The organism is Aliivibrio sifiae, from assembly GCF_002954705.1.
Taxonomy (GTDB): Bacteria; Pseudomonadota; Gammaproteobacteria; order Enterobacterales; family Vibrionaceae; genus Aliivibrio; species Aliivibrio sifiae_A.
This window is the reverse complement of record NZ_MSCO01000001.1, coordinates 577742-635412: the sequence shown is the minus strand read 5'-3', so window position 1 is coordinate 635412 and position 57671 is coordinate 577742. Positions and strand designations below refer to the sequence as shown.

Annotated in this window: 57 protein-coding genes (1 of these 57 cut by a window edge); 27 read left to right on the top strand and 30 right to left on the bottom strand. The window is 39.2% G+C overall.

Going from position 1 to position 57671, the window contains the following annotated elements; genetic code table 11:
- The 6 genes from nusB to nrdR form a co-directional block, all read right to left on the bottom strand.
- Window positions 1-298: the 5' portion of a transcription antitermination factor NusB gene (nusB, locus tag BTO22_RS02925; RefSeq protein WP_105054205.1), read on the bottom strand. It extends 170 nt beyond the left edge of the window; 298 of the gene's 468 nt are visible here — the first part of the coding sequence; its start codon is at window positions 296-298; the stop codon falls past the left edge of the window.
- On the bottom strand, window positions 298-768 hold the full coding sequence (ribH, locus tag BTO22_RS02920; protein ID WP_105054204.1) for a 6,7-dimethyl-8-ribityllumazine synthase: 471 nt from the start codon (window positions 766-768) through the stop codon (window positions 298-300). The genes nusB and ribH overlap by 1 nt, the downstream gene beginning before the upstream one ends.
- A 149-nt stretch (window positions 769-917) precedes the next feature.
- Window positions 918-2027 (bottom strand): bifunctional 3,4-dihydroxy-2-butanone-4-phosphate synthase/GTP cyclohydrolase II, encoded by a 1110-nt coding sequence (gene ribBA / locus BTO22_RS02915; RefSeq protein ID WP_105054203.1) that lies wholly within the window; start codon window positions 2025-2027, stop codon window positions 918-920.
- A 36-nt stretch (window positions 2028-2063) separates the two neighbouring features.
- A complete protein-coding gene (locus BTO22_RS02910) occupies window positions 2064-2720 on the bottom strand; it encodes a riboflavin synthase (protein WP_105054202.1) in 657 nt (218 codons plus the stop codon).
- A gap of 3 nt (window positions 2721-2723) precedes the next feature.
- Complete coding sequence (ribD, locus tag BTO22_RS02905; RefSeq protein ID WP_105054201.1) at window positions 2724-3845, bottom strand: bifunctional diaminohydroxyphosphoribosylaminopyrimidine deaminase/5-amino-6-(5-phosphoribosylamino)uracil reductase RibD; 1122 nt, start codon at window positions 3843-3845, stop codon at window positions 2724-2726.
- A 1-nt stretch (window position 3846) separates the two neighbouring features.
- Window positions 3847-4296, bottom strand: a complete 450-nt coding sequence (gene nrdR, locus BTO22_RS02900; protein WP_060993574.1) for a transcriptional regulator NrdR — start codon at window positions 4294-4296, stop codon at window positions 3847-3849.
- A 167-nt stretch (window positions 4297-4463) separates the two neighbouring features.
- Here nrdR and BTO22_RS02895 point away from each other — a divergent pair, with 167 nt between their 5' ends.
- Both BTO22_RS02895 and BTO22_RS02890 read left to right on the top strand, forming a co-directional pair.
- On the top strand, window positions 4464-6452 hold the full coding sequence (locus BTO22_RS02895; RefSeq protein WP_105054200.1) for a methyl-accepting chemotaxis protein: 1989 nt from the start codon (window positions 4464-4466) through the stop codon (window positions 6450-6452).
- Window positions 6453-6534: 82 nt separating this feature from the next.
- Complete coding sequence (locus BTO22_RS02890; protein WP_060993576.1) at window positions 6535-6861, top strand: hypothetical protein; 327 nt, start codon at window positions 6535-6537, stop codon at window positions 6859-6861.
- Between the two features lie 87 nt (window positions 6862-6948).
- Here BTO22_RS02890 and BTO22_RS02885 read toward each other — a convergent pair whose 3' ends face one another.
- Entirely contained in the window at window positions 6949-11373 is a 4425-nt protein-coding gene (locus BTO22_RS02885) for an SslE/AcfD family lipoprotein zinc metalloprotease (RefSeq protein WP_105054199.1), read from the bottom strand.
- Window positions 11374-11659: 286 nt separating this feature from the next.
- A complete protein-coding gene (gene glyA / locus BTO22_RS02880) occupies window positions 11660-12910 on the bottom strand; it encodes a serine hydroxymethyltransferase (RefSeq protein WP_105054198.1) in 1251 nt (416 codons plus the stop codon).
- A 327-nt stretch (window positions 12911-13237) separates the two neighbouring features.
- On the opposite strand from glyA, the gene BTO22_RS02875 reads away from it, so the two are divergent.
- Window positions 13238-13846, top strand: a complete 609-nt coding sequence (locus tag BTO22_RS02875) for a YitT family protein (protein ID WP_105054197.1) — start codon at window positions 13238-13240, stop codon at window positions 13844-13846.
- A 74-nt stretch (window positions 13847-13920) separates the two neighbouring features.
- Here BTO22_RS02875 and BTO22_RS02870 read toward each other — a convergent pair whose 3' ends face one another.
- From BTO22_RS02870 to BTO22_RS02815, 13 genes are all read right to left on the bottom strand, one after another.
- Entirely contained in the window at window positions 13921-14247 is a 327-nt protein-coding gene (locus BTO22_RS02870) for an MliC family protein (protein ID WP_105054196.1), read from the bottom strand.
- Between the two features lie 70 nt (window positions 14248-14317).
- A complete protein-coding gene (locus BTO22_RS02865) occupies window positions 14318-15286 on the bottom strand; it encodes an ABC transporter ATP-binding protein (RefSeq protein WP_105054195.1) in 969 nt (322 codons plus the stop codon).
- The gene (locus BTO22_RS02860) at window positions 15283-16290 is read right to left on the bottom strand and encodes an ABC transporter ATP-binding protein (RefSeq protein ID WP_105054194.1); all 1008 of its coding nucleotides are present in this window, start codon (window positions 16288-16290) and stop codon (window positions 15283-15285) included. The genes BTO22_RS02865 and BTO22_RS02860 overlap by 4 nt, the downstream gene beginning before the upstream one ends.
- Before the next feature lie 240 nt (window positions 16291-16530).
- Complete coding sequence (locus BTO22_RS02855) at window positions 16531-18375, bottom strand: extracellular solute-binding protein (protein WP_105054193.1); 1845 nt, start codon at window positions 18373-18375, stop codon at window positions 16531-16533.
- A gap of 49 nt (window positions 18376-18424) precedes the next feature.
- On the bottom strand, window positions 18425-19468 hold the full coding sequence (locus BTO22_RS02850; RefSeq protein WP_172794778.1) for an ABC transporter permease: 1044 nt from the start codon (window positions 19466-19468) through the stop codon (window positions 18425-18427).
- Between the two features lie 11 nt (window positions 19469-19479).
- The gene (locus tag BTO22_RS02845; RefSeq protein ID WP_105054192.1) at window positions 19480-20508 is read right to left on the bottom strand and encodes an ABC transporter permease subunit; all 1029 of its coding nucleotides are present in this window, start codon (window positions 20506-20508) and stop codon (window positions 19480-19482) included.
- 260 nt (window positions 20509-20768) lie between these two features.
- On the bottom strand, window positions 20769-20936 hold the full coding sequence (locus tag BTO22_RS19910; protein ID WP_181044545.1) for a hypothetical protein: 168 nt from the start codon (window positions 20934-20936) through the stop codon (window positions 20769-20771).
- 167 nt (window positions 20937-21103) lie between these two features.
- Window positions 21104-21835, bottom strand: coding sequence for a DUF3726 domain-containing protein (locus tag BTO22_RS02840; protein ID WP_105054191.1), 732 nt, complete (start codon window positions 21833-21835; stop codon window positions 21104-21106).
- Complete coding sequence (locus BTO22_RS02835) at window positions 21832-23532, bottom strand: hypothetical protein (protein ID WP_105054190.1); 1701 nt, start codon at window positions 23530-23532, stop codon at window positions 21832-21834. The genes BTO22_RS02840 and BTO22_RS02835 overlap by 4 nt, the downstream gene beginning before the upstream one ends.
- A gap of 90 nt (window positions 23533-23622) precedes the next feature.
- Window positions 23623-25221 (bottom strand): BCCT family transporter, encoded by a 1599-nt coding sequence (locus tag BTO22_RS02830; RefSeq protein WP_105054189.1) that lies wholly within the window; start codon window positions 25219-25221, stop codon window positions 23623-23625.
- A 98-nt stretch (window positions 25222-25319) separates the two neighbouring features.
- Complete coding sequence (locus BTO22_RS02825) at window positions 25320-26309, bottom strand: membrane dipeptidase (protein WP_105054188.1); 990 nt, start codon at window positions 26307-26309, stop codon at window positions 25320-25322.
- Window positions 26310-26365: 56 nt separating this feature from the next.
- Complete coding sequence (locus tag BTO22_RS02820; protein WP_105054187.1) at window positions 26366-27829, bottom strand: aldehyde dehydrogenase family protein; 1464 nt, start codon at window positions 27827-27829, stop codon at window positions 26366-26368.
- Between the two features lie 88 nt (window positions 27830-27917).
- On the bottom strand, window positions 27918-28301 hold the full coding sequence (locus tag BTO22_RS02815) for a RidA family protein (protein ID WP_374954003.1): 384 nt from the start codon (window positions 28299-28301) through the stop codon (window positions 27918-27920).
- Between the two features lie 169 nt (window positions 28302-28470).
- Here BTO22_RS02815 and BTO22_RS02810 point away from each other — a divergent pair, with 169 nt between their 5' ends.
- Entirely contained in the window at window positions 28471-29355 is an 885-nt protein-coding gene (locus BTO22_RS02810; RefSeq protein ID WP_105054186.1) for a LysR family transcriptional regulator, read from the top strand.
- A 66-nt stretch (window positions 29356-29421) separates the two neighbouring features.
- Here the strand turns inward: BTO22_RS02810 and gmhB are convergent, their stop codons facing one another.
- Window positions 29422-29973, bottom strand: a complete 552-nt coding sequence (gmhB, locus tag BTO22_RS02805; protein WP_045101430.1) for a D-glycero-beta-D-manno-heptose 1,7-bisphosphate 7-phosphatase — start codon at window positions 29971-29973, stop codon at window positions 29422-29424.
- Window positions 29974-30230: 257 nt separating this feature from the next.
- Here gmhB and metN point away from each other — a divergent pair, with 257 nt between their 5' ends.
- The 3 genes from metN to BTO22_RS02790 are packed head-to-tail and all read left to right on the top strand — an operon-like array spanning window position 30231 to window position 32781.
- Entirely contained in the window at window positions 30231-31265 is a 1035-nt protein-coding gene (gene metN, locus BTO22_RS02800; RefSeq protein ID WP_105054185.1) for a methionine ABC transporter ATP-binding protein MetN, read from the top strand.
- The gene (locus BTO22_RS02795; protein WP_061013629.1) at window positions 31255-31932 is read left to right on the top strand and encodes a methionine ABC transporter permease; all 678 of its coding nucleotides are present in this window, start codon (window positions 31255-31257) and stop codon (window positions 31930-31932) included. Before metN ends, BTO22_RS02795 begins: the two co-directional genes overlap by 11 nt.
- Before the next feature lie 39 nt (window positions 31933-31971).
- Window positions 31972-32781, top strand: coding sequence for a MetQ/NlpA family lipoprotein (locus BTO22_RS02790; protein ID WP_105054184.1), 810 nt, complete (start codon window positions 31972-31974; stop codon window positions 32779-32781).
- 60 nt (window positions 32782-32841) lie between these two features.
- On the opposite strand, the gene ykgO is transcribed toward BTO22_RS02790, so the two are convergent.
- Both ykgO and BTO22_RS02780 read right to left on the bottom strand, forming a co-directional pair.
- Window positions 32842-32979 (bottom strand): type B 50S ribosomal protein L36, encoded by a 138-nt coding sequence (gene ykgO / locus BTO22_RS02785; protein WP_012549672.1) that lies wholly within the window; start codon window positions 32977-32979, stop codon window positions 32842-32844.
- Entirely contained in the window at window positions 32979-33236 is a 258-nt protein-coding gene (locus tag BTO22_RS02780; RefSeq protein WP_045101426.1) for a type B 50S ribosomal protein L31, read from the bottom strand. The genes ykgO and BTO22_RS02780 overlap by 1 nt, the downstream gene beginning before the upstream one ends.
- Window positions 33237-33375: 139 nt before the next feature.
- Between BTO22_RS02780 and tsaA the strand changes: the two genes are divergently transcribed.
- The 14 genes from tsaA (at window position 33376) to ureG (ending at window position 46515) form a co-directional block, all read left to right on the top strand.
- The gene (tsaA, locus tag BTO22_RS02775) at window positions 33376-34074 is read left to right on the top strand and encodes a tRNA (N6-threonylcarbamoyladenosine(37)-N6)-methyltransferase TrmO (RefSeq protein ID WP_105054183.1); all 699 of its coding nucleotides are present in this window, start codon (window positions 33376-33378) and stop codon (window positions 34072-34074) included.
- A gap of 147 nt (window positions 34075-34221) precedes the next feature.
- Window positions 34222-35937: a proline--tRNA ligase gene (locus tag BTO22_RS02770; RefSeq protein WP_061030492.1), complete on the top strand. Its 1716-nt coding sequence runs from the start codon at window positions 34222-34224 to the stop codon at window positions 35935-35937.
- A 377-nt stretch (window positions 35938-36314) separates the two neighbouring features.
- Window positions 36315-37931: an ABC transporter substrate-binding protein gene (locus BTO22_RS02765; protein WP_258132418.1), complete on the top strand. Its 1617-nt coding sequence runs from the start codon at window positions 36315-36317 to the stop codon at window positions 37929-37931.
- Window positions 37922-38905 carry an ABC transporter permease gene (locus BTO22_RS02760; protein ID WP_181044544.1) on the top strand — a complete coding sequence of 328 codons (984 nt, stop codon included), beginning with the start codon at window positions 37922-37924 and terminating at the stop codon, window positions 38903-38905. Before BTO22_RS02765 ends, BTO22_RS02760 begins: the two co-directional genes overlap by 10 nt.
- An 18-nt stretch (window positions 38906-38923) precedes the next feature.
- On the top strand, window positions 38924-39688 hold the full coding sequence (locus BTO22_RS02755) for an ABC transporter permease (protein ID WP_105054181.1): 765 nt from the start codon (window positions 38924-38926) through the stop codon (window positions 39686-39688).
- On the top strand, window positions 39678-40433 hold the full coding sequence (locus BTO22_RS02750; protein WP_105054180.1) for an ATP-binding cassette domain-containing protein: 756 nt from the start codon (window positions 39678-39680) through the stop codon (window positions 40431-40433). The genes BTO22_RS02755 and BTO22_RS02750 overlap by 11 nt, the downstream gene beginning before the upstream one ends.
- Window position 40434: 1 nt before the next feature.
- On the top strand, window positions 40435-41022 hold the full coding sequence (locus BTO22_RS02745; RefSeq protein WP_105054179.1) for an ATP-binding cassette domain-containing protein: 588 nt from the start codon (window positions 40435-40437) through the stop codon (window positions 41020-41022).
- Between the two features lie 370 nt (window positions 41023-41392).
- A complete protein-coding gene (locus tag BTO22_RS02740) occupies window positions 41393-42256 on the top strand; it encodes an urease accessory protein UreD (RefSeq protein WP_105054178.1) in 864 nt (287 codons plus the stop codon).
- A gap of 15 nt (window positions 42257-42271) precedes the next feature.
- The gene (locus BTO22_RS02735; RefSeq protein ID WP_060993604.1) at window positions 42272-42574 is read left to right on the top strand and encodes an urease subunit gamma; all 303 of its coding nucleotides are present in this window, start codon (window positions 42272-42274) and stop codon (window positions 42572-42574) included.
- Window positions 42575-42584: 10 nt separating this feature from the next.
- Window positions 42585-42944 (top strand): urease subunit beta, encoded by a 360-nt coding sequence (locus tag BTO22_RS02730; protein WP_060993605.1) that lies wholly within the window; start codon window positions 42585-42587, stop codon window positions 42942-42944.
- On the top strand, window positions 42944-44647 hold the full coding sequence (gene ureC / locus BTO22_RS02725) for an urease subunit alpha (RefSeq protein ID WP_105054177.1): 1704 nt from the start codon (window positions 42944-42946) through the stop codon (window positions 44645-44647). Before BTO22_RS02730 ends, ureC begins: the two co-directional genes overlap by 1 nt.
- Before the next feature lie 71 nt (window positions 44648-44718).
- Window positions 44719-45207, top strand: a complete 489-nt coding sequence (gene ureE / locus BTO22_RS02720) for an urease accessory protein UreE (protein ID WP_105054176.1) — start codon at window positions 44719-44721, stop codon at window positions 45205-45207.
- Window positions 45208-45218: 11 nt separating this feature from the next.
- The gene (locus BTO22_RS02715) at window positions 45219-45884 is read left to right on the top strand and encodes an urease accessory protein UreF (protein ID WP_105054175.1); all 666 of its coding nucleotides are present in this window, start codon (window positions 45219-45221) and stop codon (window positions 45882-45884) included.
- A gap of 10 nt (window positions 45885-45894) precedes the next feature.
- Window positions 45895-46515 (top strand): urease accessory protein UreG, encoded by a 621-nt coding sequence (gene ureG, locus BTO22_RS02710; protein ID WP_060993609.1) that lies wholly within the window; start codon window positions 45895-45897, stop codon window positions 46513-46515.
- Between the two features lie 117 nt (window positions 46516-46632).
- On the opposite strand, the gene nanQ is transcribed toward ureG, so the two are convergent.
- From nanQ to BTO22_RS02690, 4 genes are read right to left on the bottom strand one after another with little or no spacing between them, the layout of a single operon-like run.
- Window positions 46633-47103 (bottom strand): N-acetylneuraminate anomerase, encoded by a 471-nt coding sequence (gene nanQ, locus BTO22_RS02705; protein WP_105054174.1) that lies wholly within the window; start codon window positions 47101-47103, stop codon window positions 46633-46635.
- Window positions 47104-47159: 56 nt separating this feature from the next.
- Window positions 47160-48677 (bottom strand): sodium:solute symporter, encoded by a 1518-nt coding sequence (locus tag BTO22_RS02700; RefSeq protein ID WP_081091614.1) that lies wholly within the window; start codon window positions 48675-48677, stop codon window positions 47160-47162.
- Window positions 48678-48736: 59 nt separating this feature from the next.
- Complete coding sequence (locus tag BTO22_RS02695; RefSeq protein WP_105054173.1) at window positions 48737-49612, bottom strand: N-acetylmannosamine kinase; 876 nt, start codon at window positions 49610-49612, stop codon at window positions 48737-48739.
- Window positions 49609-50316: an N-acetylmannosamine-6-phosphate 2-epimerase gene (locus BTO22_RS02690; protein WP_105054172.1), complete on the bottom strand. Its 708-nt coding sequence runs from the start codon at window positions 50314-50316 to the stop codon at window positions 49609-49611. The genes BTO22_RS02695 and BTO22_RS02690 overlap by 4 nt, the downstream gene beginning before the upstream one ends.
- 248 nt (window positions 50317-50564) lie before the next feature.
- On the opposite strand from BTO22_RS02690, the gene nagA reads away from it, so the two are divergent.
- Window positions 50565-51725, top strand: coding sequence for an N-acetylglucosamine-6-phosphate deacetylase (nagA, locus tag BTO22_RS02685; protein WP_105054171.1), 1161 nt, complete (start codon window positions 50565-50567; stop codon window positions 51723-51725).
- 64 nt (window positions 51726-51789) lie between these two features.
- Here the strand turns inward: nagA and BTO22_RS02680 are convergent, their stop codons facing one another.
- On the bottom strand, window positions 51790-52668 hold the full coding sequence (locus BTO22_RS02680; RefSeq protein WP_061013598.1) for a MurR/RpiR family transcriptional regulator: 879 nt from the start codon (window positions 52666-52668) through the stop codon (window positions 51790-51792).
- 293 nt (window positions 52669-52961) lie between these two features.
- Here BTO22_RS02680 and BTO22_RS02675 point away from each other — a divergent pair, with 293 nt between their 5' ends.
- The 3 genes from BTO22_RS02675 (at window position 52962) to BTO22_RS02665 (ending at window position 54379) form a co-directional block, all read left to right on the top strand.
- Entirely contained in the window at window positions 52962-53855 is an 894-nt protein-coding gene (locus tag BTO22_RS02675; protein ID WP_105054170.1) for a dihydrodipicolinate synthase family protein, read from the top strand.
- A gap of 129 nt (window positions 53856-53984) precedes the next feature.
- The gene (locus BTO22_RS02670) at window positions 53985-54191 is read left to right on the top strand and encodes a YaeP family protein (RefSeq protein WP_045101423.1); all 207 of its coding nucleotides are present in this window, start codon (window positions 53985-53987) and stop codon (window positions 54189-54191) included.
- Window positions 54191-54379 carry a DUF4250 domain-containing protein gene (locus tag BTO22_RS02665; RefSeq protein ID WP_105054169.1) on the top strand — a complete coding sequence of 63 codons (189 nt, stop codon included), beginning with the start codon at window positions 54191-54193 and terminating at the stop codon, window positions 54377-54379. The genes BTO22_RS02670 and BTO22_RS02665 overlap by 1 nt, the downstream gene beginning before the upstream one ends.
- A gap of 75 nt (window positions 54380-54454) precedes the next feature.
- Here BTO22_RS02665 and BTO22_RS02660 read toward each other — a convergent pair whose 3' ends face one another.
- Window positions 54455-55801 (bottom strand): sodium-dependent transporter, encoded by a 1347-nt coding sequence (locus BTO22_RS02660; protein WP_105054168.1) that lies wholly within the window; start codon window positions 55799-55801, stop codon window positions 54455-54457.
- Window positions 55802-56290: 489 nt separating this feature from the next.
- Between BTO22_RS02660 and BTO22_RS02655 the strand changes: the two genes are divergently transcribed.
- Complete coding sequence (locus tag BTO22_RS02655; RefSeq protein ID WP_060993619.1) at window positions 56291-56731, top strand: ATP-dependent zinc protease family protein; 441 nt, start codon at window positions 56291-56293, stop codon at window positions 56729-56731.
- Window positions 56731-57636: a 30S ribosomal protein S6--L-glutamate ligase gene (rimK, locus tag BTO22_RS02650; protein WP_105054167.1), complete on the top strand. Its 906-nt coding sequence runs from the start codon at window positions 56731-56733 to the stop codon at window positions 57634-57636. Before BTO22_RS02655 ends, rimK begins: the two co-directional genes overlap by 1 nt.
- Window positions 57637-57671 lie beyond the last annotated feature (35 nt).

Here is a 57671-nt window from a genome sequence, read left to right as displayed (position 1 = left end):
GTTCCATCTGATCAAGATCTTGAAGTGGACGAGATAAGTATGGACGCATTTTACCGTCTAACTTAATGTGGTTAAGAGCAACGCCTGAGAAAAGATCGCGGAAATACGCTACATCTGTCTCTGGAGCTTGTAGCTTAGGCTCTTTTGCATGATGCTCTTCTTCATCATACTTCTCTGCAGTTAAAAACTGCTCTTCAATATCAGCAATATTTTCTTTGCTTAATTGCCATGAATAAATTGCTTGAAGCGCAAATTGACGTGCATTACGACGTGCGGCTGGTTTCACACTAACCCCCATTAGGATTCGATTTGAGACAGAACATTAATCATTTCGAGTGCGCTTAGTGCAGCCTCTGCCCCTTTATTACCAGCCTTGGTACCGGCGCGCTCGATTGCTTGATCGATAGTATCAACAGTCAAAACACCAAATGCCACTGGAATACTATATTCCAGAGATACTTGTGCTAGACCCTTATTGCATTCACTACATACGTATTCAAAATGTGGTGTACCACCACGGATAACAGAACCCAATGAAACAATCGCATCATATTTTGCTGTTTTAGCTACTCGTTGAGCAACTAACGGTAATTCTACGGCGCCAGGGCAGCGAACAACTGTGATGTTTTCTTCAGATACTTGACCAAAACGCGTTAATGTATCGATAGCGCCTGAAAGTAGACTTTCATTAATAAAGCTATTAAAGCGAGAAATGACAATTGCAATTTTCGCATTAGGAGCAGCAACGCCGCCTTCAATTACGTTCATAAGCCTTCCTGTATCTATATTATTCCAATTAAACTGGGTAACTATTTTCAACTACGTATTCATAGTGAGAATCGCCGGATTCTATCACAGCTTTGTGACAAATATCTAATTATTTGGGCTCTAATTACACAATAGAGCCCATCAATACGCTATTTTGAAACGTATTCAACTACATTAAGGCCAAAGCCTGATAATGAATGGTATCGCTTTGAAGATGATGATAACAGACGCATATCTGAAATACCCATATCCGCTAAGATTTGAGAACCAACACCAACACGGCGTGAGGTACCTTGCTTCTTAGCCATAGTAGGCGCTTCACCGCTATCTTGACGCTCTAGTACTTTGATTTTATGAACAATGCTATCTGTTGATTCTTCATTGCCTAAAATTACAAGTACACCGCCCTCTGCCGCAATACGCTGCATTGCCGTTGGCAGTGTCCAGCTACGCTCTGCACAACGATCTGAATGAAGAATATCAGTAAACGTATCTTGAAGATGCACACGAACTAACGGCGCAGTACCTGATGTATTTTCTTTCTTCATTGCATAATGAAGTTGATTATCAATCGTGTCACGGTAAGTCACTAAATCAAAATCACCAAACTCTGTTGGTAATTTGCACTCAGCCACACGCTCAATCGTTGTTTCATTGTTATTACGGTATTCAATTAAATCTGCAATTGTACCTAACTTAACATCGTGCTTTTCAGCAAACACTTCTAAGTCAGGACGGCGAGCCATTGTGCCGTCATCATTTAGGATTTCAACAATCACACCTGCAGGCTCAAAACCAGCTAAACGAGCTAAGTCACAACCAGCTTCAGTGTGTCCAGCACGAGTTAGTACACCGCCTTCTTGGGCTGCAAGAGGGAAAATATGACCAGGTTGAACTAAATCTGCTGCCACTGCATTTTTTGCAACAGCTGCTTCAACGGTACGAGAACGGTCGGCAGCTGAAATCCCCGTAGTTACACCTTCAGCTGCTTCAATAGATACCGTAAAGTTAGTTGTAAACTGGGCATTATTATCTTGCACCATTGGTGGAAGACCTAACTTTTCACAACGCTCTTTCGTCATCGTAAGACAAATTAAACCACGACCGTGTGTTGCCATAAAATTGATCGCTTCTGGTGTAATTTTTTCTGCTGCAATGATTAAATCGCCTTCATTCTCACGATCTTCGTCATCCATCAGGATAACCATCTTACCTAAGCGAATATCTTCAATAATGTCTTTTGCTGAGCTAATTGCCATGTGAAATACCTTTAATATATTAGTTAGGTTAAGTGGTTAATTTAAGAAACCAGATTTTGCCAAAAGATCCATCGTAACAGAAGACTCAGGTTGCTCTTCTTTCTGTCCGATCACAAGTCTTTCTAAATATCGAGCAATGACATCCACTTCTAGGTTCACTTTTTGACCTACAGAGAAATTGTCCATTGTTGTTTCAGCTGCCGTATGAGGGACAATCGTCAGTTTAAATGCATTTTTACGTAAATCATTAACCGTTAGACTTATGCCATCAACCGTTATAGAACCTTTTTCAACAACATACTTGGCTAGATTCTGTGGTAATTGAATCCAAAACTCCACCGCTCTGCCCGTTTGATGACGCTCGATAATCTCACCTACCGCATCAACATGGCCTGAAACAATATGCCCACCAAAACGGGTGGTTGGTAACATCGCCTTTTCTAGGTTTACTTTATCGCCTGCTTTGTACTCAACAAACCCAGTACGTTTAAGCGTTTCTAGTGATAAATCGGCAGTGTAAGTTTGTGCGGTCATAGCAACAACCGTTAAGCATACCCCATTGGTTGCGATGCTATCTCCAAGCTTTACATCACCCATGTCTAATTTACCAACATTAACCGTTACACTAATGTCCTCACCTTTTGGCGTGATAGCTTGAAGTGTGCCGATTGATTCAATAATTCCTGTAAACATACGTTACCTTGCTATTTTTGCTGTAATTCGAATGTCTTTTCCAACCATTCGAACATCTGTAATGTCTAATTCAATAGACTCAGACATTGCGGTTAATCCGACAATATTTAATAAACTACGTCCATCAGCTCCCATTAATTTAGGCGCTAAATAGATAATTAATTCATCCACTAAATTCGCTTCTATCATACTCGCTGCTAAAGTCGCACCGGCCTCAACCCAAATATGATTAACATTGTATTCTTGAGCTACTTTATCAATTGCTTCTGACAAAATCAGCTTATCCTCATCACAAACGTTACAATGCAGATGATGTTTTTGAGAATCAATTGAGTGATCAAAGTGAGAAGAAATAGTTGCAACCTCCCCCTCTACCTTAAATAATTTAAGCTCTGGAGTGAGTTGATGTTGGCGATCTAAAATAACCCTTAATGGTTGTCTTAGTTCTTTTTCTGGATAGTTTTCTTGGATGGATAATGGAAGTTCGTTCCAACGAACATTAAGAGAAGCATTATCTTCTATTACCGTTTTTGCTGTTGATAATATTGCGCCAGATAAAGCACGATAACGCTGAACATCTTGTCTCGCTTCTTTAGAGGTAATCCATTGGCTTTCACCATTTTTCAATGCGGTTTTACCATCAAGGCTGGCTGCCATCTTTAATTGAATAAACGGCTTTCCCGTTTCCATTCGTTGTAAAAATGAAGGATTTAGGGCTCTAGAGTCTACTTCTAATAAACCTGATGCAGTTTCAATACCAGCAGCATTTAGCATCGCTAACCCTCGTCCAGCAACTTGAGGGTTTGGATCTACCATGGCACAAATAACCTTAGCAACACCTGCTTTTATTAAGCCTTCTGCACAAGGGGGCGTTCTACCATAATGAGAACATGGCTCTAAGGTTACATAGGCAGTTGCACCTTTCGCATTTTCACCCGCTTGACGCAATGCATGAACCTCTGCATGCGGTTCGCCAGCTTTTAAATGCGCTCCCTCTCCAATGATTTGCCCATTTTTAACCAACACACAGCCTACATTTGGATTGGGCGCAGTAGTAAAAATGCCTTGCTTTGCCAATAAAATGGCCTTTTGCATCATTTGGTGATCTTGGGAGCTAAATTTCATGTTATTTCTCTAACTTTGCGATTTCTTCACCGAACTCTTTAATATCTTCAAAACTACGATATACCGAAGCAAAACGAATATAAGCAACTTTATCTAACTCTTTTAATTGGTCCATAACTAGGTTTCCAATCATATCAGAAGGCACTTCTCGTTCACCAGTAGCTCGCAGTTGTGATTTAATCGTATTCAACGCCAATTCGACTAAATCAGCACTAACAGGACGCTTTTCTAATGAACGATATAAACCACCCGAAAGTTTATCTTCATTAAATGGTTCACGATTACCATTCGACTTAATTACTTTTGGCATTACTAATTCGGCTGATTCAAATGTAGTAAATCGCTCATTACACGCCAAACATTGTCGACGACGACGAACTTGATGACCATCAGAAACCAATCGGGAGTCGATAACTTTTGTGTCGGTTGCACTACAAAATGGACAATGCATTCTTGCCTCCTATTATTTTTTATTTAGTGTACAAGAAAAGCGTAACGGTGCCTACATTAGACCTAAAGAAGAAGGGAGGTTTAGAGCAAGATAAATAAATTATTAACTAAAGTGTCAATTGAATATACCAATATACGTGCATACCCATACTAATTAGAAGGTTACTTATGACAATCTCTGTTTTTAAAAGTATTAAGCTCCGCTTGTTAATCATATCTCTACTGCCAACATTGATTATCTCAGTCTTTCTCATTCAACTTTTAATGCAAGAAAATAAAAACGTTTATAACGCAAATTATTCTCTTGAAGCTGTATCTCTTTTTAACGCTTTAGATAATGTGGCACATAACTTTGCTGTTGAACGTGGATTAACCGCAGGATTTATTGCGTCAGAAGGGCTATCTGGCAAAGATAAATTAATCCAACAGCGTAAAAAATCAGACCTCGCAGAAAAAAAATTACAAAATTTCAACGCGGTGTATTTAGATAAAAACATGGTAAGTACCTTGCTATCAGATATCACTGCACAACTAAACAAGAAGCCATCAATTCGAACTCAAGTGGACAATTTACAAATTACCACATCCCCTTTCGTTTATTACTCAACAATTAATCAGCTTTCACTTGATTCCATTTCTATCATTATTGGTAACATTAACTCTCAAAATTTACGTAACGAAATGCTCGGGCTATCAGCTTTACTGCAAGTAAAAGAGGAAGCCGGAAAAGTAAGAGGGGCATTAAATGGAGCATTTTCAGGAAAGAAATCAAGTTTAGATAAATATGCCGATATTAATAATTATCTAACCACAGAATCTCTTGCCATCCGTCAGGCAAGCTCTGTTTTATCTCCACTATTTATTGAACAGTTAAACTCAACCTCTCGTTCTGATACTTGGCAAAAAGTATCTAATATTCAAAATGATTATTTATCTCAAAAAAATAATTTAAAGGCATTAAATGGTCCAACAGCTAGTGACTGGTTTTCATTAGCAACTCAACGTATTGGCTTAATCAAAACGATCACTGATAACATATCTAAAAAATTGAATGCTTCCGCTCATGGCACCATGAATGATGCAAAATTCATTCGTAATATTTACATTGCGATCGCACTGTTACTTATTCTTCCGATTACAATCATAAGTCTTATGACAACACGCTCGATCAGTAAACGAATGACAACATTCAGCCTCCGTATCAATGAAATATCAGCGACTAAAAATTTAACGTTAGTCTTAGAGGATAATAATGAAAATGAATTTGATGACATCGCAAAAGACATTAACTCTCTAATTGAAAATATTTCATTACCTTTACGCGCCGCGCATACTGTCGCCTCTAAAACTCAGAACGAACTTAATTCATTAAGCCACCACCTAAAACAAGCGACTAAATCAAGCCAAACAACTCTGACTCACTGTGACAGTATTGCAACAGCAATGACTGAAATGGCACAAACCAGCTCTGAAATTTCAGGAGTAACAAACAGTGCCCATGAGACAACAACCAAAGCAACAAACAATGCTACTGAATGTAAAAACCACACAATGAATACCGCTGACATAGTGAATGATTTGCATCACAGTATTATTAACACCCATGAACACGTTGAGCACTTAGGGCAGCAAACTCTTAATGTCTCTGAGATTTTAGACACTATTACTGCCGTGTCTGAACAAACGAACTTACTTGCTTTAAATGCCGCTATTGAAGCAGCTCGCGCAGGAGAGCAAGGACGAGGCTTTGCTGTCGTTGCTGATGAAGTAAGAAAATTAGCTCAACGAAGCAAAGAAGCGACAAGCGATATTCGCCAATTGTTAGATACCATTGGTCATAGCGCTAAACACTCATTTTCTTCAATGGAAGAGAGCAAAGCATTAAGTGCAAAAACTCAAGATAGCGTAAATTCTTCAACCGTATTTATTGATTCATTGCATTCTGCCGTTACTGAGATCGACAGTTTCAATACCAGTATTTCAGCAGCGACATTAGAACAATCTGAAACCGCAAATTCGGTAAATTCCGACATTGATGATTTGGCCTCATTAGCAAATGGCACCAATGAGCTTATTCATCATCTTGAAAATGAAATGATGAATATCGAACAAACAATGTCCGAGTTAACAATTCAAATCAATACTATTAAGGTCTAACTGATTTATCTGGCATAAACTCGCAATCCAGAGAGTTACAAGATATATTTAAAAGATAATTTAGCTTAAAGGAATAATCAAAATGAAAAAGATCAGTCTAGCGTGTGTTTTTGCACTTGTTTTAGCCGGTTGTAGCAGCGCTCCAAAGCAGCAAGATAACTATCAAGATGCGTCTTTTGAGCTATGTAATACAGAAGTAAAAGTGTATTCAGTAAGTGATGATGGCCGTGTTCGTATCGTATGTAGTGATGGCTCTAAGTTCCAACTGAACAATGAAAAAACATTAGACATCATGCGCGATATTAATGTGGATTACTGTACTGGTGAAGGTCTAGGCAAATTTAATGAAACAAGCCGTTACTACACTTTCCAATGTAAATCTGGTGCATTAATTAATATTAATAAATAGATTTTTATTTAATATAGCAGATAGTAAAAAGCCCCTGAACTATGATGGTTCAGGCGCTTTTTTTTATTGCATCTACCTTAACTTAAATTAGTTAGGTAATGCATTAATAGCTTGTGGACCGCTTTCCGGTTTCGTAAGTTTCATTTCCGCTAATTTATCTAAACTAGCTTGACTGATACCACCAGTGTACAGCACTTTACCATCAGGTGTTGTGGTTGACGATTCACCCACATTCCATTGTATGAAGAAATCACTTAGATCATAGCCTGATACATAAGAACTACACATCATCATCAAATCACCGCCAGATAATTTAGTATCAGAAGTACTACAGTAGTTCGTACCAATCGCATCCTTGTTATCACGAGCTAAACGATGCATTAACTTGATCATGTTCCAACCTTCGTCGGTACCATAAACAGGAGATTTTTCTACATTAGCTCTCGTATTCCATGCATCGATCGCAAAATGAGATTCTGCCCAGACTTTTAACTGACCAAGCATCACAAGACGCATGCCCGCATTACCATTTGCCCAAGCGTGTCCTTTATCTCCGTCCATATGACTGTTTAACCATGATGGTGCTTTCTTAATATCAAAGATAATACGATCCATACGAGGGTTATCATTACGACCTTCAAGCTCTTGCATATACAAGGCTAAAAGGTTGTTAGTTACCTCTGTACTACCTGGTGCCATAAATGGTGCAGCCGCTAAGTTATGACCCGCTTCATGCCATAACAACCAATCATCTTTCGCTTTAGTCGGAATAGTGGTTGAATTTGCATTAAACGAGCTATTCATTACCGGATAACCAGAGTGAGCAGCACCAATCGAGATCTGAACATCATTCACAAAGCGATGACGGAACTCTTTTAGCTCAGGATAAGTAAAGCGACGATGATTACCACCATCAACGACTTCATCACGGCCATAGAAATCACTTGCAGCATCCGCAAAACGGTTCATTTCAGCAGAGAAGGTATCCAAGTCAGTGTCTGCAACATTATTCACATGCGTGGTATAAATGAATGACCCTGTATCAATCTCAGCGAGTTTTACTCCACTATTAGCTGGTGCAGTAACCCAAGCGCCATTTTTATATAAAGGAGTCGCCATTACACCACTAAGCGTGTATTGAACGATGCCATTTTTATCTAACGGTTGAATGTACACTAAACCACCATAAGGCGAGTCGATGTTGGTGGTAGCCCCCGCTTCATGTTTAAACGTCTTTGTCATACGAGGTGGGCGTTTTAAACCAGTTTCATGCTGAGGGCGCCCCGTTAAGTCATCAGCAAACATGACAGTAATGATTGCTGAAACACTGCCCGTAACCGTACCAACCTCATGCTGTGGCAACCACATACCGGTAGACTGATTATTGCCCGCCGAGAAAGAAACCCCTACCCCGTCAGTTTCAATATCAATCGTCGTTGTCGTTACCGCGTTATTATCTGGACGCGTAGGGTAGCTCGTTGTATCTACTTTAATACGATAATCCCAGAATGAGCGCCCTAACATGATGCGTGTTAATGGCTTTTCTTGGTAGTTTAGAGGGTAGCTTGGATTCATGAAACCCGCTAACTCGCCTTCACCAACAATCATGTTATTCGCCACGAGCGTCGTTTTCAGATCCGTTGGACACTCAGCATTACCACCATAAGTATCACTGGTATAACAATTCATGTACTCAACAAGGCGTTTGAAACCAAGCTCATCTTGACCAACAGCAGCATCATAGTGGTAATCGTTATTGTTCCATAACCACGTAGACATATTGTCATAGGTCTGATTTAACTCATTGATTGGAAGACGCTTACCTTGCTTACCTCCTGAACGGTAATAAAGCTCATGATCCCCTAAGGCCTGCATGTTCGAGCCCAAACTAGCCGCTTTAACCATACTGCTTACTTCAAACTGAATACGTTCAAAATCCGCTCGACCATAAGCTCGTTCAGTGACACCCGTACCTGAACGTTTTTCAATACAGTTAAACTCATATTCATACTCATGAGTACAACGCGGTGTACCAGGAAATGCTACTTCTAGCTCTTTAAATGCCGCTTCACGTTCTTCTGCATTATTTACTCGAATAAGTGCTCGATGAGTCGATTCGCTGCCATCACTGTTGGTAACCCTATACGTTGGTACATGGAATGGGGTTGATAACATATCAGCAGCAGAAGCCCATGTTACAAACCCTGTACCCTCATTAACAGTAAATGGAGGCTTACCTCCAGCTAGATTATCAAAGCGCTGAAGCACTACGATGTCTTTTTCTTGCTTTTGGTTTAATACTGGTGACTTGTTGCAATATTTATTGCCAGCATCACAATTACTTTGGGTGACATTGGCAACATTTGGCCCACCAAGTGAAACACCTGCCGCATCGGCTAATCGAGCAATCGGCTCGGGGTTAGTGGTATCGATGCCATCCATAAATAAAACATTGCCACCTTCATTTATGTAATGAATAAGATCCGTAATATCCTTTTGAGTTAATTTCGGATCGTTTAAATCTGCTGCATTATTATTAAATGAACCATGAGTACCGTATGCCTGAAGAATCAAAATAGGTGTTTCTATTGGATCTAAATTAAAGCCACCAGTTGAAATCTCACTGACATTTAATCCATAAGTTTCATCAATAAAGAAGTCATAACGTAAACCAGCATCGTTATTTGCCTGTGCAAATACACCTTGATCAATATTGGTTGCTACTTTGTGGCGACCACCAGCTTTAAACCAATCAAACAAGTTAATAAAGTAACGCTGCATGTCACCTTTATCTGAACGAGGATCAGATTCGGTTACATTCGAAGTACACTCTTTTGATTGTGCGTTAACGCGAACTTCATTCCATCCATTTGCCCAGAAATTATCAGGGCACGATAGGATTGATGGATACATGGAGTTCCCCATGAACACCACCTTACCCTTACCTATCTCACCAGCCCCCACAAAAGGCAACCCATAAGTAGCGGTATCATCCTTAACTGTTGGTACATTAGGCATCGACACATCTTTGTATTCTGCGATATAAGGTTTACCTTCTCGTGTCCAAGCTTGAGCACTATCAAACGGAATTAATCGGTTAATGTCATTACGATCCATCATGACAGGAAAGGCACGGTTCGACAGGTTTAATACGCGATTACCACGAACCCAGCCTGTCGCACCATAGCCACCTTGGTTATCATGAAACACATGAAACGTTTCTACATTATTAAAAATGGAATTTAAAGAATCTGTAACGTATGTGCCATTACTTAACGTCGAATAAACTGTAGGTGACTTAACCTTATAATCACTCGCATTATTCTTTAGTTTTGCATCAATAATTGACGTTAATCCTGACTCAAATTGACTATTGAACTCATTAGGCACGTACTTATCCGTCGTCCCTTCAATCAAGCCACCATTTGGCAATCGAAAATTAATCAATTCATTAATCACGTTAGGGTACTCAGAGAAAACATCTGTGACATTTTCACTAATAACTAAGCTATCACCGCTCACATCACCATAACGCTCAAGAAGCGATTGAATGTTATTTTTTGTTACTGCATTATCAGTCACATCGGTAATTTTATACGATAGTTTATTCCCTTTAATCGCACCAAACTCAAACGTATCAATACCAAAAGTTAGTTTATCACCCCAAACATATTTAAACGAACCATCTTCACATGAACCATCTTCACAGACGCCAGTAACACCTCTCGAGTTATCAGAGAAAAAACTAACTCCATTTAATGCTTTACCATTAATATCTGTCAATTTACCAACAGTTAAGATTTGGTTTTCTACGCTTGGCTTGTAGACGTACGTTTCTTCTGCACTTGCAGAAACAAAATCTGAATTAAGATCAGGGCTAACACCTTCAGACTCTTCTGGTTTCACATTAGCATCGACATGCGAGCTCGGCGCTTTATCAACTTCATCAGTGGCTTCACTTTCAGTTTGCTGATCTTTTAACTCCACAAATTCAGTTACTGCGGCGTTATCATCAAGTATCAAATAGATATCTTGAATATCGATTGAGTCAAACTCTGTTAAACAGATAGTGTTATCTACATCACATGAGTTAATCGATTGCAGAACTTTAGTCACGTTTTCGCCATGCTGCTCTACAAGGTTAAATGAATGCTCAACCTTATCAGAAGGGCTTGCTACACGAGAAACATTCGGAATTGGTGCCGTAAAAGAGCCAAGCTGTACTGTACCCAATTGACAATCAAAAGATCGCCCCTGACCGATCTCAAAAGTACCGTCTGTGAGTTCTTCACCATCACAAATCAATTCACCTTTAAGAACTTGACCACCCGCCGTCAATTTACCAAAATAAGTGACTGGTTCTGGATCCGGAGTTGGCTCTGGCGGAATAATATCTGTCGGCGGAATAGTTTCAGGCTTAGTCGACGTACCTCCACCCAACTCTATACTTTCTTGATTACAGCCAGTAAGCAGCATTGATACCAACGATGCTAATAATAATTTCTTACTCATAATTCAACCTTTTAGAAGTGCTGAAACTAAACGTTCAGTTCACTAAGATCGAAACATACCATATTTATTTTCACCAATTCTCAAAAATAATACAGAAATAGAATAAGAATCATGAAAGAGAATCTAGTTTACATTTAATTCATGAATAATATGAAGTTAATTTCCACTATGTATATAAATCACTCAGAATAACCAATGAATTATTAATAATTTACTAAATTTCAGACAAAAAAAAAGCCAGCCTAACTAGGCTGACCTTCTTAATACTTTAAAGCAGGTTTAGAGATTAAGCATATACAGGTAGACGCTTACAAATTTCTAATACTTTCGCTTTAGTTGCTTCGATAACTGACTCATCACCCATGTTGTCTAGAATGTCACACATCCAGCCCGCAAGGTTTTTTGCATCTTCTTCAGAGAAACCACGGCGAGTAATTGAAGGAGAACCAACACGGATACCTGAAGTAACAAACGGGCTACGTGGATCGTTTGGTACAGAGTTCTTGTTAACGGTAATGTTAGCTGAACCTAGTGCCGCATCTGCTTCTTTACCAGTGATGTCTTTGTCGATTAAATCAACTAGGAACAAGTGGTTCTCAGTAGAACCAGAAACGATGTTGTAACCACGAGCAAGAAACTCTGCAACCATCGCTTTTGCATTAGCAACAACGCGCGCTTGGTATTCTTTAAATTCTAGCTCTAGTGCTTCTTTAAATGCAACCGCTTTACCAGCGATAACGTGCATTAGAGGGCCACCTTGACCACCAGGGAATACAGCTGAATTTAGTTTCTTATAAAGGTCTTCCCCTTCATTAGAAAGGATAAGACCACCACGAGGACCAGCAAGCGTTTTATGAGTTGTTGTTGTCACTACGTGAGCATGTGGTACTGGGTTAGGGTAAACACCAGCAGCAATAAGACCTGCTACGTGAGCCATATCTACGAAGAAGTAAGCGCCAACTTTATCTGCGATTTCACGCATACGAGCCCAATCACATACTTGAGAGTAAGCAGAGAAACCACCAATGATCATTTTAGGTTTATGTTCTACTGCTAGTGCTTCCATTTCTTCATAGTCAATTTGACCAGCTTCATCAATACCGTAAGGAATGATGTTATAAAGCTTACCAGAGAAGTTTACTGGAGAACCGTGAGTTAAGTGGCCACCGTGAGCAAGGCTCATACCTAACACGGTATCACCAGCGTTTAGTAATGCCATGTAAACTGCGTTGTTCGCTTGAGAACCAGAATGTGGTTGTACGTTTGCGTATTCAGCACCAAACAGTTCACATGCACGATTAATAGCCAGTGTTTCTACTTTATCAACGAACTCACAGCCGCCGTAGTAACGCTTACCAGGGTAACCTTCTGCATATTTGTTTGTTAGTTGTGAACCTTGAGCTTCCATCACTCGTGGGCTAGTGTAGTTTTCAGAAGCAATCAGCTCGATATGCTCTTCTTGACGTACTGTCTCTTCCTGGATTGCTGCAAACAAGTCTGCATCGTAATCTGCAATGTTCATATCACGCTTAAGCATCTGTATCTCCTGACTCAGATAAATATAAAACCCAAAAATAGCCCAGCGACGCAAACGATTACGTCACTAGTCTTAACTGCAACGTATTCTACATAATTTGATCTGGATCAGATACCCTAAATAGTACTTTTCTTTGTTATTTCTGTTGAGGATTGCTCATTATCAACATGAATGAGACTCAAGAAGTGTCAATATTGAGCTTTACACTATGTAAAGGGTTTACTACAAAATCACTGCCATATTTATCTATCAACAATTGCATAAATTGAAAATCACACTATTCTTGCGGGCATTATTTTGTTGGTATTAGTTAATAGACTTATTGTTATGAAAAAAATAAAACACACGCACAAGGAAGATGTCATTGCTATCCTGACTGGCACCTTTCTCGTTTCTCAAGGCGTTTTCTTTTTACAGGCGGCACAATTACTTACAGGCGGCACAACGGGTTTGGCTTTATTAATCAGCCAAATGAGTGGTATCAGCTTTGGTATTTTATACTTTTTATGTAACTTACCGTTTTACGCCTTAGCTTGGCAGAGATTTGGAAAACGTTTTGCATTAACTAGTCTAATTTCTGGTGCTCTTGTTTCTATCATGACTGACCATTTGAATATGATGATATCTGTTGATCATATCAATGATATTTACTGCGCTATTGCTGGTGGATTATTGATGGGGTTAGGTATGTTGATCTTATTTAGACATCGTTCTAGCTTGGGTGGATTTAATGTTTTGTGCCTATTTATCCAAGAAAAATTTGGTATTTCAGTTGGTAAAGTTCAGATGGCGATCGACTTCTGTATTTTAAGTGCCTCTTTCTTTTTTATTACGCCGTCGCTATTGGTGATTTCGGTTCTTGGCGCCATTGTATTAAATATTGTTCTTGCTATGAATCACAAACCTAATCGTTATATTGTGGTTTATGGTTCGTAGTTGATAAACGAACATTAGTGATAAAAATGGCCACGTCTAATTAAAGTACGTGGCCATTTTTATTCAAAATCTGTTTATTTCATTACCATACAATTCTTTAGTACCTCTCGGCCAAGCTCTAACCTTGCCTCATCTCCTTTCCCAAGAAAAGTAATTGCAGTACTCACATCCTGCATCCCATCATCAGAAATATACTTCATACCCGACGCTGATACTGCACGTTTCAATGCATAATCTTCTTTTGGTAACTGTAATAATGCTTTATCTTCATTGAATGTGATTTGAAAATTTCGCCCCTCTTCACATTGATAATGTACCGGTTTTGCAGTTCCCATGTCTGGCATTTGTGATGAACAACCAGCCAATACTCCAAAGGCAATCAATACGAGTAATTTTTTCATAATATCCTCAATTCTTTTTTATTAACTATAGGATAAAACAAGTAAAAAAAAGATGTTCCAAAAAAGATATTTATTTATATAAATGACAAGCAACTTCATGACCTGCATTATTTAAAATCTTTCTTTGTGGTTCCTCTTTAAAACATTGCTTTTCTGCTTTTGGACACCTTGTAGAAAATCGACAGCCTTTGGGAGGGTTAATTGGTGATGGTACATCGCCAGTCAAAATAATGCGTTTTTTCCCCCTGAATCTAGGATGAGAAACAGGTATAGCGGATAATAATGCTTCGGTATAAGGATGCTTAGGAAAATGATAAAGCGTCTCTGAGTCGCCATATTCCACTATTTTACCTAAGTACATTACCGCAACTTTATCTGAAATATGCTTAACCACCGAAAGATCGTGAGCAATAAAAATTAATGCTAAATTCATCTCTCGTTGTAAAGCTAATAATAAATTCACAATTTGCGCTTGAACAGATACATCTAATGCAGATACTGACTCATCACACACAATTAACTTTGGTTTCAATGCTATAGCTCTAGCAATTCCAATACGTTGTTTCTGCCCACCAGAAAACTCATGAGGATAACGGGTTGCAGCACTTATTGGTAAGCCCACTTTTATCAATAGCTCTTCTACCCACTGTTTGCGTTCTTCTTTTGTCCCAACATTATGAATAACAAAAGGTTCCTCTAAGATCATTTCAATAGTATGACGAGGATTTAATGATTCTGTTGGGTCCTGAAAGATAATCTGTATCTCTTGACGAAGTGAGCGCATTTCTTTATTGCCTAAATGAGTAATATCCTGCCCTTCAAAAAAAATACGCCCGGAAGTTGGCTCAAATAACTTCAGAAGGCTACGACCTAATGTACTTTTTCCACAACCAGACTCCCCCACAAGCCCAAGCGTTTCACCTTTATTAACACTCAGTGAAACTCCATCAACCGCATGAACCACATAACCCTTATTAAAGATCCCTTTACCTGAGTAAAAATACTGTTTGAGATCATCAACACTCAACAATTCACTCATTTTATCTCCTCAGTACTGATCGATAATGCATTACTAAAATGACAACTCACTTGGTGTAATAAGCTGATTTCGCTCATCATAGGTACTTCCGACTCGCATTTCTCTTGCTTGTATTTACAACGAGTTGAAAAACGACAACCGCTTGGCATTTCACTTAAGGAAGGTACGGTACCTTGGATGGTTTCAAGCTCTGTTTTTGGCTGAAGACTCAAGCTAGGCATTGAGGACATTAGTCCTTTTGTATATGGGTGACTAGGGTTATCAAATAATTCAAAAATACCAGCTTGTTCAGCTACCCTTCCTGCATACATCACGACTACTTCATCACATATTTCAGCAACAACGCCTAAATCATGAGTAATAAAAATAATCGACATACCCGTTTCATCTTGCAGTTTTTTCATTAACTCTAAAATCTGAGCTTGGATAGTCACATCTAGTGCAGTCGTTGGCTCATCACAAATCAAAATATCAGGCTCACAAGCAAGAGCTATTGCTATCATGACTCGTTGGCGCATACCACCAGATAGATTATGTGGATATTCGTGCAATCGCGTTTCTGGTGAGGGCATTCCTACTTTTTCAAGCATTTCAATTGAATATGCTAAACGCTGTTTTTTATCTAAATCAGGACGATGAAGCTCTAATACTTCATTAATTTGCTTTCCAATGGTATGTACAGGGTTTAATGCTGTCATGGGATCTTGGAAAATCATTGAAATACGGTTACCTCGCATTTCATATAATTTATCGGTACTTAATTGAACCAGATCGATATCTCCGTATAAGATACGACCACCAACCACATTACCGTAAGGCTTAGGCAGTAAGCCCATAATAGACATGGACGTGACGCTTTTTCCGCAGCCCGATTCACCAACAATCCCAATAGTTTTACCTTTAGGTACTTGAAAACTCACACCATCAAGCACTCGAACTGTTCCTTCGTCCGTTTGAAACTCTGTCACTAGATCTTCAACGGCTAATACAACTTTTCTTTCCATATGCTTCTTCACTATTTTTATTATACCAATGTAACTAATTAGATGATCTATTTATTACGCAGAAAAATCACTTAAGAGTAAGGCAAAAAATCTTATAAGTAGTTATTCTACAAGAATAATTTTTAACGCAACTATTGAGTGATTTAACCAGTAATAATGATTAGATAATTAATGGAATTGGTATTATTATTTTCTAGCTAAGAGATCCCTCTCCTAGCCATTAATTTATAAGAATAAGCGCTACAGCTTATAGGTTTCATCAATAATAATGACTGGTTCAAACGTTTTATCTGACTTCATTGCCGCTTTAGTTTCTTTCTTGGTTTTTTCATCAATCCAAAAAGTACTGAAGGTTTGAGAGAATCCCCAACCATGAAATAAATATCCCGTCTGCTTCGTTGCTATTTGCTCTGGTAATTTAATCCAACGCCAATAACCCGCACGAGCATAAGGCACCATATAGCCCGGAACTATCACGTTTGCATCAGCTATAACTTGCTGGATCTCACGAGATAGTGCTTGTTTTTTTTCAATATCAAACTCATTTTTGAATGAAATGATTAACGCATCTAACTCAGGTGAAGAAAAATTAGTAAAGTGATTGGTTTGTGGTTTATTGGCATTATCTGAGTGAAAGTATTCCCAGTAAGCGGGGATCTCTCCGGTTCCCATATTATGGAAGGAAATATCATGTTTTTTCTCAAGTACATATTTAAACATACTCGATCCATCAATCAGGTTAAGCTCAAGATCTAATCCTGCTTGTTTTGCTTGTTCTTTTAATACAGCAACTCGTGGGGTAAAGGATTGTTGAGAGTACGTCACTGCAAAACTTAACCGTTCACCATTATCATTAACTCGAATACCATCAGAACCTACCGTTTTAAAACCTGCTTTTTCAAAGTGTCCAATCGCTTTTTTTGCATCGAACTTAGGCGCTTTTAATTCCGTATTATCATAACCAGGGTGACCAAACCCCATGCCATTTGGCTTACGAGAATAATCTCCTCGTAACACCTTCTCTATCATCATGTCAAAATCCGTCGCATACATAATGCCTTGACGAACATTGATATCATCCAGCATAGGTTTTGAGGTATTTAACCACAAGCCACCAGCACCAACCGCAGCTTGGTTATATACCCACGCTTTTTGGATATAGCCTTTTTGGTAATTTTTCCCTTCCGATTTTTCATGCCATAAATCAGGACGCACTAAATCAAACGTATCTAAATTACCTTTTTCAAAATGCTTTAACGCAATGTCCGCATCACGGATCACTTTGATATTAATTTTCTCTACGTTATAACGGTTTTGATTGTATTTATTCTCATAGCCCCACCAATCTTTACCGACATGTTTAAAGGTAATATTCTTCCCTTTTTTAATTTTATCTATGTAGTAAGGCCCTGTTACAGGCTCTGGTTTAAAGTTATATTTACGGACGAATTTATCATCAATGCCATCATTATTTTCATCGATTTTAGGCTCACCGTAGAAGTGTTTAGGACGGGGCATTAAGTTGGTATAGGCGATAAGCTCATCACGATTTCGAGCTTTTGCTGACACGATTGCGATAGTGTGTTTATCAAACGTAATAATATCTGCAATATCATTAGTAAAGAAATCGTTGTACCAAGGTGCAACAATGTCAGTTGAGCGCATTAATTTAAGCATGAACTGATAATCGTCCGCAGTAACGGGCTTGCCATCACTCCATGTAGCTTTTGGGTTTAACTTAAAGTAGACGGTTTTATTATCGTCGCCAAACGCCCATGATTGAGCAAGGCCTGGTAACCATTCATTGGTATTAGGGTGTTTAATTAACGGTGGTAAGTTAGCTTCTAAAATCCATGCTCTGAATGATCCATTAGAATCAGGCCCTACTGTTCTAAAAGTCTGTGGAAAACTTAATGTATAGGTCCGAAAGGTACCACCAAATGTAGCTTGAGAAGACGCAAACGTTGGCGCGCTATCATTTGTTTTCCATTCAAGATTGGCTGGAAGATCGGCCGAAAATACATTTATACTGAATAAAGCGGCAGTTGATGCTGACAGCAATACCAGTCTCTTTTTTATCGTCATAAATCCCTTCCTATTTTTATTATTCATTCCATTAAACGATTAAGTAGAACTACTCATATCGAGTATGTTTCTTAGGGTCAAAAGCTTCACGTATCCCCTCCCCAATAAAAGTCACCATAATTAATACAGTAACAATAGCAGTCACAACCGAAGTAGCGATCCAAGGTGAATCTAAATTAGATTTACCTTGTTGCAATAGTTCTCCCCAACTTGGCGTCGGAGGCATAAGTCCTAACCCTAAATAATCTAATGCTGTTAGTGCTGTGATATTAGCAACAATAGTGAATGGTGCTAATGTCACGATCATGACCATGGTATTAGGCAAAATATGATGAAATAAAATACGAGAATTAGACGCACCTAGCGCTTTCGCTGCCATCACATATTCTCTGGATTTTTCTTTATAGGTCATGGTTCGCATATACCATGTCATTCCCATCCAACCAAACATAACGTTAATTAAGGTAAAGAGCATAAAGCTTGGTTTCATTATCGAGACTAAAATCATGATGACGTATAAAAATGGCACCATAGACCAAATTTCAATAAAGCGTTGGAAAAATAGATCGAACTTTCCACCAAAGAAACCCATCGCACAGCCAACAGAGACCCCTATCGCATACGAGATCACTAACGTAATCAGCGCAAAGCCCATCGCAATCCTAAAACCATAAGTCAGGCGCGATAAAATATCTCGTCCAATGGTATCTGTGCCTAGGTAATGTTTTCCTTCGATACTTGGCTCTGTCGGTGGAAAATCGCCAGAGAAATCTTGCTCATAAGGGTTCCAAGGCACTATTGGCATAATGACAAAATTGCCTTCGCTCTCTTGTTCAAACTTAAGCTGCAATTCTCTGTAATTGGTTTCATGAGCATACCCTAAGCCAAAGGTGTCTCCTGATTTCACATCACCATACGTCGGGAAATGCCACTGACCTTGGTAGCTAACAAGTAAAGCTCGGCTGTTAACAAAAACTTCAGCAAAAATCGATAGTACCAATAGCAAAGATAAAATAAGAAAAGACCAATAACCGCGTTTTATACCTTTAAATCGTTGAACTTTCTTTTGCGTTAATGGACTTAAATTTAAAATAGACAACATAATTAAGCTCCAAATTTAACGCGCGGATCAACCGCAGCAACACAGATGTCAGATAAGATATTACCTAACATCAACATGGTGGCATTAATGGCAAACAATCCCATAACTACTGGGTAATCACGTTCCATTATCGCTTCATAACCTAGTAATCCAATACCATCAATATTGAAAATAACCTCGATCAAAAATGACCCTGTCATAAAGAACATTAATGAATTACCAAAATGACTTGCTACAGGAATTAAGCTATTTCGCAATGCGTGCTTACGTACTGCTTTTTTAAACGGCAACCCTTTTGCAATGGCAGTACGCACGTAATCCGACGCAAGGTTTTCCATTAGGTTGTTTTTCATTGTCATGGTAAGTAAAGCAAAATCACCAATCAAATAACAAAATAGAGGCAACACCGCATGCCACATAATGTCTTTTATTTGCTCAAAAACTCCGAAGTCATCAAAGTCATCACCAACAAAGCCTCCCATTGGAAACCATTCTAATTGGTAACTGAATAAGCTAATCAAGAAAACACCAATCACATAGCCCGGCAAAGCAAAACCAACAAAAATCGCAATGGAAGAAGTAGAATCAAGAATGGAACCATGCTTTAAGGCTTTAAGATAACCAAGAGGAATAGAGATCATATAACTAAGTAGAAAGGTCATTCCCCCATAAAAAAGAGAGACAGGTAAGCGCTCAGCTATCATGTCCCATACTGGCTCGTAATAACGGGTCGATTCACCTAAATCAAGAACGACTAACTTAGTTAACCAATCATAATAGGCTTCAAATACGGGTTTATCTAAGCCGTAGAAAGCATTTAGCTCAGCGATTTGCTCTTCAGATAAGGCATTATTACCATCAGTAACACTGCTAGTACCACCAGTTTCTGAAGCTCCTTGCATTTGTAAGCTGAGTAACATGCGTTCAACTGGGCCACCCGGTACAAATCGAGTTAGGGCAAAGATAAGTAAGGTAATACCGATAAAGGTAGGGACAACCAATAAAAGTCGTCTGAGTAGATAAGATATCATCCGTGACTATTGCTCCATATCCTTCGACAAACTCCGTTGCCTATTATTTTTATAATAATTTTATTAACTTAGCTCAATGATTAAGTAACTACAAAGCTAAGACTTGATAATGTAATAGAGTTAACAGTTTGCAGAATAGTGAGGGGATAAGGAAGGGAAAGGCTGTTTTTTGATACAATTGTTATAAAAGTGTCACAAAGTAAACCTCATTGGATTAGATTATCCAAACAAGGAAATTAAAGAATGTTTTAACGCAAAAATTACTCAAAAGGTATTGCTGTCAAATGAGCGAGTATATCTTGTTGTTGTTTTTCAGTTAATTGGTCCCACGTATTTACGGTATCATCTAGCTGATCATGTTGAATTGGTAATTTTTTTGTCGTTTCTAAATCTGAAACCATACTGTTACTTGTATCTAACGTATTCATATAAACCACCTCTTCCTTAAATGCTTACTAAATAAGTGTAAGTAACCTTATGTAAAATTGCCTTATAAATATACAGGCAAACAACCTTAACTTTGAGACAAGTCTAAAAAAGGCACTCATTGTTTTTACCATGAGTGCCATTAGTATGCATTACTTTTTTACCCTACTTAGACCAGTTCACCAGCCCCTTTTAGAGATTGTTCACTATTTTCGACTAAAATAGCGGTCGCGGTTTTTTTCAAGTTTTCCCAATCGACATCATCAACATCAATGCCGTGTCGCCATGCATTCTCTTGTGTTGAACTTAATTCCGCGGAATCGATATGAATACTGTATCCTTCAGATAGTGCCATTACATTGAAATCTCTTACAGATAATTCAATTGTCATATCATTAAGGTAACCACTGTTTAGATCTATTTTATCGGATAAGAATAATTCAGGAGCCACACACCCTCGATTCAAGACATATAAAGTTCGCTTAGGGCTCGTACCGTTTTCCCAATGAGCTTTACAGGCAATACCTTTCGCAGCCAACTTTACTAATTCACTGTAAGCTAACCAACGGTTATGGCATTTTTTAAGTGTGATCGTTAAGGCTTTTTTCTCTACCATTTTTTCAATCGCATAATCAACGATGACAGGCAAATGACAAGCCACACTGCAACCGTGTAAGTCCACCACTAAGTTCCCTGAGTTGGACATTGTAATATCTACAGGGCAATCTTCTTCAGCAGTTAAAAACTTGGTCGCATTATTAAAATGCCTAACGCCATTGAGACCAACCATTTGCAGGTCTGCCACCATGTTAGCAATGATATCAGCCTCTCCACAGGTACGTCTCATCCCCAGAAATGCCTTATTAGTTACTGCAACTAACTCATTATGTGAAACGATCATTCGCTTTCTCCTTCGGCTGGCAATAATGGGAACAGCCATTCACCATCATTAATCTCATCGAGCAATGGCGCACCTTGAAAAAACGTAACTCTAACCCAGCGATCTGAGCGAGGATCAAATTTTGTCGCACCAAACACCGCTAATTTACAGCGTAATAAATGCATAGGTAAAGACGACTTATGTAGTACATTCATTTGAATATCCCCCATTGCCTTATGCCCTAATGTCCACACTCTTCGTGCAATGGCACGGTACTTAGGATGCTCAACCAAAAACTCAGCCAATGATAACGTCTTATCACATTTCAATAGCGAATGGTAAAGGCGATAAACCTGTCGACCAATGTCTAATGGCAACTCTCTGTCCTCTCCCTTTTCTTGCCCTCTAACCCCTAACCGTGGCTCTTCTTTATCTTGTGAGCGATACCAAAACCAGTAGTTATTCTCTGGTTTAGTAAAATCAGTGCCGATTGCCCATTGATAACAACCCTCTATGATTATCTGCAAATCTTGCACTTTCTTCCCACTCGGTAGAGAAAGCGTTTCACTACAGTTCATTTGCTCTTCAAATCTATCGACTAATTCTGGATGAATTTCCATTAAGCAAGACAGAAGAATCTCTTGTGCTTCTAAGCTCATATTATGAGCTTGAGTGACTACATCCTCCCAAGTTGAACTGAGAGCAAGTACATTATCTAAATTGTTCACAAACTCTTTTAATTCAGACACTGCAATATGATTAAGGTTATCTTGAACTTCATTAATAGTAATAACCTGCTCTAAGTGCAGCACTGCTTTTTTCAATAAATAATCCAGAGGTGATTTCTTATTCAGTGACACTCTGTGATGAAGAACCTCAGCCAAAGCTATTTCACGAGCAAACATCCACTGATCTACAATACAAGGATGATTAATTAAATACGGTGCCATCCCTAACCCCGTTGCATTACCAACACCAAGATAACGTTGTAATTCAGGCTGTAAACTAATTGCCTTCTCGCCACCTTGCTCTGTCGCAAGGTAATGCACCCAATCCAAACTAAATTGGCGCAGCATATAAACCGCACACATTTGCGCGCTAAACGATTGATTAAAATCAGTGTTATTCTCTAATAATTTAAAATCAGCAATACCAAATTTGCCATTACCATAAACAGCTGTTGTACGTAGGATATACCCTACCTCTGCCAACTCTTTCTGATTAGGTTGTTCACCTTTTGCTAAGTGAGAAACCAGATGGTCAAAGACTCGAACACTTTTATTTGCTCTTGCTAATACCAGTACATTATTTGGGTTTCGCCCTGCCTCTTGCAGCGGTACATTCTCTCTTAATCTGCTTAACAACGTCACATCAACATCACCAAGAACTAAGGCAAAAGTAACATCCCACTTTTCGGCAATAACACGGTCATTCCGCTCTTCATCCGCTATTTCATCACAAAATACCACTAAGTGATAAACATCATGTGGAGTCACTAATTTATAAATAACATGCCCAAAACCTTGCGGTGATAACAGCCATTCATGCTTAGTCACTTGCCAGTGTTGTTGTGCCATTTTTCTAATTAGGCTACGAACAAAACTGATCCTATTTTGATGCATTGCACCTAATCTTTCTGGTGCCATTACAATTTTAGGTTTACGCAGATGAGTTTCAGCGTACGTTGAACGATGTGCATCCATGTTGCTCACCACCATTTCTCGTTATAATTATATTGATAGGTAGCTCTTTTATTAGAGCCAGATAGAGTGATGTTTCCACCACTCAATTCACGTTATTGATGTTGTTTATAGACCTTGCTCTTTGGCCATTTTCATTGCTATCTGTGGTGCGTTCCACAATGAAGGCAAGAGAACCAAAGAGACAGGAACCGCGGTGATAACAATGAAGGATTGCAACGCTGAAATACCACCAGACCCTAAGGAAATTAAAATCAATGCGGTTACCCCCATCATCACCCCCCAAAAAGTTCGGATAATGGCATTAGGTTCGGTCTCACCACTGATCACTACGCTAATGGTGTACGTCATTGAGTCACCCGTTGTTACAATGAAAATAGTGGTTAAGATAAGAAATAAGATAGATATCAGCATTGGCATTGGCAGCTGAGATGTCACTGCAAGCAGAGCGCCCGGTAAATTAAACCCTTCAAAAGCTGAACTAACACTACCCGGGTTAGTGATTTCAAATGCGAGTCCAGAACCACCAACAATGGTGAACCAAAAACACGTCACTAACGGTGCAACAATACAGATCATCGATACTAACTGACGAATACTTCGACCACGTGAGATACGCGCAATAAAGATAGCCATCATTGGTCCGTATCCTAGGAACCATCCCCAGAAAAAGACTGTCCACCAACTTAACCATTCTTCATCGCCACGATATGTCGCCATTGGTATGAAGTTATCAATCATGCTACCAACGCCTTGAATATAACTATTCACAATGAAGTCAGTTGGACCAAAAATAAGGATATAAAGCATAAGTGCAGCGGCTAAAATTACGTTATATCGACTTAACATTTGCATGCCGCGGTTCAAACCACTTAATGCTGATAAGGTATATAATGCAATCGCAAATAATATGATAATGAACTGTGTGGTAAACCCATCAGGAATATCAAACAACGCGTTTAACGCATAGCTCACTTGTAAACCTAAGAAGCCAATTGGACCTATAGTTCCCGCAGCAACAGCGACAATACAACATGCATCAATCAATGCCCCAGTGTGCCCCTTAAGTACACGCTCACCAAAAAGAGGATAAAGAAGAATTCTCGGTTTAAGAGGCAAGCCTTTATTATAATGAAGGTGCATAACAACAATGGAAGTTAAACCACCCACTATCGCCCAGGCTAAAAACCCCCAATGCATAAATGACTGTGACAGTGCATTTACGGCACCTTGCTGAGCGCTCTCTTGAATACCATATAATGGCGGTGCATTAACAAAGTGTGCTATTGGTTCAGCTGCGGCCCAAAATACCCCACCACCAGCAAGTAAAGTACAAAAGATAATAGCAACCCATCGAAAGCCATCCATTTCAGGTTTATCGATCCCCCCCAGTATTACTCGCCCGGTACGCCCTACTGCAAGCCCAAGAGCAATTAAAAATGTCAGTAATAAAAGTAACTGCCAGTAAGGACCAAATATTTTCACGGCCCACGAAAAGCCAGTATTTACAACGGTTGATAATAACTCTCCATCAACCAATGCAAGTAAAACAAATAGAGCGATAAAACCACCGCTATACCATAAAGCAGGGTTATCAAGCCCTAACTTTTCAGATGTTGATTCTTTACTTTGTAGTGTTGAGGTTTTAGTTTCCTTTTTTATCGTATTTTTGTTTGACTCTTTCACGCTATTGGCTAAATCAGACATACTCTGACTCCAGAAGTTGCTTTGCAGCTGCAAAGGTGTATTTACCACCTACCCTGTTATTTTTGTATTGAGTAGGCTGCTCCATGTATGGGTCCGCTTTACGAAATAGGCTCTAGTCCTTGTTGTAAAAAGTTAAACCAGTTTTCACCTAGTATTTTCCCCGCTTCAGATTCACTGAACCCGTGACGCATTAATCCATTGTAAATATTTTCCATCCCAGCACTTCCACAAAACCAAGGGAGCGCATCTGGCCACCCTGAATTACTCGCTGAACCTTCACCATAATTCATCGCTTTTGACCAACGACCATTACGCATCCACTCCAACACTTCTTGTGGTTGGTTTAGGCACAAATCACTACCAATACCTAAATGATCTATCCCCACCATATCGGCCGTTTTCGCGACCATTTGGCAAAAGTCATTTAATGAACACTGACTGCCGTTTGGTAGGTGAAATGGATACAAACTAAAACCAAGTAAGCCACCACGCTCTGCCAATGCTTTAATTACTGTGTCTGATTTATTACGTAATGCATCATGAGCAAAAGAAGGGTTGGCATGACTAATACAAATAGGACGTGACGATAAATCAATCGCTTCAAGGGTTGAGCGCTCTGCACTGTGAGACATATCAACGATCATCCCTACACGATTCATCTCTTCAATCACTTGCTGACCAAAACGAGTAATACCAGTATCATTTTTTTCATAACATCCCGTCGCGAGTAGGCTTTGGTTGTTATAGGTCAATTGCATGATCAACAACCCTTGCTGACGCATGACCTCAACTAAACCAATTTCATCTTCAATGGGAGAGCAATTTTGTGCGCCAAAGAAAATACCGACTTTGCCTTCCGCTTTTGCAGCTTCAATATCAACCATCGAATAAATAGGCATGATTAAATCTGCATTTTGCTCAAAGCGTAAGTTCCACTCTGCAAAACGACTCAAGGTTTCACGTGCGTTTTCGTGGTACACCATGGTGGCGTGAACCGCAGTAATCCCACTGGCTTTTAAGGTTTGAAAATATTCTCGATCCCAATTGCAATACTGCAATCCATCGATAACAATCCGTTGTTGATACATAAATCACTCCTTATTTCATTTCGGTTTCATCTAGTTGAGTAGATTTTCCATCCATTTTAATAAGGACGTTGGTAGGCCGTTTTCACAACCGTATAAAACTCTTTTGCGTACTGGCCTTGCTCACGAGGGCCAAAGCTTGATTCTTTACGCCCACCAAATGGCACATGATAGTCCGTACCCGCGGTAGGCAAATTCACCATCACACACCCAGTTTGAGCTTGTTGTTTAAACAATGAACTCGTGCGTAAACTTTGAGTAATAATGCCACCCGTTAAACCAAAGCGAGTATCGTTAGTCGTTGCAATTGCTTCTTCTAAATCAGACACTCGGATCACGCTTGCCATCGGAGCAAAGACTTCTTCTTGGTTTACTTCCCACTTATTATCGGTGTTAATAAATAGCGTTGGAGACATGTAATAACCATCATATTCAAGATTTAAACGCTCACCACCAAATGCCAATTCAGCACCACTTTGGCGTGCATTTTCTATCCAGCCAAAGTTTGCATCCAATTGATTACCATCAACCACTGGGCCCATGAAGATGCTATCTTCTAATGCGTGACCTACTTTTAATTCACTCATACGTTTAATTAGCGCTTCAACGTACGCATCATGAATACCGTCCATCACAACTAAACGAGATGACGCTGTACATTTTTGACCAGCACCAGAAAAAGATCCTGCAATGGTTGCTTCAACCGCAATTTGAATATCGGCATCATCGGCAATCACTAACGCATTTTTACTGCCCATTTCTAACTGACAACGCACAAAATTTGGTGCAGTTGCCGCTGCCACTTTACGTCCTGTATCTACAGAACCAGTAAAGCTCACACCATTAATTTCTTTTGAATTGATTAATGCATTGCCCACTTGAGAACCGTTGCCTAATACCAGATTAAACGTTCCTTCTGGTAAACCTTGACGATGAATAATCTCAGTAAGGGCCACGGCGCTTGCAGGGGTAAGATTGGCAGGTTTCCAAATAACACTATTGCCAAACGCGAGAGCTGGAGCTATCTTCCAAGCCGCGGTTGCCGTTGGGAAGTTCCAAGGAGAAATCACCGCAATCACACCGACGGCTTCACGCGTTACCTCAACAGAAACACCCGGTCTTACTGAATCGGCACTGTCCCCAATTTGGCGTAGTACTTCTGCTGCAAAGTACTGGAAGAATTGACCTGCACGATAAATCTCACCACGACCTTCCATAAAAGGTTTACCTTCTTCACTTGAAAGCAAACGTCCTAGTTCATCACAACGTGCAATTAGCTCATCACCAATCGCTTGCAGTACCGCTTGTTTGCGCTCTAGTGGTGTTTTTTCCCACTGTGGTTGCGCTTTTTTTGCGGCTGAAATTGCGTCTTGAACTTGGCTTTCACTTGCTTGAGCAAAATGGCCTAAATGCTGCGTAATATCTGATGGGTTAATATTGGCAATCGTACTGATACCAGATTGCCATTCACCACCGATGTATAATGATTTCTCTGCTTGAATATTTAGTGTTTGAACTGTCATGCTATCTTCCTTGTTCTAAGATTATTGCTTTTAAAAATAAGCAATAAAAAACGAATTCTTTAGTATTTAATAAGGTAAAGCGTTGGGCTTATTCTGATCCGACTGTGGCATAAACAACAAATTCAACGAGCATTTCTTCTCGAGCTAACCCTGCAACAATCATTGCTGCACGGTTTGGATAAGGTGCACTAAAGTACTCTGCGTACACTTTATTTACAGTGGCTAAGTACTCTCTATCAGTGACACAAATTAATACCTGCAAAACAGAATCTAAAGACTCACCAGCACACTCTAAGGTATGAACTAAGTTGTCTAGTGTTTGGCGTGCTTGTGCTTCAATGCCGCCGTCAACAACCGCACCAGATTGGTCAATTGGGATCTGAGCGGTATATAAAGTTCCGTTATTTACAATTGCCCACTCAAGTGGCGCTTTAGAGGCAAATAAGTCAGTTTTTATTGAATGCTTTTTCATTTTAGTCTTCACGCTCTCATTCGTCATGTAATAACAATGCTTCAATATGGTTAAATATTGCACATTGACAGATGATAAATCTAACGGTAAATTTTTTACATTCGATAAGAAAAACTTATCACCTTAGTGAGAGTTCGATAAATAAAGGGATGACAGTGAGGTTTAAGGTATGAGCATCAAGCTACAACAATTGAAACACTTTACTTTAGTCGTAGAGGAAGGAGGCTTCCGTGCGGCGTCAAATCGAGCCAATCGCTCTCAAGCTGCATTATCAACGTCGATTAAAGAGCTTGAACGCATTTTAGAACAGCCATTATTTGAAGCTGGAAATAAATCAAAACTCACCCCTTTTGGTGAAATTTGCTTTCCTAAAATCTCACAGTTTTTAGATGTGTATGATCGTTTAAAGAATGATTTACAGGCAGATGCCGCAGGACAACAAGGCCGCGTTCGGATTGCCAGTGTTCCCTCAGTGGCTGCAAAATTAATTCCGAGCGTACTTGGTGCATTCAGCGAGAAATACCCAAACGTAGAAGTCAGTTTGATAGATGATAATGCCGCAGGAGTAGAAGCGAGATTATTGTCTGGAGAGGTAGATCTCGCCTTAGGTAATTATTCACAATTAGAAGAAGAGGCTATTCATTTTACTCCTCTTATTAGCGATCCTATTGGTGTTGTTTGTTTAAAAGATAACCCTATAGCAAATAATCCAGAAGGGATCGAGTGGCAAACTTTACTCGAACAACCTTTTATAAGAAACGGAACATGTACTTTACTCAACTCAACACCGGCTCGTATTCTTAGCGAACAAGCTCTTTATTCTGTTGAAAATATAACCTCATTATTTTCTATATTAGAACTTGGTATAGGAATTACGACATTACCTAAATTGGCCTTTCCAACCAATGAAACACGGTTAGTCTGGATCCCTTTGATTGATCCACCACTAGAACGACAAATTGGCATATTTCAATTAACAGGTCGAACTATTTCCCCTCAGGCACAGCAATTTTATGCTCTCTGTATTCAATATTTAAATTATCAAAAAGAATAAGTAATAAAAAAGCCCACAAACCTAAGTCTGTGGGCTTTCTAAAATAATGTTCGTCAGCTGTATTACTTAAGCAAACAAAAATTTAGGTACATCAGCAATGCTATCAAGAACAGTGGTTGCTAACGCTTCCCCTTCTTCTGTTACTGGCTTACCTGTGCGAACAAGAATACGAGTACCAACACCTGCTGCTTGTGCAGCCATCATGTCTTCTTTCTTGTCACCAATCATCACTGAATTTTCCATGTCGATGTCTAAGAAAGTTTGAGCTGAAATAAACATACCTGGATTTGGTTTACGGCAATCACACACTTCTTTGTATTGTTCTACCGTTGCTTCTGGGTGGTGTGGGCAGTAATAGATACCATCAAAATCGATATCATTTTCAGCAAAGTTCCAATCCATCCACTCTGTTAGTGTTTCAAATTGCTCTTCTGTAAACATACCACGAGCAATGCCTGATTGGTTTGTTACCAATACCAGTAGGTAACCCATGTCTTTGCATTTTTTAACAGCATTAAATACACCATCAATGTATTCAAAGTCATCACGTTTATGAACATAGCCACGATCAACGTTAATCACGCCGTCTCTATCAAGGAATACTGCTGGTTTAGACAAGGTGAAACCCTCTATATAATCAAATCGGTTAATAAAAAATTATCTCACGCTTTTTGCTTCTTAGCATCTTATTTATACGTTTAGCCGTCTAGACGTAAAAATATCTATTGACTTAAATCAATATCCGAAATAGCATCAGTAGGATATCAAAAATGAGAGATTGCTCAGATTTTTTAACCTTTGTTATCTTTCTATTTACACTGGCTTTCTATTTACATTAGCTCCCTATTTTACAAAAATGCAGTTCAAGGCGAATCATGATTGAAATAAACCGCGTTAATAAGGTGTTTTATCAAGGTGCAAAGGAAATTAATGCCCTTAAAGATATTAACCTTCACATTGCCCAAGGCACCATCTTTGGTGTAATAGGCTCATCAGGTGCAGGGAAAAGCACACTGATACGCTGTGTAAACATGCTAGAGAAGCCAACTAATGGTGAAGTGATTGTTGATGGTGTTGATTTAACTAAGCTCTCTTCAAGCGAATTGAGTAAAGCTCGCCGCAATATTGGGATGATCTTCCAACACTTTAATCTTTTAGCTTCACGAACTGTATTTGATAACGTTGCTCTACCATTAGAGTTAGCGGGAAAATCAAAACAAGAGATTAATAAAAAAGTCACTGAATTATTAGATTTGGTTGGCTTAGAAGATAAACATAATACGTACCCAGCTAATTTAAGTGGTGGTCAAAAACAACGTGTTGCGATTGCTCGAGCTTTATCAACAGATCCAAAAGTACTGCTTTGTGATGAAGCAACCAGTGCACTTGATCCAGCAACTACAAAATCAATTTTAGAGCTGATTAAAGATCTAAACCGTAAATTAAACATCACGATCTTAATCATTACTCATGAAATGGAAGTCGTAAAAAGCATCTGTCATGAAGTGGCTATTATCGGTGGTGGTGAATTGGTTGAAAAAGGCATTGTGAGTGATATTTTTGCTCATCCTAAAACCAAACTGGCTCAAGAATTTATTCGTGCAACATTAGATTTATCTATTCCTGATGATTTCAAATCTCGTCTACAAGAAACTTATGTAGAAGGCAGCTACCCTCTCATTCGTTTGGAATTTACTGGTGCGAGTGTTGATGCCCCTGTTATTAGCCAAATATCTCGCGAGTTCGATATTGATATCAGTATCTTAAATGCAGATATTGATTATGCCGGCGGTGTGAAATTCGGCCTTATGTTAGCGGAGTTTTTCGGTAACCAAGAATCAACAGAGCAAGCAATTGCATTCTTACGCAATCATCACGTAAAAGTAGAGGTATTAGGTTATGTCATTTGATGTGATTTCTGCATGGCTTGATTTAAACAGCAAGCTGCTATTAAACGCAACAGGCGAAACCCTTTATATGGTCGCGGTTGCAGGTATTGTTGGCTTTGCTATTGGTATTCCATTGGGCGTTATTCTACATATCACTAAAAAAGGTGGTTTGATGGAAAATACTGCGTTTAACAGCGTACTTGGTGCGATTGTAAACGTGGGTCGTTCGGTGCCTTTCTTAGTATTAATGGTTGCTATTATTCCAGTAACAAAACTGATTGTTGGTAGCTTTATTGGTACTACAGCGGCAATCGTTCCGCTGACTATTGGTGCAATCCCATTTGTGGCTCGTCTGATTGAAGGCGCACTAATTGAAGTACCAAGTGGCTTAGTTGAAGCGGCGCAATCTATGGGTGCAACACCACTACAAATTATTACTAAAGTATTGCTTCCTGAAGCACTACCAACAATCTTAAATGCAGTAACAATCACTCTAGTAACTCTGGTTAGCTACTCTGCAATGGCAGGTACTGTGGGCGGTGGTGGTCTAGGTGATGTTGCTATTCGATATGGTTTCCACCGTTATGATTTAACTATCATGGCAGTGACTGTTGTAATGCTGATTGTTTTGGTGCAAATCATTCAATCTGTAGGTGATGCTTTAGTTAAAAAAGTTGATCACCGTTAATTAAAAAATTTAATGGAATTCATTTTTAAGGAGTAAATAATGAAATTGAACATAAAAACACTGGCAGCAGTTGCAGGCCTAGCATCAACATTAATTCTTACTGGTTGTGGCCAAGAAGAAGCAAACACCAATCTAATTAAAGTAGGTGTAATGGCGGGTGCTGAAGCGCAAGTTGCAGAAGTAGCTGCGAAAGTTGCAAAAGAGCAATACGGACTTGATGTTGAACTGGTGACATTTACCGATTACGTAACACCAAACGCGGCATTAGATGATGGTTCTATCGACCTAAATGCATTCCAACATAAACCATACCTTGATCAACAAGTGGCTGACCGTGGTTACAAAATTGAAGTTGCTGGTAATTCATTCGTTTACCCAATTGCTGGTTACTCTAAGCAAGTAACTTCAGTTGACCAAATTGAAGATGGTGCACGTATTGCAGTACCAAACGATCCAACTAACCTTGGCCGTTCTCTGCTTCTTCTTCAAGAACAAGGTCTAATCACATTACGTGATGGTTCTGGTCTTGCTGCTACGGTTCGTGATATTACAGCTAACCCTAAAAACATCACTATTGTTGAGTTAGATGCTGCACAGCTTCCTCGGTCTCTTGATGATGTGGCACTGTCTGTAATTAACACAACTTACGCAAGTAGCCTAAACCTTACACCTGAGAAAGATGGTATCTTTGTTGAAGATAAAGACTCTCCGTATGTAAACCTAATTGTTGGTCGTACTGATAACGTAAACACTGAAAACGTAAAAACGTTTGTTAAAGCGTACCAATCAGAAGAAGTTTACCAAGCCGCTCTAAAAACATTTAAAGGTGGCGTAGTTAAAGGTTGGTAATCCCTCTTTTAACTTAATAAAACCTAAAAAGGTTGGCAATGATGCCAACCTTTTTTTATCTTACTTTTTCTTCTTGCCTTGCACAGCTTTAAATCGAGGGTTTGTTTTACAAATAACAAAAACTCTCCCCTTTCGTTTTACGATTTGACAATCTTTATGTCTAGATTTAGCACTTTTCAATGAGCTTAATACTTTCATTATACTTTACCTTTTAATGCGCCAAATCGACGATTGAAGTTTGCAACTCGACCTTCGCTAGACACGACTCTCTGCTCTCCCGTATAAAACGGATGTGATTCAGAAGAGATATCCAATGTCATATAAGGGTATTCCTTACCATCTTCCCATGTCATTTTTCTATCTGTCTGTAATGTTGAACCAATAAGAAAATATTTATTCACACTCGTATCGTGAAAAATAACCTTTCTGTATTCTGGGTGAATGCCTTCTTTCATCTTTTTTCTCCATATCAAATTAACCGTTATGTTATAACATAACAGTTAATAATTGAGAACTATTATCATATAAAGTAAAAAAGTGACGACTCATTAGTTATGATAAAATTCATCCATATTCACCGTTGAGCTTACATAAATGACTTATCACCTCGATCCTGTTGGTTTTATTCAATCGCCTTATAAAGAAAAATTTTCGGTTCCTCGTCAACCTCGCTTAGCCCCTAGCGCGACATCTCGCCTAAAATTGGTGGGAGATGCAAATTCACCAGAAGCGGTTCGTGGAATTGAGCAATTCTCTCATCTATGGTTATTATTCTTATTTGACCAAAATCTCGATGCGGGATGGAGACCAACGGTTCGTCCACCACGTTTGGGTGGCAACGAGCGTATTGGTGTGTTTGCTTCGCGTGCGACCTTTCGTCCCAATGGTATTGGTATGTCTGCAGTTGAATTAAAAGGCGTTGTTCAAGAAGGTAATCAAACTTATTTAGAATTGGGGAGCGTTGATTTAGTGGATAACACACCGATTATCGACATCAAACCTTATATCCCTTATTCCGATTCTATCCCTGATGCTTTAGGTGGTTTTGCCGAAAAAGAACCCGATGTTCTTGATGTGTATTTATCGATAGAGGCCCAAAAATCACTTAGCTCACACCCAAAAAAAACACATATTGAAGCGGTGATAAAAGAAGTGCTTGGGCAAGATCCACGCCCTGCTTATAAAAAAGGGAAAGCAGATACTAAAGAATATGCGGTCAATTTGTTTGATTTGAACGTAAAATTCACCGTTGATAGCAATTCCATCACGGTAACTGCAATTGATCGCTTTTGAGATCGCTTTTAGGCTGATATCATAGAGGGCTTAATTTTGGATTTGAGCTAATTCTTTAAAGAGCATTCTCAAACTAAGATTAAACTCTCGATTTAACTGTTTAAATCGAGTTATTCCAATATTCATAACTAACAAATGGATGAAAACATGCGCACTAGCAAATACCTTCTTTCAACACTGAAGGAGACTCCAAACGACGCAGAAGTAGTTAGCCACCAGCTAATGCTACGTGCAGGTATGATCCGTCGTCTAGCTTCAGGTTTATATACTTGGCTACCGACTGGTCTACGTGTATTGCGTAAAGTCGAAAACATCGTTCGTCAAGAGATCGACAATGCAGGTGCAATCGAAACTTTGATGCCCGTAGTTCAACCGTTTGAGCTTTGGGAAGAGACTGGCCGTTCTGAAAAGATGGGTCCTGAACTTCTTCGCTTTACTGACCGTCATGTTCGTCCGTTTGTACTTAGTCCAACTGCTGAAGAAGTTATCACGAGCCTTGTTCGTAACGAAGTTAACTCTTACAAGCAGCTTCCACTAAACTTGTACCAAATCCAAACTAAATTCCGTGATGAACGTCGTCCACGCTTTGGCGTAATGCGTGCACGTGAATTCTGCATGATGGATGCGTACAGCTTTGATATCGATAAAGAAGGCCTACAAAAGTCTTACGATGCAATGCACGATGCTTACTGTAAAGCATTCGACCGTATGGGTCTTGAGTACCGTCCAGTATTGGCTGACTCAGGCGCTATCGGCGGCAGCGGTTCTCAAGAGTTCCACGTACTTGCAGAAAGCGGCGAAGATTTAATCGCATTCTCAACAGAATCTGATTACGCAGCAAACATCGAAAAAGCAGAAGCACTAGCACCGACAACTGAACGTGCCGCTCCTACTCAAGAGATGACAACGGTTGATACACCAAACGCAAAAACAATCGCTGAATTGGTTGATCAACACGGTATCGCGATTGAAAAAACAGTGAAAACATTGTTTGTTAAAGCATCTGATGAAGTTGACGCTGATATCATCGCACTTATCATCCGTGGTGATCACGAACTTAACGAAGTTAAAGCTGAAAACCTTCCACAAGTTTTATCTCCACTAGAGATGGCTGACGAAGCACAACTTCGTGACCTAATCGGCGCTGGTGCTGGTTCTCTTGGTCCTGTTGGCCTAGAACTGCCATTCATCGTTGACCGCTCTGTTGCGGTAATGAGTGACTTTGGTACAGGCGCAAACATCGATGGTAAACACTTCTTTGGTGTGAACTGGGATCGTGATGTACAGCTTGGTCAAGTTGAAGATCTACGTAACGTTGTAGAAGGCGACCTAAGCCCATGCGGTCAAGGTACTCTACAACTGAAACGCGGTATCGAAGTTGGTCACATCTTCCAATTAGGCACTGCCTACTCAGAAGCAATGAACTGTGGCGTACTTGATGCTAACGGTAAAAACTCTATCCTTGAGATGGGTTGTTACGGTATCGGTGTTTCACGAGTTGTTGCATCAGCTATCGAGCAAAATAATGACGAATACGGCATTGTATGGCCAGAAGCACTTGCACCATTTACGGTTGCTATCGTTCCTATGAACATGTACAAATCTGATCGCGTTAAAGAAGCTGCAGAAAAACTGTATGCAGAATTAACAGCAATGGGCATCGACGTTCTATTTGATGATCGTAAAGAACGCCCAGGTGTTATGTTCAAAGACATCGAGCTTATCGGTATTCCACATACCGTTGTTATTGGCGACCGTAGCATGGACGAAGGTAACTTTGAATATAAGAACCGTCGTGCAAACAGCAAAGAAGTGGTAGAAATTGCAAACATCGTTGAGCACATTAAAGCACAACTTAGCTAATTTCAGTCACCATTAATAAATAATAAGCCAAGTCACTGACTTGGCTTTTTTTATATCTATAAAAATATAATTTTCACTTATTTATTGCTTGCTAACTTTTCGACTACTGATAGAATCCGCCTTAACAAAATCGCTCCCTTTTATTACCGTTATTCTACGGCTTTGTGATTTTATATATCTTGTAGTTCTACCTCGATGTGCTTTATCTATCTATTTTTAAGTTCATCAGATCCGATTTAATTTAGCTTACCCGTTAAGTCTATACATTTTGTTTCGTATTTTTTGCCTCATCATTGAGGTGTTTAATGCTGCGTAAAATAAAGTGCTATCGTCTTCTTATTTACCAGTGCTCACTTCCTTTATATTGGAAACAAGTTGTGAATATATTATTTAAAATTTTAAATAGACAAAAATTACCATTAATATCTTTTCGTTTCTTATTTACATTATCTCTATTCATTGTGAGCTCGTTCATTTCACAAGCATCTGCGCATCTAAATGAAAAGCCAAGCATACTAAAAGTCGCCCTTGGCAGTGAACCAACTACCGGATTTGATCCGATCAAAGGTTGGGGTAAATATGGCAATCCTCTTTTCCAATCAACCTTATTAAAAAGAGATAAGGAATTAAATTTTGTTGGTGATCTAGCTACAAAATGGCGCTTAACGAATAATAAACTGACTTGGATTATCAACTTAAGAGGCGATGTAAAATTCAGTGATGGCACACCATTGACAGCGGAAGATGTCGCGTTTACCTACAATCAAATTTTACAGCAAGGCAGTTCACACGATTTAAGCATACTGAAGATGGCAGAACCATTAACGCCTAACTCTGTTGCTTTCCATCTTATTGATTGCGATATCACTTTCTTAGACCGTTTATCGTCCATCGGTATCGTGCCTAAACATCTGTATCAGAAAACAAGTAAAAATAAACACGCTTATGGTGAAAACCCTATTGGCTCTGGCCCTTATGTATTAAATCAATGGGTTAAAAACCAATACGTCAGCATGAGTTTAAATCCATTTTATTATGGTAAGAAACCCGCATTCCCTAAATTAATCGCCGTCTTTGGTAGTGAAGAATCTCGTTTTATTCAGTTAAAAATGCACCAACTCAATTTAAGTGTCATACCACAGCGCTATGCTAATCAGTCTATTACAGGCTATAAGTTATGGTCAGTTCCGACCTTAGATAACCGTGGTATTGTCTGGCCGATGACTTACCAGCAAGATAAAAACGCCACATATGTAAGTGCAGATCCTGTAATACGAGAAGTATTTGATTACCTAATAGACAAACAATTGATCGTCGATAAGTTACTTGATGGTTATGCGACACCGGCATATTCAATTGCAGATAATATGCCTTGGGGGTTAGATACTCAAAATATCACCGTGAAAAAAACCAGCCTTACACATGTGAACGCATTGCTAAAAAAAGCCGGATGGGTAGACAGTAATAGAAATGGTGTTATTGATAAACAAGGCCATGAAGCTTCTTTTACGTTGCTCTATAAATCGGGAGATAGTGTTAGAGAACAACTTGCCCTTGCTATTCGCTCAATGGCAGCACAAGTTGGGATCAATGTTGATATCAAAGGTCTTGAGTGGAATGCAATCGCACTGCAAATGACCACCACGCCTGTATTAATGGGCTTTGGTAGCCACTCAGCGAGTGAGGTCACCTATGTCTATCATTCACGCTACGCACACACTGATTTTTATAACTCTGGTGGCTATAAAAATACAAAAGTAGACACTGCGATAGATAACGCACTCAAAGCCTCTTCTTGGCAAGCATCCATCCCTTTTTGGCAAGAAGCTCAACAACAAATACAGCACGATCGTCCATGGACATGGTTAGTGAATATTAAACATCTTTATATGGCAAATGCCTGCTTAAACCTTGGCACGCCAATTACAGAGCCTCATGATCATGGTTGGCCATTAACCGCAAACATTGAAGAGTGGCGCTGGCAATGTCAGTAACCGCAAGTTACTCAAATAAATTATGCATTACTCTTGCACGTCTTATCGTGCAACTCTGTTTGGCTTTAATCTTAATAACGCTGTTATTGACGTTATCACCGATTGATCCGATCAGTGCCTATTTTGATGGTAATGCATTAGCGGTTTTTGGGGATAGAAAAGATCTACTGACGGAGCAATTAGGATTAAACCAAAGTGCGATAGAGCGCATAATCCTCTTTGTCCAAGCTCTATTATCTGGTGATTTAGGTTATTCCAACCATTATCAGGAACCCGTCAGCAACATCATTTGGCAACGCAGTAAATATTCCTTAATCCTAATGTGTGGCGCGAGTGCCACATCACTTGTTCTAGGTTATGGGATTGGGTTGCTGCTTGGCCTATTTCCAACCAGAAAAGTGAGCACATTCATTACTCAACTGACATTAATAATGAACGTGCTCCCTAGCTTTTGGATTGGGTTAATGCTGATTGCCATTTTTGCGATTAAGTTAATGTGGTTTCCAATCGGAGGTATTTCTCCTCTTGGAGTAGCCCCTGAAACCTTATCCTTTAATGAAAAAGCACCTTATTTCGTATTGCCTTTAATTACTCTATGTTTCAGTTTAATCGCTCCAATCATTTTACATACAAAAGAAAAAGTGATGGAAGTAAATAGTAGTCAGCATGTTCACTATGCTCGCCTGCATGGTCAGTCAACACTCTCAATCGTTCGATATCATTTACTAAGAAACACAATGGTTCCTGCACTTGTTATTCAATTGGCTGGCTTCTCTGAGTTACTCAGCGGTTCAGTCATTATTGAGACGGTATTTAACTTCCCTGGTATTGGGCAAACCTTAGTAAAGTCAGGGTTAAGTGGCGATACGCCTCTACTTTTAGGGATCACTTTCTGCTGTGCTATTTTTGTATTTATTGGTAATGCTTCCGCTTCACTACTAAGTAAGCGACTCTCTTTATCTTCGTCATTTTAATTTTAAAGGCCATATATAATGCTTAATAAGCATCTTTCTTTAACCTTGTTTTGCCTTTTATTAATGACTTCGATTACTTGGCAAAATAACGGAGAAGCGATTGATTTATTTAATAAGAATCTCGCGCCAAATTTTAATTATTGGTTTGGTACAGATTGGTTAGGCAGAGATGTTTTCAGTCGAACCCTTAAAGCATTGTTATTTAGTCTTGCTATGGGAGGACTTGCATCTTTAAGTTGTGCATTACTGTCGCTCTGTTTAGCGCTAATAGGAAACATTAATACCACGCTCAGTTATGTCATTGATACTTTGACCGACGTTTGGAGTGCTTTGCCACACCTATTAGTTATGATTGTTTTATCTGTATTAGTTGGCGGTGGATTTGAAGGGCTTGTTATTGCAATTACTTTCAGCCATTGGCCAAAGTTAACCCGTTTACTAAAAATTGAAATTGAGCAATTACGGCAAAAGCCTTATGTATTGCACTCATTAGCTTTTGGGCATTCAAAACTGCATTCTTATCAAACGCACTTAACACCTCATGTACTGCCTCAAATACTAACAGGGATCCTTGTTCTATATCCTCAAGCTTTAGTGCATGGTGCAGGGTTAACATTTTTAGGCTTTGGGATTGAACCATCTACGCCTTCGATGGGCGGAATGCTCTCCGAATCCAGTCAATATTTGCTCAGTGGTCAGTGGTGGCTTGCTCTGTTCCCAGGCATAATTTTAATTATTAGCTTATTACTACTCATGTCTATCAGTAAAAGTTATGAAAAATAAAAAGACAGCGATGATCGATATTACAGCATTGGATATCAAGCAAAACAACCACGCTAAATCTCTCATCACAGATCTTTCATTATCAATTAATGAAGGCGAAGTGTTAGCTATTATCGGGACCAGCGGCAGCGGAAAAAGCGCATTAATTAATGCCATTATGAACTCACTTTCTGCTGATTTTACACTAAAGGGGAATATTTTAATGCCTCCGAACACTCGTATTTCATTAGTTCCACAAAGTATTAATGCGTTAAACCCAACAGCAAAAATCGGTTCTCAATTAATTCAATTCAGCCCTAGAAAAAAATGGTATCAACGCGCTGACAAAAACCTTGTTAATAATGCTCTGACTTTAGCTCAACTTCCTGTTTCTGTCGCTAATTTATATCCTCATCAATTATCAGGAGGTATGGCTAAACGAGCCCTATCAGCTCTCGCTTTCATTCAAAACCCTGACATTATTATTGCTGATGAACCAAGCTGTGGTGTTAATGATGAATTCGCAGAAGCATTATTTCAACACTACAAACAATTGGCTCATAAAAAGAAAAAGACCGTCATTATTGTCAGTCACGACATCAAATATGTACTTGATATAGCTGACCATATATTGATATTGCAGGGAGTAGATAATCAAGAAAGTTTATCTTCTATTGAATACACAACACCTAAAAAAATCACTCAAAGAAATAGTGGCTCATACAGCCAAGCCTTGTGGCAAGCATTACCTAAAAACTGGAATTAGTATGATTTATTTAACTAACGCGACCGTTCGTTATCAAACAAAATTGCTGCCCTTACCTGATATCCGTTTAGCACAGGGGGATATTCTTGGTTTAAATGGGGTTAGCGGTTCAGGTAAATCAACCGTTGCGATGTTACTTTCTGGTTTTCTAATACCAACTTCTGGCATCGTAGTAACACCCGCTTACGATAAACATAAAGCCAATCCCGTACAGTGGGTCGGGCAACATCCAGAGCTTTCATTTAATCCAAAATGGACATTATTAAAATCACTAAAAGAAAGCTTTCGCCAAGTCGATTTTGACTCCCATTTAAAGAGTTTTAGTATTGAAAAGGAATGGCTGTCTCGCTACCCAAAAGAGTTGTCTGGCGGACAACTTCAACGTATCGCACTGCTACGAGCATTATTGCCTACCACTCAATATTTATTGTGTGATGAGATAACAGCTCAACTCGACCCGATAACTCAGCAATCAATTTGGACACAATTACTTAAACTAAGTAAAGAAAAAAATATTGGGCTTTTAATTATTTCACATGAAAAGAGCTTACTTAACTCCATTTGTGAAAAAGTAATTACCTTAAAATAGACATTTTATTCAAAGATATTGACTAAATTTTAGAATAAATTTTCTACTTATATTTAACAAATTTAAAGACCTAAAAAAGTTCTCTTTTTTCACTATATTTCTGTTGCCAAGTTTAAAATATAGGATTAATATCCAGATCACAAAGCGTTCAAAAACCTTATCTAAAGTTAATCTATTTTTCATATTCATGTTCACTCAAACTAGATTACCTTTACTGTAAATATGAGTACTTAACTCAACACTGCCGCGATTTAGGCTCTTACAATTTATTTAGAATACTTACTTCTCTAGTTTTTAAAAACTGGAGTATTTTGCTATTTGTTTTCATTATTTCTTTTAAAGAAAATATGCCATATCGGCAGGACCAATTATGTCTGAAATAAATACATCACCCTCTGGTTGGTTAGCAGATATATCCCTTTTCTATGAAAAAAGAGGCTCAAATACCAAACTAGTTCATCGTGAACAAGTTGGCCCATTAATGGTGCAGCGCCCTTTTTATCCAGAAGTTGGGATAGCTCATACTTATCTACTTCACCCTCCAGGTGGCGTAGTCGGTGGTGATCAACTCAATATTAATATTCATGTCGCCCCAGAAGCACATTCATTAATTACCACACCCGGAGCGACTAAGTTTTATCGAAGCTCAGGTGCAACATCAACTCAAACACAGCGCTTAAATGTGGATGATACTGGTTTCTTAGAATGGCTTCCCCAAGAAAATATCTTTTTTCCTAATGGCCAAGCGCGCTTGAATACACAAATAACCCTGCATAAAAACGCTCACTTTATTGGCTGGGAAATGAACTGTTTTGGTCGCCCAGTTCTCAATGAGATTTTTGAAAATGGCATGGTGACAGGCCGTACTAATATTAAAATTGATGACAAATTAATTCTGTCAGAATCCATGTATATCGATTCCCTCGATGAAACAAAACATGCCGCAGGAATGCGAGATTACCCAATGCTTGGCAATCTCTTTATTTACCCCGCTTCTGAGGGATTAGAAGACAAGTTAAGAATACTGATAGATGAACATTTCCATGAACAAACTGGGTTATTTGGCAATAGCGATCCTATTTGTGGAATTACTCAAATTGATGGCTTATTGGTTATCCGCTATTTAGGTTACCAAACAGAACCCATGATGGCGTGTTTCAGCACTTTATGGCAACACACTCGCCAAGACTGGTTAGGAACATTACCCGAAGTCCCACGCATCTGGGCTACATAATAAGTTGGAATCGCAATGGAATTAACACCAAGAGAAAAAGACAAACTGCTGCTTGCATCTGCGGGCATGATCGCGGAAAGACGTAAAGCTCGCGGATTAAAACTCAATTATCCAGAAGCCATCGCCTTAATCTGTTTTGAAATAATGGAAGGTGCTCGTGATGGGCGAACAGTGGCAGACCTCATGAACTACGGTCGTACAATTTTAACTGCTGATGATGTAATGGAAGGAATTCCTGAAATGATCCCAGATGTTCAGGTTGAATGTACCTTCCCTGACGGCACCAAATTAGTGTCGATTCACGATCCTATCGTTTAAGGAACTAATGATGATCCCTGGTGAATTAAGAGTTAATGACGAACTTGGCCAAATCGAATTAAACGTAGGCCGTAAAACACATCAATTATCGGTCGCTAATTATGGTGACCGCCCAATTCAAGTCGGCTCTCATTACCATTTTTATGAAGTAAATGAAGCTCTGAAGTTTGACCGTGAACCAACCAAAGGCTTTCGTTTAAATATCCCCGCGGGTATGGCGATCCGTTTTGAGCCGGGTCAACGTCGAACTATTGAACTGGTTGAATTTTCAGGTAAACGCGAAATTTACGGTTTTCAAGGCGCGGTGATGGGCAATGTCGATGACATGATAAATACCACAACATTAACTGACGATAAAGAGGCGAAATAATGACTCGTATTTCTCGTACTGCTTATGCCAACATGTTTGGCCCAACCACTGGCGACCGTCTGCGCCTTGCTGATACTGAGCTATTTTTAGAAGTAGAAAAAGACTTCACTACGTATGGCGAAGAAGTAAAATTCGGCGGTGGTAAAGTGATCCGTGATGGTATGGGTCAAAGCCAAGTCGTTAACAGTGAATGTGTTGATGCTGTGATTACCAACGCATTAATTGTCGATCACTGGGGCATTGTAAAAGCTGATATTGGTATTAAAGATGGTCGTATCTTTGGTATAGGTAAAGCCGGTAATCCAGATGTACAGCCTAATGTTGATGTCGTTATTGGCCCTGGCACTGAAGTCATTGCTGGTGAAGGTAAAATTATTACCGCTGGCGGTGTTGATACTCATATTCACTTCATTTGTCCTCAACAAGCAGAAGAAGGCTTAACCTCTGGCGTAACAACCTTTATCGGTGGTGGTACAGGCCCAGTTGCAGGTACAAATGCAACAACCGTAACTCCGGGCATTTGGAATATGCACCGTATGCTAGAAGCGGTGGACGATTTACCGATCAACGTTGGCCTATTTGGTAAAGGCTGCGTAAGTAAACCAGAAGCACTACGTGAACAAATTGAAGCGGGCGCTATTGGCTTAAAAATCCACGAAGATTGGGGCGCTACCCCTGCCGCAATTCATAACTGCCTTAATGTGGCAGATGAGATGGATATTCAAATCGCTATCCACTCAGACACCTTAAATGAAGGTGGTTTTTACGAAGAGACCGTTAAAGCCATTGGTGATCGCGTTATTCACGTATTTCACACCGAAGGCGCAGGCGGCGGTCACGCACCTGATGTAATTAAATCTGTCGGTGAACCTAACATTTTACCTGCATCAACAAACCCAACTATGCCTTATACGATTAATACCGTTGATGAGCACTTGGATATGTTGATGGTATGCCACCACTTAGATCCATCGATCCCTGAAGACGTTGCCTTTGCTGAATCTCGTATTCGTCGTGAAACCATTGCCGCTGAAGATATTCTTCATGACATGGGCGCAATCTCTGTGATGTCATCAGACTCACAAGCGATGGGCCGTGTTGGTGAAGTGATCATCCGTACTTGGCAATGTGCGAATAAAATGAAACTTCAACGTGGCATTTTAGAAGGTGATAACGAACATAGCGACAATGAGCGTATTAAACGTTACGTCGCTAAATACACTATAAACCCAGCTATTGCCCATGGTATTTCACATGAGGTAGGTTCAGTTGAAGTCGGGAAATTAGCCGATTTAGTGGTATGGAGCCCTGCTTTCTTTGGTGTAAAACCTGCCCTTGTTATTAAAAGTGGCTTAGTTGCTTATGCACCAATGGGAGATATTAATGCCGCAATCCCAACGCCTCAACCTGTACATTATCGTCCAATGTTCGCATGTTATGGCAAAGCTATGCATAAAACATCGATGATCTTTATGTCACAAGCAGGTATTGCAGCTGGCGTTCCTGAACAATTAAATTTACAAAGCCAAATTGGTGAAGTGAAAGGGTGCCGTAATATCTCGAAAAAATCGATGATACACAACAGTTACACGCCAAACATCGAATTAGATAGTCAGACCTATATTGTTAAAGCCGATGGCATCCCTCTTGTTTGCGAACCTGCAACTGAGTTACCAATGGCGCAGCGTTATTTCTTATTTTAAATAATTATCCAAGCAACCTTGCTCTGCCAGTTTTCCTAGTTCTGGTGGAGCACCTTTTACAGTGAATAATCATGATTAAATTTACTCACCTTGCACATCACCACCATGACGATCATCACGGTGAAGTGCATTCACACGACACAACAGGACTTACGCTTTGCCTAACGATGCTAGAGCGTACAAAAAGTCGTTTAAAAGTCACCTTAAGTGATGGCTCTGATGCGGGTCTATTCTTACCTCGCGGTACCGTATTAAAAGAACACGACATTGTAGAAAGCGATGATGGTATTCAAGCGATGATCACCGCAGCCGAAGAGACGGTATCAACGGTTTACAGCGATGATTTACTATTACTAGCAAAAGCATGCTATCACCTAGGTAACCGTCACGTACCTCTACAAGTTGAAGCAGGTTGGTGCCGTTACCTACACGATCACGTACTGGATGACATGGTGCAACGTTTAGGATTAAACGTAAGAGTAGAACAAGCTAAATACCAACCAGAACCGGGCGCTTATGGCGGCTCAAGTGCTGGCTCACACGATGGTCACCACCATTAAGCGAGGCCATTGTGTTAGAGGATTTAAGGCTCTACCAACTAATTAGCCCATCACTACCTGTTGGCTCATTTACCTATTCTCAAGGGTTAGAATGGGCAATAGAAAAAGGCTGGGTTAGCAATGTTACAGAGTTAAAACATTGGCTAAGCAACCAATTAATGGACAGCATTGCCACATTAGAGCTGCCTATTTTGGCTAAAATGACGCAATTAATAAAAAATGAACAATGGCAAGAAGCTCAAGAATGGAGCGATTTTGTTATCGCCAATCGAGAGACTAAAGAACTACGTCTTGAAGAGAGACAGAGAGGATTGGCCTTCTCTATGTTATTACCAAAATTAGGGATTGAACTCAATCAAACCACCCTACCAATGGTAAAGCAGACTCAAATTGCGGCATTCGCACTTGCTGCTAACCATTGGCAATTATCAGAAAGAAAGTTAGCCGCAGCGTATGCCTGGGGGTGGCTTGAAAATGCCACCATTGTTGGCATAAAGCTTGTCCCTCTAGGACAAAGTGCAGGACAACAACTGCTATTAGAAATGGCAGACGTTATCTTACAAGCAGTAGATAAATCACAGCACTGGCCTGAACACCTCATTGGTAGTTTCACCCCAGCGCAAGTATTGGCAAGTTCTCGACACGAGAGCCAATACACTCGACTATTTAGATCATAAGAAGAAGCAAATGCAAGATTACAAACAACCTTTACGTATTGGTGTTGGCGGTCCTGTTGGTTCAGGTAAAACTGCACTATTAGAAGTTCTGTGTAAAACACTGCGTGATACCTACCAAATCGCCGTAGTCACTAACGATATTTATACTCAAGAAGATGCAAAGATATTAACTCAAGCGGAAGCACTTGCTGCTGATCGTATCATTGGTGTTGAAACGGGTGGCTGTCCTCACACAGCGATTCGTGAAGATGCATCAATGAATTTAGCTGCGGTTGAAGAGTTAGCACAGCGCCATAAAAATCTAGATGTGGTATTTATTGAAAGCGGCGGCGATAACCTAAGTGCGACATTCAGTCCAGAGTTAGCTGACTTAACCATCTATGTGATTGATGTTGCTGAAGGCGAAAAGATCCCACGTAAAGGTGGCCCAGGTATTACTAAGTCAGATCTATTGATCATCAACAAAATCGACTTAGCACCGTATGTTGGTGCATCTCTTGAAGTAATGGAATCAGATACCGCTCGTATGCGCCCTACTCGCCCATACGTATTTGCCAATCTGAAAAAAGGCGTTGGCCTAGAAAAAATTATCGAATTCATCGTTGATCGCGGCATGCTAGACGTAAAATAATTACGCTAAGCAAATTACGATAAACAAGCATCAATAAAATCCTTTCTAGATAAGACAAAGCCCTGATAATACTTATGCCATAACTAAGTACCTATCAGGGCTTTTATTTTCAATCAATTATGCTAATAAACTTCGATGAACTTTAATCACTATCTTTTTAATCAATCCAGATTGAGATATTAGACACCCCGGTTTATGTGGCTCTTCAGGTAAGAGCACAGCAAACATTTTAGGATGCATAATCACTTCATTACATTGATTCATACTTTCTACTAAGTAAAAATCATTTTCTTCATCATAAGATTTAGCGATTGGATTTTCCGCATCTTCCAATGAATATTGAATACGCTCTTCACCACGAATTAAGCATTGCACATCAATGTATTCTTTATGCACTTCAGCTTGCTTACTGCTTGCTTCACCTGTTTCAAATTCCATTACATTAGCAAAAATTCGCTCACCATCAATAATGTGCTTTCCTGTTGGCAACGCTTCTAAATCTGTCTCATTTAAATAGACTAAACATTGTTGAATAACACTTGGTAAATACTGGTTTGTTTTTTGATGTTCAATATGACCGTAAATCATAAACTGTCCTTAAAAGAGCCTTTAGGTAAATGCAAAGGCTCAAAGTAAATTATCAATTATGCTTTTGCTGCTGATTTTGAGTTCTTGTCTTTCGTTGCACTTAACTCATCAATTTCGTCGCTATTTAAATTATTTTTAAACATCGGTGCCGTTAAATAACCAACAATAACCACCATCAACGTCCCGATAACACCGTAGAAGAAGAAGTTTAAATCGGTAGCAGAACGAACCCACAACACAGTAGCGATACTTGCAACCACACCTAGTAACGCACTGTTTGCATTTGCACGGCGGATAAAGATGCCTAGCATAAATAATCCTGTCATTGGGCCACCCATCAAGCCAAGTAAGCTGTTAAACGCATCCCAGATTTCACTTTCATTCGACATAATCAAATAAGTAGAAGCAACAACACCCAAAATACCAGCGACAACCGTTAGGGTTCTACCCACTCTTAGTTTCTGCTCAGAGGTTGGGTTTTTACTTACTTTTTCATAAATATCAGAGGTAAAACACGCGGCAATACTGTTCAAGCTGCTTGAAATACTAGATTGTGATGCAGCAAAAATAGCGGCAATAATCAGACCTGCAACACCGACAGGCATTTGCGAAATAATATAGAAAGGCAAGATACCACCAGTATTAAAATCAGCAGGAAGCAGCTCAGGATTTTGAGTGTAGTAAGCAAATAGTGCAGAGCCCACCGCAAAGAAGAACACAGGAACACAAGCAACTAATTTTGCATTCGTGATCAGTGCTTTTTTAGTTTCATCAATATTGTCGGTAACGATATAACGTTGAACCACATCTTGGCTTGCTGTGAATTGTTGTAGAGAAGCAAAGAAGAAACCAATCATTAATACCGGAATCGTACTTTCAGTCCAACTCCAACTAAATTGCTCAGTTGGGAAGTATTTGTTTGCTTGATTTGACATGCTAAACACTTCAACAATGCCGCCATCTACGTTAAAACAGATAACAACAAAGATAAGAATAGCCGCAATAGAAAGCATAATACCTTGAATTACATCGGTCCAAATAACGCCTTCAATACCACCAAGGAAGGTGTAGATAATACAAAGAACACCAATTAAGAAGACAATCATTAATGGGCTAATATCGATGAATGGCATTAGTGCTAACGCGGTTAAATAAGTAACGATTGCAATACGACCAATATGAAATAACATAAAAGAAATGCTGCCAAACAAACGCATTCTTACGTCAAAACGTCTTTCTAAATATTCATAAACAGAAGTAAGATTCAACTTTCTAAAAAAAGGAATGTAGAACCAAAAGACAATAGGAAGAATAGCAATAGCAACATATTGACCAATCAAAAATGTCCAGTCACTGGTGTACGCTTTTGCCGGAATAGACATAAATGTGATAGAGCTTAATGTAGTAGCAAAAACGCTGAAACCTGCAGCCCAACCGGGGATCCGCCCTCCTGCTTTAAAGTAATCATCAGCGGATTTCTGACGACGCGCAAAATAAACACCCACCGCCATAATTGCCGCTAGATAGGCAAAAAGAGCGATATAATTTACTGTACCAAATGATTGTGCTTCCATTCGAATATACCTTTTATAATTTTTGTAGGGTTAAATTTCTATTTCTTATAAATTCTTATTTAATGTGTTGTGCTAGCCCAATGAGCGACGCCTATCAATCCTGCATCAGCGCCACAACGAGCAGACTGAATTTGAGTTTGATAAGGAGAAGGTTGTTGTGCTAAATAATGCTGTACGCGATCTAAATACTGAGGAGCAAGGCCAACACTGCCACCTAAAGTAACCAATTCAATGTCTAGAACCATTTTTAAATCGGCGATTAAATGTGCGATAGCTTTTGCAGAGCGATTGACGATATCTATTGCATTCGGATTATTTTGAGTGAAATGCTTAAAAACTATTTCACCTGTGCAGTCATCACCAAAAAAGGCTTTTCCGGCTTCGCCTATCGCCGTTCCTGAAGCAATACTTTCCACACAGCCTTGTCGACCACAACCACATATCGGTCCATTAGGATCAGCAAGCGTGTGCCCTGCATGACCAGCGATGCCATTAGCGCCAATAAGCAAATCATTATTAATAACAACGCCTGCCCCGACTCCCGTAGATACGGTAATAAAAGCCATATTGACTCTATTTAACTCAAGAGTTTGGTACTCTGCCCACGCCGCAGCCTGAGCATCGTTAATCACTGTTGTTGGTTTTTTAGAGATAGCTTCAATCACAGAACGAAGTGGGTAATTATTTAACCCTCCAAGATTACGTGGATTTAACGCAGTAAGTATCCCGTCATTAATGATCCCTGTAGATGCCACAGCAACTGTTGATACCTCATTTAAGAATGGAGTCAGCAGTTGTTTTAATGCGTTATCCATCTCTTTTGGGTTAGTCGATGATGGGGTAGATATTTGATGGCGACGTAGCACTTTTCCAGATTCAACAACCGCTGCTGCTATCTTAGTTCCACCAATATCGACCGCTAAACAAGAACTCATGCGATGTCCTTAATGGTATTTTGTTTACCAAGTTCAACTTCTGCTTTAAACCAATCACAAATATGTTCAATCCGAGTAATCGCAGAACCAACAGTGACACAAGATGCGCCTGCTTCAATTGCTTCTCGAGCCAGTTGAGGGGAATTAAAACGCCCTTCAGCCATAACAAAACACCCTTGGCTTGCAAGCTGTTGAATGAATGGAAAGTCCGGTTCTGTGGGAGTAATTGGAGTCGTATATCCAGATAATGTTGTTCCTATAATCTCTACGCCAAGATCATGACAAAACATACCTTCCTCATAAGTTGAAGAATCCGCCATAACTAAACAACCTAAGCTGTGTATTTTTCTAACTAACTCTTCAACGGATATAGGACGAGGTCGATGAGTTGCATCAATAGCAATAATGTCAGCCCCCGCTTCTTTTAATGCGATTACATCTTCTATAAAAGGGGTAATTCGTACCTCTGAATCCATTAAATCTCGTTTAACAATGCCAATAATAGGTACAGAGACATGAGGTCTCACCGCTTTTAAATTATCAATGCCTTCAATTCTTAAACCAACAGCACCGCCTTCAACACTTGCCATTGCCATTGCCGCAATGATTTCAGGAGTATCCATAGGTCCATCATCAACAGGTTGACATGATGAAACGAAACCTTGCGATAATGCATTCAGTGTTTTGTTGATATTGCTTCCCATAAAGCCAAACTCCAAATTTCACAACAGTATAATAGTATTACTCCAATATATATTTATGGAGTTATACTTCAACAAAAAGATGTAAAAATGGAGATCTAGATCTACTAAAAAAGTAAACAACACCAACCAATAAGAACAAAACCCTTGATTTATATTGATTGAAAAACAACATTACTGTATTTTCAATCAATATAAACTCGGAGCTTAACTCCAAACAATAACTACAAATTGATTGCATAGGTAAAATAATGAACAGAGAAAATACTCACGATAATCATTATATGATTACTAACGTTAATCTTTTTAACGGCCAGAAAATAGAAGAAAAACAAGCAATTATTATAAAGAACGATACTATTTCATCCGTTATTTCAATGAACGAAGCATGTAATTTATCTCTCCAGACCATTGACGGTAATGGTGCCTTAGCAACATCTGGCTTTATTGATATTCAATTAAACGGTTGTGGCGGAGTATTATTAAATACCGATATTTCTCTTTCTACCTTAGCCACAATGAATAAAACAAATCTAATGTATGGTACGACTCAATACCTTCCGACGTTAATCACCAGTACAGAGAAAGATTTGCACAACACATTAATGATGATGGCTGATTTTAAAGAAGCAGAGCAAGAAGGCATTCTAGGACTACACCTTGAAGGTCCTTTCATTAGCATAGAAAAAAAAGGCGCACATCAAGCTCAATATATTCGAGAATTAGATTTAGAAACCGCCCAATTACTTGCTAAAAATAGCGCCTCTATAAAGGTAATTACAATTGCACCTGAACATATTTCTCAAGAGGTTTTAGATTGTTTAACGGATGCTGACATTACCGTTTCTATTGGACATACCAATGCTACCTATGAAGAAGTTAATACAAAGTCAGGTCTTACAATGGCAACACATTTATACAATGCAATGACTCCTCTTGGCTCAAGAGAGCCCGGTGTAGTTGGCTATATTTTCGATCAAAAGCCTCATGCAGGGGTTATTGTTGATGGTATTCATGCCTCTTATCCATCTGTTAGAATTGCTCATCAACAGCTAAAAGAAAAATTATTTTTAGTGACGGATGCGGTTACTCCAGCAGGAACCAATTTAACTGAATTTGATATGGCAGGAACACAAGCTTTTGTTACTGATGGTAAATGTCATTATGAGGATGGCACAATTGCTGGTGCTGCCATCACCATGATTGATGGAGTAAAAAATCTCATTAATCATGTGGGATTATCAAGAGAAGAAGCGTTAAGAATGGCAAGTTTGTATCCTGCTCAAGCGTTAAAAATAGATAATGAATATGGCCAATTAAAAGAAAACTATAAAGCTAACATTACGCTACTTGATAAAAATAATGACGTTACGACTACAATCCAAATGGGTAAAGTAGCGCATCAAAAATAAAAAATAGGCAGTGAATATGCTTTATATTCACTGCCTAATTTTTTATTTGAAAGCCTATTATCAATTATGACTGGTTAGAAAGCGCTTCCGTTGTTTTTAACTTATTGGCTTTCGCTCCACTGATATCACGTTTGACCAATAACGTATAAATCAAATCCAATACAAATAGTTGAGAGATCTTAGTGCCAATCGAGTCACCTTGAAGCTGCCCCTGCCTATTTCCATTTACTAATACATAATCAGAAAACTTAGTGATATCTGAGCGAGGATTATGAGTGATTGCGATTGTTGTCGCCCCATTCTCTTTCGCTAAACGCAATGCTTTCGTCGTTTCTAACGAATTTCCAGAATGGCTAATACCAACGGCAAAGTCCCCCGGTTGCATTAAAGATGACTTAATATACATAAAGTGATTATTAGTAAATGCATCTACATTCAAACCAATTCGCATAAATTTATGCTTTGCACTTTCCGCCGTTAATCCTGATGAACCCACACCAAAAAAATAAATAGCTTTTGCATCTTTAAGTGCTTCAGCCACTGACTCTAAAGATTGGAAATTAAGAAGATTCATGGTTTCAGACAATACACTTTCAATGGTTGATTGAAGTTTATGCCCTATGACTTCAGCGTTATCTTCCGCCGTTACGTCGGTATCAAAAATATCTTTCTCTCGACCTTGAAGATTAGACACTTCTATTGCCAATTCCATTTTAAAGTCTTGAAAACCTTTAAAGCCTAATGTACGACAAAAACGAATGATAGTCGCATCACCTGCATTAACAAGGTGCGATAACTCCGCTATTGAATGCTTACTGACCTGAGAAGCATTAGACACAACATAATCAGCAATGCGTTTTGATGATGGCGTTAAACTATTATAAAGACTGCCTATGGTATCGATGATGTTACCGGCTTTTATTTGAATATTATGGTTGGACATTAGTAAATGATCCTTGAATAAAACACCCTATTCATTTCATTTTGTCACGGCAACCTTATTTTGTGAAGTGTAACTCCATAATTAACCCATTACTTTTATCGACTAAAAAAGAATAAATTAGAGGCATATAAAAATAATAAGATCTAAATTACCTCTTACAGATCACATTTAGCACATCAACCAACACTTTTCAGGTTGCTAAATGAAACTTTACTCCATAAGATTAGTTTAACTCCAGAATTGATATTTAAATGAAGAATAACTTCATAAAGAAATAAACTAACGAGGCTTAAATGAAAAAGTTAACCGGTTTAATTGCTGCTCCACATACACCTTTTGATTCTTCAAACAACGTAAATTTTGAAGAGATTGATAAAATCGCCAAGCATTTAATCAAAGATGGCGTAAAAGGCATTTATGTATGTGGTACAACAGGTGAAGGTATTCACTGTAGTGTTGAAGAGCGTAAAGCAATTGCTGAACGTTGGGTAAGCGCTTCTAATAATCAATTAGATATCATTGTACATACAGGCGCATTAAGCATTGTTGATACGCTAGAGCTGACACGTCATGCAGATACACTGGATATTTTAGCAACATCAGCAATTGGGCCATGTTTTTTCAAGCCGGGCAGTGTGGCTGATCTCGTTGAATATTGTGCAACTATCGCTGCCGCAGCACCATCAAAAGGCTTTTACTACTACCATTCAGGCATGTCTGGTGTGAATTTAAATATGGAAGAGTTTTTAATCCAAGCCGATAAACGCATTCCTAATTTATCAGGCCTTAAATTTAACAGTGGCGATTTATACGAATACCAACGTTGTCTTCGTGCTTGTGATGGCAAATTTGATGTTCCATTTGGTGTTGATGAACATCTACCAGGTGCATTAGCGGTTGGCGCTAAAAGCGCAGTAGGCAGTACTTATAACTACGCCGCTCCTCACTTCAATTCAATCATCGATGCGTTTAATCGTGGTGATCAAGAAGCCGTATTTAATAAGATGACAAATGTTATTGAGCTTATTCGTGTATTAGTTGATTTTGGAGGCGTAGCTGCCGGTAAAGTAGCGATGGAACTTCATGATATTAATGCTGGAGACCCTCGCTTACCGTTAATGCCATTAACTGCTGAACAGAAAACAACAGTAGTGACTAGAATGAGATCTGCTGGCTTCATCCAATAAAAGACAGCTATTCCTTTGCTCTAAAGCTGAAAAACTTCCCCCTAGGTTTTTCAGCTTTTTTTGATCTAGGTTTTCCCTTTTTCAACGTGTAAACTTCACAGCAGTTATCATTTTAAAATGGAAAGTCTAATGAAAGTATATGATTGTTGTGAGATGGTTCGTGAGTTGTATTCATTAATTGGTAGTGGCGATCAGGGCTACATCCCTCAAGCGATTACTTGTGCTGTTAAATCACTAAATGATATTGCCGCTGACGAAGCGCTTCCAAAAGCAACTCGTGAAAAAGCCGCATTTGCTGCCGCTAATTTATTAATTTCTGATTTTGAGGATGAGTAATGACACCTGAAAAGATGACTTCAATGGATCCGATTATGCTTATGAGCATGGTTAATATGAAGATCCGCGATGAGTTTGGTGATCTAGATAGTTACGTAAAATTCTATGAATTGGACAAAGAAGCGCTAATCAAAAAACTGGCTGATGCTGGCTTTGATTACTTAGTCGACGCTAAACAATTTAGATAAACTCTAATTGCTCAAAAACAAAAAAGGGCAGAACAACATTATCATTGTTCTGCCCTTTTATTTACGTTAATGATACTAGAACGATGCCCAAAGAACGGTAATCACTAAGATAGGACACACAAACTTCACATACAGAGGCCAAATCTTACCGAAGAAACCTTGTTGAAATTCTGGGTAACCTTGCTCAAGTTCTTTAATTTTTGAATGACGGCTCCATACCCAACCACCAAATACACAGAACAGTAATGCCGCAACAGGCTGTAAATATTGAGTCGCAATCATAGCTACTAAGCCAAATAAGTCACCAAAATTAAAGACAATAACAACGCTGAAAGCTGCTATCAGTGCACCTAATACCCAGCTTGTTGGTGTTCTTTTTGTTTTAAATCGCTCACTCACTAAAGAGACTGAACACTCAAGCATTGAGATTGAAGAAGTTAATGCAGCAATCGTTAATAATAAAAAGAATACAATTGCGAACAAGTCACCAAATAAACCCAAACTATCAAACATCATTGGTAATACAGTGAATACTAAGGTGTCAGAGCTGATTAGTGAACCGTCTTCTGCATAGATTTGAACACCCTTTTCCATCGCAACGAACATTGCAGGCATTACCACTAATCCAGCAATAAATGCGACAGCCGTATCAACCAAAGTTACGTTCATTGCCATCTTTGGTAGGTTCTCTTTTTTACTTAAATAAGAACCATAAATCAGCATTGAACAACCACCAATAGTCAAAGAGAAAAAACCTTGTCCCATGGCTGCAAGGATCAATTTTTTGTCCATTACCTTTTCAAAATCTGGGATCAAATAATGCTTTAATCCTTCAACGGCACCTTTCTGCATCATGATATAAACAAACAATAAGCCAAATAAAACAAACAAAGCAGGCATTAAACGAGTTGACCATTTCTCTATACCGTCTTTAATTCCACCTTGTACGATTAGAATAGTTAATACATAAAAGATTATCGTACCCAGTAAATTACGTTCAATGCTAAAGCCTTTAAACCATTCAGCAATATCATGCAGCCCAACCACATTTGCCATTGCACCAAGTAAGAAACAGATTAACCAGCCACCAACAATGCTATAAAACATCAATACAGTGCTAGGTACGCTCAAACCAATCCAACCAACAAAAGCACCTACGCGCTTACCAATTGGATTAGAAGTCAATGAACGCATACTGTCGACAGGGTTCGCTTGACCATGTCTGCCAATCGCCATTTCGACAACAAGCATAGGAAAAGCCACCACAAGGATCATGATGAGATAAACCAATAAGAAAGCCCCACCACCATTACTAGCAGCTTGGGTTGGGAATCCCCAAATATTTCCTAATCCAACAGCGGCACCTGCTGCTGCTAATATAAACCCTATCCTTGAGCTAAAACTTTCTCTATTATCCGTCATTCTCTGTATCACCAAACTAGTACGATGCAAGTATAATAACTTTACTCATAATTAAACACCAGTTTTAAATCTCTAATTAACTCATTTATTTACATAACAAATAAGAGTCCAGAGCTTCTCACCTCAACGGCACCAATAGGCAGCATTATATTTATTCATTATTTGTTAAAAAAAGAGAATTTCGGTGTTCTTTTTTTAAACAATATAAATAAAATCACATTATCTATTCACAACATAAAGCATTAGAAAAACTAATGCAAAAGCATCAAAATTATAATCTATTTTTTATTTGACGAAATTAAAAACTACTGATAAATTCGCCGTCATTGAGTCACGGTGTACACATCCTATAACACCTCTCTACGTATTCCACCAAACTCCAGACTACTGAGTTACACACTCAGACAATTAGATGGTAGCCAAATGGGTTAGATATCCGCCAAGTATTAACTATACTTAGTGTGGATTTTTTCTATTTGAGACAAATTAATGACAGATAAAATCATTGTCGGATGGCGCGAATCATTAAGCCTTCCAGAACTTGGTATTAAATTAATTAAGGCAAAAGTTGACACTGGCGCCAAAACTTCTTGTTTACATGCTTTTAAAGTAGAGCCCTTCACAAAGGATGGTGAAGACTGGGTCCGCTTCTGGATTCATCCAGAAAAAAGAAATAATGACTTCGTACAAATATGCGAAGCTAAAATTTTCGATCAGCGTTCAGTAAAAAGTTCAAGCGGACAAGAAGAGATGCGTTATGTCATCAAAACAATGATCCGACTAGCAGGCCAAGAATGGCCAGTACAAATTACATTAAGTAACCGAGAAACAATGGTGTTTCGTATGTTACTTGGCAGAACATCAATGCAAGATCGCATTGTTGTTGATCCATCATCGTCTTACCTAGTTGATTTTGAGGAAAATTTATAATGAAAATCGGTATTTTATCGCGTAACCAATCTCTTTACTCTACAAGCCGCCTAATTGAAGCAGCAGAGAGTCGTGGACACGAAGTAAAAGTGATTGATGCGTTACGTTGTTATATGAATATCAATTCAGAAAAACCTCAGATCCACTTTAAGGGTGAAGAGCTTGTTAATTACGATGCTATCATTCCTCGTATCGGAGCATCAGTAACGTTCTACGGTACTGCGGTACTGCGTCAATTTGAAATGATGGGCGTATATCCAGTAAACGAATCAGTTGCGATCACTCGTTCTCGTGACAAACTTCGTTCAATGCAATTACTTTCTCGTAAAGGCATTGGTATGCCTATCACAGGTTTTGCAAGCAAGCCTGATGACGTAAAAGACTTATTAGACATGGTTGGCGGTGCGCCAGTTGTGATCAAGCTCTTAGAAGGCACTCAAGGTATTGGTGTTGTTCTTGCAGAAACGCGTAAAGCAGCAGAAAGTGTTGTTGAAGCATTCATGGGCTTAAAAGCAAACATCATGGTTCAAGAGTTCATCAAAGAAGCTGGCGGTGCAGATATCCGTTGTTTCGTAATTGGTGGCAAAGTGATCGCAGCAATGAAACGTCAAGGTGCAGAAGGTGAATTCCGTTCTAACTTACACCGCGGTGGTTCAGCATCACTAGTTAAATTAACTCCTGAAGAGCGTAAGACAGCGGTAGCTGCAGCAAATATCATGGGCTTAAATGTAGCAGGCGTAGATTTACTTCGTTCTGAGCGTGGTCCACTAGTTATGGAAGTGAACTCATCTCCGGGCTTAGAAGGCATTGAAAAAGCAACTGGTAAAGATGTTGCTGGCCTAATTATTGATTTTATTGAGAAAAATGCAGCGACTAAAAGGACTAAAACTCGTGGCAAAGGCTAAAAAAAATCAAGCGTTTGAAATACTAACGCACTCGG

Coding starts and splice junctions, on each gene's coding strand:
- ribH (WP_105054204.1), bottom strand. CDS start 768: ATGAACGTAATTGAAGGCGGCGTTGCTGCTCCTAATGCGAAAATTGCA.
- ribBA (WP_105054203.1), bottom strand. CDS start 2,027: ATGGCAATTAGCTCAGCAAAAGACATTATTGAAGATATTCGCTTAGGT.
- BTO22_RS02910 (WP_105054202.1), bottom strand. CDS start 2,720: ATGTTTACAGGAATTATTGAATCAATCGGCACACTTCAAGCTATCACG.
- ribD (WP_105054201.1), bottom strand. CDS start 3,845: ATGAAATTTAGCTCCCAAGATCACCAAATGATGCAAAAGGCCATTTTA.
- nrdR (WP_060993574.1), bottom strand. CDS start 4,296: ATGCATTGTCCATTTTGTAGTGCAACCGACACAAAAGTTATCGACTCC.
- BTO22_RS02895 (WP_105054200.1), top strand. CDS start 4,464: ATGACAATCTCTGTTTTTAAAAGTATTAAGCTCCGCTTGTTAATCATA.
- BTO22_RS02890 (WP_060993576.1), top strand. CDS start 6,535: ATGAAAAAGATCAGTCTAGCGTGTGTTTTTGCACTTGTTTTAGCCGGT.
- BTO22_RS02885 (WP_105054199.1), bottom strand. CDS start 11,373: ATGAGTAAGAAATTATTATTAGCATCGTTGGTATCAATGCTGCTTACT.
- glyA (WP_105054198.1), bottom strand. CDS start 12,910: ATGCTTAAGCGTGATATGAACATTGCAGATTACGATGCAGACTTGTTT.
- BTO22_RS02875 (WP_105054197.1), top strand. CDS start 13,238: ATGAAAAAAATAAAACACACGCACAAGGAAGATGTCATTGCTATCCTG.
- BTO22_RS02870 (WP_105054196.1), bottom strand. CDS start 14,247: ATGAAAAAATTACTCGTATTGATTGCCTTTGGAGTATTGGCTGGTTGT.
- BTO22_RS02865 (WP_105054195.1), bottom strand. CDS start 15,286: ATGAGTGAATTGTTGAGTGTTGATGATCTCAAACAGTATTTTTACTCA.
- BTO22_RS02860 (WP_105054194.1), bottom strand. CDS start 16,290: ATGGAAAGAAAAGTTGTATTAGCCGTTGAAGATCTAGTGACAGAGTTT.
- BTO22_RS02855 (WP_105054193.1), bottom strand. CDS start 18,375: ATGACGATAAAAAAGAGACTGGTATTGCTGTCAGCATCAACTGCCGCT.
- BTO22_RS02845 (WP_105054192.1), bottom strand. CDS start 20,508: ATGATATCTTATCTACTCAGACGACTTTTATTGGTTGTCCCTACCTTT.
- BTO22_RS19910 (WP_181044545.1), bottom strand. CDS start 20,936: ATGAATACGTTAGATACAAGTAACAGTATGGTTTCAGATTTAGAAACG.
- BTO22_RS02840 (WP_105054191.1), bottom strand. CDS start 21,835: ATGATCGTTTCACATAATGAGTTAGTTGCAGTAACTAATAAGGCATTT.
- BTO22_RS02835 (WP_105054190.1), bottom strand. CDS start 23,532: ATGGTGGTGAGCAACATGGATGCACATCGTTCAACGTACGCTGAAACT.
- BTO22_RS02830 (WP_105054189.1), bottom strand. CDS start 25,221: ATGTCTGATTTAGCCAATAGCGTGAAAGAGTCAAACAAAAATACGATA.
- BTO22_RS02825 (WP_105054188.1), bottom strand. CDS start 26,309: ATGTATCAACAACGGATTGTTATCGATGGATTGCAGTATTGCAATTGG.
- BTO22_RS02820 (WP_105054187.1), bottom strand. CDS start 27,829: ATGACAGTTCAAACACTAAATATTCAAGCAGAGAAATCATTATACATC.
- BTO22_RS02815 (WP_374954003.1), bottom strand. CDS start 28,301: ATGAAAAAGCATTCAATAAAAACTGACTTATTTGCCTCTAAAGCGCCA.
- BTO22_RS02810 (WP_105054186.1), top strand. CDS start 28,471: ATGAGCATCAAGCTACAACAATTGAAACACTTTACTTTAGTCGTAGAG.
- metN (WP_105054185.1), top strand. CDS start 30,231: ATGATTGAAATAAACCGCGTTAATAAGGTGTTTTATCAAGGTGCAAAG.
- BTO22_RS02795 (WP_061013629.1), top strand. CDS start 31,255: ATGTCATTTGATGTGATTTCTGCATGGCTTGATTTAAACAGCAAGCTG.
- BTO22_RS02790 (WP_105054184.1), top strand. CDS start 31,972: ATGAAATTGAACATAAAAACACTGGCAGCAGTTGCAGGCCTAGCATCA.
- ykgO (WP_012549672.1), bottom strand. CDS start 32,979: ATGAAAGTATTAAGCTCATTGAAAAGTGCTAAATCTAGACATAAAGAT.
- BTO22_RS02780 (WP_045101426.1), bottom strand. CDS start 33,236: ATGAAAGAAGGCATTCACCCAGAATACAGAAAGGTTATTTTTCACGAT.
- tsaA (WP_105054183.1), top strand. CDS start 33,376: ATGACTTATCACCTCGATCCTGTTGGTTTTATTCAATCGCCTTATAAA.
- BTO22_RS02770 (WP_061030492.1), top strand. CDS start 34,222: ATGCGCACTAGCAAATACCTTCTTTCAACACTGAAGGAGACTCCAAAC.
- BTO22_RS02760 (WP_181044544.1), top strand. CDS start 37,922: ATGTCAGTAACCGCAAGTTACTCAAATAAATTATGCATTACTCTTGCA.
- BTO22_RS02755 (WP_105054181.1), top strand. CDS start 38,924: ATGCTTAATAAGCATCTTTCTTTAACCTTGTTTTGCCTTTTATTAATG.
- BTO22_RS02750 (WP_105054180.1), top strand. CDS start 39,678: ATGAAAAATAAAAAGACAGCGATGATCGATATTACAGCATTGGATATC.
- BTO22_RS02745 (WP_105054179.1), top strand. CDS start 40,435: ATGATTTATTTAACTAACGCGACCGTTCGTTATCAAACAAAATTGCTG.
- BTO22_RS02740 (WP_105054178.1), top strand. CDS start 41,393: ATGTCTGAAATAAATACATCACCCTCTGGTTGGTTAGCAGATATATCC.
- BTO22_RS02735 (WP_060993604.1), top strand. CDS start 42,272: ATGGAATTAACACCAAGAGAAAAAGACAAACTGCTGCTTGCATCTGCG.
- BTO22_RS02730 (WP_060993605.1), top strand. CDS start 42,585: ATGATCCCTGGTGAATTAAGAGTTAATGACGAACTTGGCCAAATCGAA.
- ureC (WP_105054177.1), top strand. CDS start 42,944: ATGACTCGTATTTCTCGTACTGCTTATGCCAACATGTTTGGCCCAACC.
- ureE (WP_105054176.1), top strand. CDS start 44,719: ATGATTAAATTTACTCACCTTGCACATCACCACCATGACGATCATCAC.
- ureG (WP_060993609.1), top strand. CDS start 45,895: ATGCAAGATTACAAACAACCTTTACGTATTGGTGTTGGCGGTCCTGTT.
- nanQ (WP_105054174.1), bottom strand. CDS start 47,103: ATGATTTACGGTCATATTGAACATCAAAAAACAAACCAGTATTTACCA.
- BTO22_RS02700 (WP_081091614.1), bottom strand. CDS start 48,677: ATGGAAGCACAATCATTTGGTACAGTAAATTATATCGCTCTTTTTGCC.
- BTO22_RS02695 (WP_105054173.1), bottom strand. CDS start 49,612: ATGAGTTCTTGTTTAGCGGTCGATATTGGTGGAACTAAGATAGCAGCA.
- BTO22_RS02690 (WP_105054172.1), bottom strand. CDS start 50,316: ATGGGAAGCAATATCAACAAAACACTGAATGCATTATCGCAAGGTTTC.
- nagA (WP_105054171.1), top strand. CDS start 50,565: ATGAACAGAGAAAATACTCACGATAATCATTATATGATTACTAACGTT.
- BTO22_RS02680 (WP_061013598.1), bottom strand. CDS start 52,668: ATGTCCAACCATAATATTCAAATAAAAGCCGGTAACATCATCGATACC.
- BTO22_RS02675 (WP_105054170.1), top strand. CDS start 52,962: ATGAAAAAGTTAACCGGTTTAATTGCTGCTCCACATACACCTTTTGAT.
- BTO22_RS02670 (WP_045101423.1), top strand. CDS start 53,985: ATGAAAGTATATGATTGTTGTGAGATGGTTCGTGAGTTGTATTCATTA.
- BTO22_RS02665 (WP_105054169.1), top strand. CDS start 54,191: ATGACACCTGAAAAGATGACTTCAATGGATCCGATTATGCTTATGAGC.
- BTO22_RS02660 (WP_105054168.1), bottom strand. CDS start 55,801: ATGACGGATAATAGAGAAAGTTTTAGCTCAAGGATAGGGTTTATATTA.
- BTO22_RS02655 (WP_060993619.1), top strand. CDS start 56,291: ATGACAGATAAAATCATTGTCGGATGGCGCGAATCATTAAGCCTTCCA.
- rimK (WP_105054167.1), top strand. CDS start 56,731: ATGAAAATCGGTATTTTATCGCGTAACCAATCTCTTTACTCTACAAGC.